This window comes from Cupriavidus pauculus (genome assembly GCF_022179805.1).
Classification (GTDB): domain Bacteria; phylum Pseudomonadota; class Gammaproteobacteria; order Burkholderiales; family Burkholderiaceae; genus Cupriavidus; species Cupriavidus pauculus_E.
In genome coordinates this window covers 55,559-111,228 of sequence record NZ_BPUO01000016.1, presented here as the reverse complement: position 1 = coordinate 111,228, position 55,670 = coordinate 55,559, and the positions used below count along the sequence as shown (strand labels likewise).

The window sequence follows — 55,670 nt, the reverse complement described above, 5'->3', positions numbered from 1 at the left end:
CCAGTCATCGCAGTCCGCTGTCGCGGCTGGCATCCGATCACTTGCCGTTGCTGGCACGGATGCGGCTGACCTCACGGTGACCTGCGGCTGACCTGTCGCTGAACTGTCGCTGACAGTCCCGACCCTCTCACGCTAGCGTTATTCACGCTCGCTGCACCGCAATGTGGACGCAGGCGCGAGTCGCCTACCACATGGCCTGCATCGCTTGCCGCAGGGCCGCAATACGGGTATTTCGCTAGGCGGGCGCGCTAGATTGGGGCCATGCCGCTGCCTATACTGACTTGCACACCGGGCATGCCATTGTGCGTGTACGTGTGTTTCCGATAACAACGGGCGGGTGAGTGGTGGCCCCGGGAGGAGCCGCCCGAGGTCATGTCGATACGGCCTGCCCCATGAACAGAGGAAAAGTGGAGATGGGCATGCCCAGCGAACAGTTCCTTGCTACCCAGGAAACCCGCCGCTCGGGGCTACGTGCCTTGCGGGCGGCACTGCTCCAGGTCCACAAGGAGGTCATCGGATATGACCGCGGCCAGTATGAAAGACTGCATGGCCCGATTCCCGCGGGACAGTTCGTGCAACTGGTGACAGAAGAGTCGTTCTTCCGCTGGCTCGATCCGTTGTCGCGCCTCATCATCGAGATCGACGAAGAACTCGATGGCGACGAGCATCACGACGAAACCTGCCGCGCCGTGGCCGGTGCCACGCAGAAGCTGTTTTCCGAACTAGGCGATGAATCGTTTCGCAAACGCTATCAGGAAGCGCTGCAGGACGAGACATCGGTCACGGTGGCGCATGGCCGGCTGATGTCGGTCATCGGCCAGTTACGCCAGTTGCCATGACGCGCCACGCGGCGGCCCTTGCGGTCGCCGCGCGCCGGACGCTAGCGTCCCCTGCCGCCGCCTCTGCCACCACCACGGTATCCCCCGCGATAGCCGCCGCCGTAGCCACCCTGATAATTGCCGCCGTAGCTGCCGTGGTAGCCACCGCCATAACCGCCGTGGTAGCCGCCGCCATAGCCGCCCCGGTAACCGTAGTAACCACGGTAGCCGCCATAGCCACCTCGATAGCCGTAGTAGCCGCGATATCCGTAGTAACCCCGATACCCGCAGCAGCCGTAGCCCAGCCAGACGCTGCTGTACACGGGCCAGCCGGTGTACCCGTACGGGTAGCCATAGGGATAGCTGCCGTAGGAGTAGCCCGAGTAGGTGGCATATCCGGGATAACCTGAATACGCGGGATAGCCGGCGTAGGCCGAGCTGTAGGTGCCGCCGTAATAGTCCCCGTAGTAGGAGCCGTACCCTACGTCATAGCCGGGATACGCCACACAGCCGCCCAATGTCAGGGCGATTCCGGCCAGTGCCACCCGCAGCGTTCCGCGCATCGCTACCATTTTCCTGTCTCCCGCTTGCCCTGCCAGGCCCGCGTGCGGGCCGGTAGTTAAAGCTTAGACAGTCTTCGCGCAGGGAATTCGCCTGGTGTTCACTTTCTCCCCTCTACCGCCATGTTTCTCCCCGCTCCCGCGATGCGGGAGAGGGGAACACAGCCACACCAAACCGCTACGCCTGTCCCAGCGCCCCGCCAAACCGGTAGCGGTTACCCGGGTGCCAGAGCACCACCACCGACGCCACCGCGCCGCGCGAGAACGTGCGCCGGCGCAAGACCAGCGCCGGCTCAGCCGGCTCGATGGCCAGCATCTCGGCCACCTCGGCGCCGGGCAGCAGCGCCTCGATCTGGTACTCGGCGCGCTGCAGCGGCGCCACGTGCATCAGGTGCTCGTTGGGCGTGATCGTGCCGAAATCGGCTTCCATGTAGTCTGGCGCCAGCGCGGGATTGACCCAGCGGTCTTCCACCTGGATCGGCTCGTCGTTTTCGTAATGAAGGATGACCGAGTGAAACAGCGTGCTGCGCTCGGCCACGCCGAACTGGCTGGCCAGGCTGCGCGTGGCGCGCTGCCGTTCCAGCCGGTACAGGCTGCTGCGATGCCGATGCCCGCGCGCGCGGATCTCCTCGGCGATGCTGCGGATCTCCACCACCGTGGCCTGGTAGCGCTGCTGCGCCACGAACGTGCCCGCGCCCTTGCGCCGCACCAGCACCTGTTCGGCCTCCAGCTCGTTGAGCGCGCGATTGACGGTCATGCGCGAGACCGCGAAGGTATCCGCCAGCTTCAGTTCGGGCGGGATGGCATCGCCCTCGCGCCATACGCCGGCCGCGATCTGCTCCTGCACGTAGTCCTTGATGCGCTGGAAAGCGGGCGTGGCCGGATCGACGGGTTGCGGGCTCGGACGGGCTGGCATGCAGGCTCCACGAATGGCAGGGCTATGGCGTTGAGAAAACCCCACACGACCCGCGACGGTGAAAAGTGCCGTGGCTCGCGCATGGGCGCGCACTGCGCCTGTGCCATCGGCACCATGCGCGTGCGGTTTCGCATCTTATGAGAAATCCGCTTTCCCATATGCGAAAAGTTGTCTATACAGTATCAGACAGCTTCTTTAAGATCAGTCTATACAAGTCGGGCGCCAAGACAAGGACGCGCGGCAGCCTGACAGGGTCATGGGGTGCAATTGAACACGGGGAGTTCTGCGTGAACCGTTATGTACAGGGGCCGGCCATGGCCTTTCAGAAGTTGTTGGCCGTACCGGCCATCGTCGCGCTGCTGGCGGCCATGCCGCTCGCCGCCCAGGCGCAGCCTGACGACTATCCCGCGCGGCCCGTGCGGATCGTGGTGCCGTTTGCCGCTGGTGGCGTAGCCGATTCGCTGCCGCGACTGGTGGGACAGAAGCTGTCAGAGCAATGGGGCAAACCCGTGCTCGTCGACAACAAGCCCGGTGCCGCCGGCAACATCGGCATGGAAGCCGTGGCGCGCGCCGCGCCCGACGGCTACACGCTGGGGCTTGCACCAGCCGGCAACCTGACGGTCAATCCCATCCTGTTCCGCAAGCTCAATTTCGAGACGCGCGACTTCGTGCCGGTGACGATGCTGGCGTCGTCGCCCAACGTGCTGGTGGTGAATCCATCGGTGCCGGCGCGCTCGCTCAAGGAACTGGTCGGCTATGCCAAGGCTCATCCGGGCCAGCTCAATTTCGCGTCGCCGGGTAATGGCAGCGGCGCGCACCTGGCTGGCGAACTGCTCAATCTGGAAGCCGGCGTCAAGACCGTGCACGTGCCGTACAACGGCATGGCCACGGCGCTCAACGACGTACTGGGCGGCCAGGTACAGATGATGTTCGGCGGTATTTCCACGGTGCTGCAGCATGTGCGCACGGGCAAGCTCGTCGCGCTGGCCGTGGCCGGCCCGCACCGGTTGCAGCAACTGCCCAACGTGCCGACCGTCGCCGAATCGGGCTATCCCGGTTTCGACGTGACGTCGTGGTACGGGCTGGTGGCGCCCAAGGGCACGCCAGAGAGCGTGGTGCGCAAATGGCAGAAGGATGTGGCAACGGTGCTGCGCGACCCCGACGTCAAGCAGAAGCTCGACGCACTGGGCCTGGAGCCCGTGGGCAGCACGCCGCAGGCGTTCGGCGAGACCATCGCCACGGAAACCACGAAATGGCGCGCCATCGTGCATCGCGCCAACATTCCCCCACTGCAGTAAGGAGACCCCCGTGAAAGAGCTGTACCTGACCTACCTGAACGGCCCCGACGTTGCCGAACTGGCGCTGACCGACGCGGAAATCCTGGCTGCGGTGGAGGCCGCGCTGGCCGCGCAGGGCCGCCGCGAAACCGTGATCGAACCGCGCGTGCACCTGGTACCGGAATCGTCGGACAAGGGGCACTTCAACGTGCTGCGGGGCTTTATCAAGCCGCTGCATGTGGCGGGCGTGAAGGTGGTGTCCGACTACGTCGACAACTACAAGCAGGGCCTGCCGTCCGAGATGGCGTTGCTCAACCTGTTCGATCCCGACAACGGCACGCCACTGGCCGTGATCGACGCCACCGCGATCACCGACATGCGTACCGGCGCCGTGACCGCGCTCGGTGCCCGGCATCTGGCGCGCAAGGGCAGCAAGGTGCTGGCGCACATCGGCGCGCGCGGCACGTCGTACTGGAACGTGCGCCTGCTCGATTCGCTGTTCGATTTCGACGAGATCCGCGTGCATTCGCGCCGGCCCGAAAGCCGCGATGCGTTTGCCGCACGGCTGTCGCGCGACCTGGGCAAGCCGGTGACGGTGACCGAGGACTGGGAATCGTGCGTGCGGGGCGCCGATATCGTGGTGGAGGCATCGCGCCTGCCCAAGCCCACGCCGATGCTGCTGACCGAATGGATCAAGCCCGGCGCGCTGGTGATTCCCTACGGCACGATGAGCGCCGTGGAGCTGTCGCTGACCGACATCATGAGCAAGATGGTGGTGGACGACTGGGGCCAGTGCCGCAAGGGCCTGCCGTTTGGCGCGCTGCGCGAGCATGTGGACAGCGGCCGCCTGAACGAGGAAAACCTGCACGCCGAGCTTGGGCAAATCGTGGCGGGCCTGAAGCCGGGCCGCGAGCGCGACGACGAGACCATCCTGTTCTGGCACCGGGGCCTGTCGACCACCGACATCGCACTGGGCCACGCGATGCTGACCAAGGCGCGCGCAAAGGGGCTGGGCCAGACCTTGCGCTTTGCCTGACATGACGGCCGGCATCGCGTCGTTCCGCATGTACAACGCCACGCCGGCGGTCACCGCCGCGTGGCAGGCGTTGTTCACGCGCGTGTTCGCGGACCTGGCGTGGCCGGTGGAGGTGGTGCCGTTTGCGTGGCCCGCGCCGCTGCCTTCGCTATGGCAGCGGCCCGATCTTGTCTGCGGCTTCATGTGCGGGCTGCCATTCGCACAGGGCGTGGCGCCCGTGGTCCCACTGGTGGCGCCCGTGCCATCGCCGGACGCCTATGGTGGGCAGGCGCGCTACCGCAGCGAACTGCTGGTGCGGGCAGACAGCGGCTGGCACAAGGTCGAGGACACCTTCGACAGCCGCTTTGGCTGGATGGCCCGGCATTCGCAGTCGGGCTACCACGCCGCGCGGCAACTGCTGGCGCCGTATGCGCGGGAACGCGGGGCGCTGTTCGCCGAATCCGTCGGCCCGCTCGATACACCCATGCGCGCGCTGACGGCGCTGCGCGACCGGCAGATCGACGTCACCGCGCTGGACAGTTACTTTCTCGATCTCGTGCGCCGGCATGATCCGGCGCTGCTGGAAGGTCTGCAGACCATCGCCTGCACGCCGTGGACACCGAATCCGCTGCTGGTGGCCTCGGCAACGCTGCCCGAGGCCGAGCGCGACGTGCTGATTGAACGACTATGCACCCTGCATGGCGGCCCGGACTACGAGCCATTGCTTGAAGCCGTGCTGGTGGAACGCTTCGACCGCCCCGACGTGGCAGCTTACCGGGACCTGGCGGCTGCGGCGGCACAGGAAGACGGGTACGCCGAAATTCGCTAGGATCTTCAGCTACGTTCCCCTTCCCGTGGTGACCACGTGATCCTGAAGAAACCCGAAGTGAAGAACATTGTGGTCATCGGCGGTGGCTTTGCGGGCCTTTGGGCCGCCGCCGCAGCAGCACGCATGGCGGACCAACTGGACAAACCCGTGAGCATCACGCTGGTCAATCGTGACGACCAGCACAGCATTCGCGTGCGCAACTACGAAGCGGACCTGGCGCCCACGCTGGTGCCGCTGCACGAGGTGCTGGACCCCATCGGCGTGGAACTGGTGGTCGGCAATGTGGCCGATATCGACACGCGGCAGTGCCTGGTGCGCGTGGACATGGTTGGGCAGCCCTCCGCCACCCTGCCCTACGACAAGCTGGTGCTGGCCAGCGGCAGCCGACTGGTGCGCCCGCCGCTGCCCGACGTGGACATCCGCTCGTTCGACATCGACACCTATGCCCAAGCGCTGCGCCTGCAGCGCCATATCGAGGCGCTGCCCACGCTGGCGCCGCGCCCGGGCCAGTACACGGCGGTGGTGATCGGGTCCGGCGCCACCGGCGTGGAACTGGGTTGCGAACTGCCCGACCGGCTGCGCGCCGTGGCGCGCGCCAGCGGCGCGCCCAATGCGGAAGCACAAGTGCGCGTGCTGCTGGTCGATAGCAACGCCGTCATCGCCGCACACCTGGGCGGCGCCCAGCCGGTGATCGAGCAGGCGTGCCGTGCGCTGGGCATCGAGCTGATGCCGGGCGTGTCGGTAACCGCGCTGGACACCACCGGCATCACGCTGTCCAACGGCGCCCATATCGATACGGCCACCGTGGTCTGGTGCGCCGGCATGCGCGCCAACGACCTGACGGCGTGTATCGCGGCCGAGCACGACGCGCAGGGCCGGCTGTTCGTGGATGCGTTCATGCGTGTGGAAGGCGTGCCCGATGTGTTCGCGGCGGGCGATGTCGCCCATGCGCTGATCGATGGCGAGCATCCATCGGTGATGTCGTGCCAGCACGCCCGGCCGATGGGCCGCTTTGCCGGCTACAACGCGGTATGCGAACTGTTCGGCCACGACATGCTGGCGCTCGATATCGACTGGTACACCAACATCATCGATCTGGGACCGGCCGGCGCCGTGTACGCCCAGGGTTGGGACCGCGTGGTGGTGGCGCAGGGCGAACAGGCCAAGGCCACCAAGAACGTGATCAACCGTGAGCGGATCTACCCGCCACGCAACGGCAATCGCGCCGATATCCTGGCCGCGGCGGCGCCAGACCTGCAGCGCCCTCCTGTGCTCAAGCCCTTGAACCCCAAGGGCTGACATCCCGCGACCACCCTACTATCAGATGGCCGGGCGCACGGCCATCCATCCTTCCACCTCGCTGGCCGCGGCCACCTGCTTGCCGATCGTGTCGCCCAGGCGCGTGGCGTCGGCATGGATCGTGTCGTGCCTGACTTCGGATACGCCGTGCGCGCCCGTGCCGGCTGCGGCAGCCACTGCCACATGACCGGCCACCGCGCCCACCCCTGCCGTCTCGGCCACGCCAGGCACATGTCCGCTGTCGGCATCGGCCTGGAAGCTCTGCAGCGGCACCGCCACGCCATGGGCCGGCTGGTAAGAGATACGCACCTGCGTCACCACCTGGCTCTTGCCGGCGCCCAGGCCGATCAGCAGACGGCGACGGCTGCTACCTTCGTCGATCTTGTGGAAATCGCCGTCGACGATCACGGCGTTGACGTTCGCCGGAGGCGCATCGTCCGAGCGCACTGCATTCAGCCCCTTGGCGCGCAGCGTGCGGACGATTTCACTGGCCACCTGTTCCTGCGCCTCGGCGGCCGCCGCCGTCTGCTCGCTGGCCGCCGAACCGCCCGTGGCCATGGTCTTGACCTTCTGCATCATGCCGCCATCGAGCTGCACCTGGCCGGCATCGGCGTGAAAGGCATGCACGTAGATGACGTCGGCCTGCACCGTTTCCAGCAGACCCGTGTGGTCGATGCCGGTCACTCCGGCGTTGGCGTAGCCTGCGGCCAGCATCGCGCCGGTGGCAACTGCGGCAATGGTCAGGCGGCGGGCCTGGGCGGCGATGGTGTGGAAAGCGTTTTGCATCTTGCATCCTTCGGGTCGGGGTGATCGGGTGATCGGTGTTTCGCGTCCGTGATGGCGCGGTGAACCGAGTATGGAAAACGCGGCCGCCGTATGCCAGCCAGGAAATATTTCGTCCGATGTCACGACGCCGGGCGCGATTCCAGGCGCCTTCTGCGCAACCTGGCAATTATGTCGCCGGGCGTCTGGAAACCCTTCCTTAATTCCCGCAAACTCTTATCTGGCAAGGCTTTCCTGGACATGACACACGGCGACATACTTCCCACATGGCGCCGTGGCAGGTCGCCCACTACAGTTGGCTCACCGACGCAGCGACACACCGCTCCAAAGCGTCACCGCCAAACCTGAAAGGACGATCATGCAACTCCACAAGCTCACGCTCCTCGCCACCGGATTCGTGGTGGCCGCTTCGATGGTCGAAGCGTTCTTCCTGGCCCGCAAGGCACGCCGCGAAGGCAAGACCTACCCCTGGCACGAGATGGGCCTGTCGCTGGTGGACATGATCGGCCGCAAGCTGATGGTGCTGCTGCCGCTGTCGCTGGCCACGCCGATCTTCGCGTTTGCCTGGCAACACCGGCTCTTCACGGTGGAGATCAACTCCGCGCTGGCCGTGCTGCTGCTCTTCATCGGACAGGAATTCTGCTACTACTGGTACCACCGCGCGTCGCACCGCATCCGCTTCTTCTGGGCCACGCACGCCGTGCACCACTCGCCCAATGAGCTGACGCTGGGCACCGCCTACCGCCTGGGCTGGACCGGCAAGATCACGGGCAACGCCATCTTCTTCGCACCGCTGGTCTTCCTGGGCGTGCGTCCCGAAGTGGTACTGGCCACGCTGAGCCTGAACCTGCTGTATCAGTTCTGGCTGCACACCACCTGGATTCCCAAGCTGGGCTGGTTCGAGTACGTGTTCAACACCCCGTCGGCCCACCGCGTGCATCATGCCTCGAACCTGGACTACCTCGATGCCAACTACGGCGGCGTGCTGATCATCTTCGACCGCCTGTTCGGCACCTACGTGGAAGAACGCGAGGAAGAGCCTTGCCGCTTCGGCCTGGTACACCCCACCACCACGCACAACCCGCTGGTCAACCAGTTCGAACACTGGATCAGCCTGGGCAAGGACATGATGGCCGCAGGCAACCCGCTCAAGGCGATTGGCTACCTGTTGATGCCCCCGGGCTGGGCACCTGACGGCAAGGGCACGACGACCGAGGAACTTCGGCAACAGCAACGCCTGCAACAACGTCAGCAGCAGCCGGTGGAAGGCGAGATGGCGGTGGCGCAGTAAGACAAAAGGAGGTGGATGGAGACAAGAACGGGCAGCCCTGGCTGCCCGTTTTTCTATTCTGCCGGTGCAGCCGCGCGCTTACTGGCAACTGCTCAGGGCCGCCATCGCATTGCCGCTGTCCTGGCCACGGTAGCCAAGCCACGATCCCGGGCCGTTCGGCGACTTGCGCACCACGGCGGCGGCGCCAGCCGGGGGCTGCTGGCCCGGCACATAGACGTCGAAAGCCTGGTCGTTGGCCAGCATGTACTGCATCCAGACCTGCTGGTTGGTGGCGTCGGCCCACTTCTGGCCGATGCACTGTGCTGCGGCCTTGGGCGCCAGCTTGCTTTCACCAACGGCCTTCGTGGTTGGCGTGGGCGGTGGCGTATAGGGCGACGTGGCGCAGCCTGCGAGCGTGGCGGCGGCGAGAGCGATGATGAACGGATATTTCATGTTGTTGGCTCCATATCGGATCGCGGGATGCACCGATGACGTTTAGCCATCTGGGCGTCTTATGCCGGTGCGTGACGTGTACTGCATGGGCGTGCCCCGTGCATTACAGAAAAGCAGTATAGGCAGAGGCCCTCAATGCACCCACTGCCACGTGCCTTTCTTTTCGGTAGGTGTTTGTCTGATATCCGCGCGATCCGACTGGAGCTTCAACGTCCCGGCTCGGGTGCCGAGGCTGCCGCCTCCGATGGCAGCAACAGCACCACCATCGCGGTGCAGGCGGCGATGCAGGCCATGGCCAGGAACAACGAGGCAAAGCTCGATGCCTTGACCACCGGCCCGAGCAGCCAGACCGCCAGCGAGCTGATGCCGAACGACACCGCCAGCCGCATGCCGGCCACGCGCGACCGCACGCTGTCATCGACGTAGCGCACGATCATCGCGTCGGTAAACGGAATGCTGCCGAAGATGCACACCATGGCGCCCAGCAGCGCGACGAACAGCCACCAGCCGCTGGCCAGCGCGGCCAGGACCAGCCAGGGAATCTGCGCCAGCACCAGGCCCATGTAGAGCCGCTTGAGCGGCACGCGGTCGATCAGCTTGCCCACCACCACCTGCGTGAATGACGCCAGCGTGTAGATCACGGCCAGCAGCACGCCGATCATTGCCGGATCATCGATCAGGCCGTTGAACCGTTCCGTCAGGAATTGCGTGTTGCCGTTGGTGGTGAAGTTGAACAACAGGCTGCCCGTGACGGCCGCCGCCGTCATGACCACCAGCGCGCGGGCCAGCAACCGGGGCGGCAATACCACCTGCGGCGGCTTGCGGCCGCGCCCCGGCGCGGCGCCCTGTGGCGCGCAAAGCAGCGCAAAGGCGACACCGCAAACAATGGAAATGACGCCGGGGACGGCAAATGCCGCGCGCCAGCCCCATGCCTGCACCAGGAAGCCGGTCAGCAGCGCCGCGCCGGCCACGCCTAGGTTGCCCGCCAGCCCGTTCAGCCCGATGGCCGAACCTGGGCGCCGGGCGCGTTGCACCAGCATCGGAATGCCCACCGGGTGATAGATCGACGCGAACAGCCCGATCAGGCCGAGCCCGGCCGCCAGTTGCCATGGCCCCTGCGCCAGCGAGGCCAGCAGGGCCGCGACGCCGAGCCCGAAGAAGAACACCAGCATCATCTGCCGGCGGCCCCACAGGTCGCCGAGTCGGCCCGATGGCACGGATCCCAGCCCGAACAGGAAGAACGCGCCCACGCCGTAGGGCATCAGGTCTTCCCAGCGGGCAAAGCCGAATTCGGCGGCGATGGTGCCAACGGCCGTGGCGAAAATCAGCAGAAACAGGTGGTCGAGCGCATGGCCGACGTTCAGCAGCAGGATCACCTGCAGCGGGTGGTCCTCGGCCGCCGGCTGGCTGACCGGCGGGGTCGGCGATGTATTGGTATGCATGAAGGGTGTCTCCCTGATGGATTTGCGCTTGTTCTGGTAATGCGTGGCGCAATGGGAACATAGTCTGCCGGAGCCGGACGCCCGCGTCCTTCGCATTTCCGCCGGCCACCCTCGCAAAATGGACAGGCCACCTGCCGCCGCCAAGTAGAATGCTGCGATTCATGATTCGAGGGTGACGGATGTCCGGCTTCAAAACCATGCCGAAGGCATTTGCCATGGGCGTGGCCCTTATCGTGGCGGCCTGCTCCAACGAAGAGCCGGCTTCGCCCGCGCCACCGCCTCGGCACGAGGCCCGCAGCGAACTGGAAATCTCCGCCGGCCTGGTGCCGCTGCTGGACGAGGCCATCCTGCGCAATGTGGCCGATTTCTGCGGACAACATGCGCCGCGCACCCGTACCAAGGTGGAAACGGCCTGGCGGCAATGGCAGGCGAATAATGCCGCGCACCTGAAGACGGCCAGGTATTACCACGCGCGACTGGAGAATACGGCGGCCAACGGCGCCACCGAGGACGCGCGGCGCGCCGACCAGGAATTGCTGACCCAGAATGCCATGTTGGTCGAGAGCTTCACCAACCAGCAGGTGGACGTGATGCGCGTGGCGCTGGAACACGGCGAACCCGACGTCGTCACGCAGCTCTGCACCGAGAATTTCACCAAGGTGGCGGCCGGCGAGTGGGATATCCGTCACCGCGACCCGGAGATCGCGGCCTTCCTCGACAAGGGCATCCCCAAGCACGTTGCGCCCACAGATCGTTGATTCATCGTTGATTATTTAGATCTAACGGTCCCAACTTGATCAGGGACAAACAGAGAGAGGGTTCGCGCTCGCAAAATTGCGGGCATGAATTCGACACCTCCCTCTACCTTTGCGCCCTCGACACCCCAGTCGCCCCCGTCGCCCAATCTGTCCTCCCACATTGTTTCCGCTGCGGAACCCTCCCCGCCCCGGGCACGCCCACGGCGCCGCCTGGGCTGGCTGACCGGTGTGCTTGGGGCGACGCTACTGGCAGCCAACACGGTGCTGTGTTTCGTACCCATCGTGCCGCTGGCCCTGCTCAAGCTGTGCCTGCCATTCCCGGCGGTGCGTCGGCGCGTCGATCCGTGGCTCAACCGCATCGCCACCGGCTGGATTTCGCGCAATTCACAGTGGATCACGCGGCTGCAACCCGATATCTGGGATATCGAAGGCAACACCGGCTTGCGGCCGGACGACTGGTACCTGGTCAACTGCAACCACCAGACGTGGGTGGACATCTTCGTGCTCCAGCGCGTGCTGAACAAACGCATTCCGCTGCTGAAGTTCTTCCTGAAGCAGCAACTGCTTTACGTGCCGGTGATCGGCCTGGCCTGGTGGGCGCTGGACTTCCCGTTCATGAAGCGCTACAGCAAGGCCCAGTTGCGCCGCAACCCGGCCAAGGGGCGCAAGGACCAGGACACCGCCCGCAAGGCCTGCGAGAAATTCAAGCTGGTGCCCACCAGCGTGATGGTGTTTGTCGAGGGCACGCGGTTCTCGGAAGGCAGGCGGCTGACCCAATCGTCACCGTATCGCCATCTGCTCAAGCCCCGCGCCGGTGCGCTGGCCACGACGCTGAATGCCATGGGCGGGCAGTTCCGCTCGATGATCGATGCGACGATCGTCTATCCCGATGGCGTGCCCAGCTTCTGGGACCTGGCCTGTGGCCGGTCGGGCCGCATCGTCGTGAGAATCCACCAGGTGGAGATCCCCGAGCACTTCTGCGCCGGCGACTACACCGGCGACGCCGCGTTCCGCTCGGCGTTTCACCATTGGCTGGCGCAGCAGTGGCAGGCCAAGGACCAGGATATCGAGAGCCTGAAACGCGACTAACGAGTGCTCTGACGGACGCCGGGATTCACTCGGATTTGTCTGATCGCTTTTCAGAGTATTCCGATTCTCGAATCAGAATCGTCTCCTTACACTGCCTCTCGCCCGTGCAATGCGGGAGACCCAATCGAGCTCAGGGCTGACCCCTCCCCTGTTCTCATTGTCTTGAATGCCACGCGGATCCCCGCCGCGTGGCATTTTTTTTCGTGCGTCGATCCCCGGGGTGAAACCCCCCGCTGCGCCAATTTGGGCACTGTCGGCTGACCCTGGCGGCATCCACGCTATAATCCCGCGACGTTTGACTGGGCTAGAGCAATGGGTTTCGAACAACTGGCAGCATTGAAGGCAAAATTGGCCGAACAGGCAAAGAACGAGGCGCGCGCCAAGGCACCGCCGCGTGGCCGGCCTGCGCCGTCCAAGGCCGGTCCGGCAACGGGCAAGGCCAAACCGGCGACGTCCAAGCCGAATCAGGGGGCACGCAAGCCGAACCCGGCAGCGGCCAAGGCCGCCCCGGCAACGCCAGTCGATCCGGTGGTTCGCAATATCGGCAAGCTGCAGAAGCGCTTCCCGGCCGTATTCCCGAAGAATCCCGCGCCCAAGGTGCCGCTCAAGGTCGGCATCTTCGACGATCTCATGACCCAGGCGACCGAACTGGGCCTGAACGAGGCCGAGCTGCGTGACGCCATTCGCACGTGGTGCCGTGGCGCCCGCTATTGGGCATGCCTGACCGAAGGCGCGCAACGGCTGGACCTGAACGGCCAGCCCGCGGGCGAAGTCACGGCGGCCGATGCCGCCCGTGGCCGCCAGCTGCGTGCCGGACGCGCCAAGCAGGAAGCGGCCAAGAACAAGGACGCCGCCGGCAAGCCGCAGACGCCGCAGCAAGCCCAGCCTCAGGCGCAACCCGAGGCAAAAGCCGCGGCACAGCCCGAAGCCGCAGCCGACGTGCCGCCCGCCGCTCCCGAAGCGCAACCGAGCCAGCCCGAGTAATTCTCCCGGCAGGCGCTGGCCGCCGGCCGCCCTCGCCATGGCAGACATCGGGCGCGACCCTCACATCGACGACGACGAACGCGCCGCGCTGTACCGCATCATTGCGTTACGGCGCGATTGTCGTCATTTCACGCCCGGCCCCCCGTTACCCGACGACCAGCTGGAGCGCCTGCTCCAGGCGGCGCACCAGGCGCCGTCCGTGGGTCTGATGCAGCCCTGGCGCTTCATGCGCCTGAGCACACCGGACTGGCGCGCCCGCCTGGCACCACTGGTGGAAGCCGAACGGCAGGCCACGGCACAGGCCCTGGGCGAGCGTGCAGCGGAGTTCCTGCGCCTGAAGGTCGAGGGCATCCGCGACTGCGCCGAACTGCTGGCCGTGATCCTGGCCCCCGACGACGGCACCGTCTTCGGCCGCCGCAGCATGCCGGCCGAAATGGCCTGGGCCTCAGCCGCGTGCGCCGTGCAGAACCTCTGGCTCGCCGCGCGTGCCGAAAACCTGGGCCTGGGCTGGGTCTCGATGTTCGATCCCGATACCCTGGCGCGCGAACTTGGCCTGCCCGACGGCGCGAAGCCGTTTGGCCTGCTCTGCCTGGGGCCGGTACCCGCCTTCTACGAGTCCCCCATGCTGGAACAGCTTGGCTGGCGCCAGCGCGCCCCGCTGCGCGACATGCTCTGGCATCCTCCGTCGGATTCCTGACATTCCAGCCTCACCCCATACGGCATAGCTCGTTTGCCGGCGGCATCCATACGGATTTGCTATACCATCGCAAATTCGTTCCAGGCGCCAGGACCCAGGCATGAAATTCAAGGAAATCAGCGCATTCCAGGCCGTGATGCGTTCGGGCTCGATGACCGCCGCGGCCTCCGAGCTATATACATCGCAGCCAAACGTAAGCCGGCTGATCGCCCAGCTTGAGTACTCCACGGGCCTGACGCTGTTCACTCGCAACGCGGGCCGTCTGGTGCCCACCGAGGAAGGCCTGGCCTTTCTGCGTGAAGTCGACCGCGCGTTCGTCGGGCTCGACGCCCTGAAGGATGCCGCGCGCAATATCCGTCAATTTGGCAAGGGCCGGCTGCGCATCGCCTCGGTGCCATCGCTGGCGATGACGGTGCTGCCGTTGGTGCTGCAGCGGTTCCATGCCGACCATCCCGACGTCAACGTCGCCATGGAAACCGGCAGCACGCAACTGGTGGCCGACAGCGTGGGCAGCCGCTATGCCGATCTCGGGCTCGTCTCGTTCCTGCCGCCGGCCGCCGTTACCGAGGCCCAGCCGATTGCCGAGCTGTCCGGCTGCTGCGTACTGCCACCCGGTCACCGCCTGACCGCGCTCGATGTCATCACGCCGGCCGACCTGGCGGGCGAGTCCTTTATCTCGATGAGCCACGGCGACGGCCTGCGCGCGGCCGTGGATGCGGCATTCGCCAGCGACGACCGGCGCGTGATGCACTTCGAGACCCCCTACGGCGCCACCATCTGCAAGATGGTCGGACTGGGCCTGGGCGTGGGCATCGTCAATCCGCTGGTGGCGCGCCTGCACACCGCCGAGGTGGTGGTCCGCCCGTTCCGGCCGCGTATTCCATTTGTCAGTTACCTGCTGCTGGCCCGCAACCGGCCTGCCAACGTGCTTGTGGACCGCTTCATCGAGCGCATGACCGAGTGCATTGCCGCCGAAACGGTATCCCTGCCCGGCACCCTGTAAGACCACCCCATACGGTTTCCGTATGGGCGCCTGACAGACTCGTATTTGCGCCTGGGGTGCGCGCTCCGCATACTCGTTCGCACCGACACACCGGCCCGCAGGCCGCGTGATGTCACGATTCTTGCGAGTACCCCACATGATTTCCAGCAGGGCCCAAGGCCCGCACATTCCCTGCCGGAGGCACCGTTGATGGTGGCCTCCACATCCCGATTCCCGGTATTCGATGTGGCCGTCGTGGGCGGTGGCCTGGTCGGTTCCGCCGTGGCCTATGGCCTGCGCGAGCGCGCCGGGTCGATTGCCGTGCTGGACGAGGGCGACATCGCGCTGCGTGCGTCGCGCGGTAACTTCGGCCTGGTCTGGCTGCAGAGCAAGGGCTACGGCATGGGCGCGTACAGTCAGTGGACGCTGAACTCCACGCGGCTGTGGCCCCGGCTGGCGGCCGACCTGATGCGCGAGACCGGCATCGACGTGGCGCTGGAACAGAAAGGCGGCCTCACTCCGCTGATGGGCGACTACGAGGTGGAGGCGCGGCTGGCGTGGGTCAATACGCTCATGTCGCAGCCGGGCGTCGAGCCCTACGAATGGAAGCTGCTCGATCACCATCAGGCAGCATCGCTGGTGCCCGGCCTGGGCCCCGACGTGACCGGCGCGATTTGGACTCCGCATGACGGCATCGTCAATCCGCTCAAGCTGCTGCGCGCATTCCATACCGCGTTCAGCACCAGCGGCGTCGAGTACCTGCCCCACCATGGCGTGACCGATATCGTCCAGCACTCGAACGGCGAGTTCGTGCTGAGCACGCCCAACGGCCAGGTGCGCGCACGCAAGGTCGTGCTGGCCGGCGGGCTGCGCAACGGTGACCTGGGCGCGATGGTCGGCATCGACCTGCCGATGGCGCCGCAGCGCGGCCAGATCCTGGTGCTCGAACGCACGCGCCGACTGCTGGACACGCCGATGGTGACGCTGCGCCAGAACGACGAAGGGAGCTGGCTGGTCGGCGATTCCCAGGAAGACGCCGGCTACAACGACCAGGTCACCACGCTGCCCGTGCTGGCGACTCTGGCCGACCGTGCGGTGCGTACGCTGCCCGCGTTGCGTGACGTGCGCGCGGTGCGCGCGTGGTCCGCGCTTCGGGTACGGGCCAAGGACGGTTTCCCGGTCTACGAACAATCGGCGACGCACCTCGGCGCGTTCATTGTCACCTGCCATAGCGGCGTGACGCTGGCCGCCACGCACGCGATGAACCTGGCCCCCATGATTGCCGCCGGCGCGCTCGCGCCCGAGCTGGACACCTTTTCGACCCGGAGATTCCATGTTCAGAAGAATTGACGCGGCGGTCATGCAATCGACCGAACGCAAGGTACGGGTCACCGTGGATGGCGCGACGTTGGAATGCCGCGAGGGCGACAGCGTGGCCGCGGTGCTGTTCGCGGCCGGTGTGGTGGCATGCCGCGACACTGCCGTCTCCGGCGCCGCGCGCGGGCCGTATTGCATGATGGGCGTCTGCTACGACTGCCTGGTCAGCATCGACGGCCGCCCGAACCAGCAGGCATGCATGGCGCGCGTGCACGACGGCATGCGCGTGGAGCGCCAGCTTGGCGCACGCGAGGTAACGGCATGAACCCCGATATCGCAACCTGCGACCTGCTCGTGATCGGCGCGGGTCCCGCCGGCCTGGCCGCGGCCACCGAGGCCGCCGGCCTTGGCGTATCGACGGTGCTGATCGACGAACAACCGGCCCCGGGCGGACAGATCTACCGCGCGATCGGCAGCACGCCCGTGCGCAATCGCGCGATCCTGGGCCAGGACTACTGGCACGGCATGAGCCTGCTGGAACCGTTCGCCCAAAGCGGCGCACGTCATCTGTCGGCGGCAACCGTGTGGTCGATCAATGCGCGCGACGCGGAAGCCGGCGGCTCGGACGGCGGCTACGAGGTAGCCTACTCGGTGGCCCATCCCGGCCAGGACCCGCAGGCCGCACTGCTGCACTGCCGCCACATCATCCTGGCCACTGGCGCGCAGGAACGGCCGTTCCCGATTCCGGGCTGGACCTTGCCGGGCGTGATGACGGCCGGCGCCGCGCAGATCCTGCTGAAGACGTCGGGCGTGGTGCCCGAGGGCCGGACCGTGCTGGCTGGCGGCGGCCCGCTGCTCTACTTGCTGGCGTGGCAGTACCTGAACGCCGGCGTGAAGCTCGAAGCGATCCTGGAAACCACCGCACCGGGGCAATGGCGCCAGGCGCTGCCACATGCGTGGAGCTTCCTGCGGTCGCCCTACCTGGGCAAGGGCCTGAAGCTGCTGCGCGCGGTGCGCAAGGCCGTGCCCATCATCAGCGGCGTGAGCGCGCTTGAAGCCATCGCGGGCACCAACGGCCAGGTTGCCGAACTGCGTTACGAAACTGCAGGCCAGCAGCGCACCATCGCGATCGACCAGCTTCTGCTGCACCAGGGCGTGGTGCCCAACACCAACCTGTCGCGCGCGGTCGGCGTCGAGCATGCCTGGAACGAACGCCAGGACTGCTGGGAGCCGATGGTCGATGCGTGGGGCGCCACGTCGGTGCCGCACGTGAGCATTGCCGGCGACGGCGCGGGCATCGCGGGTGCCGTGGCGGCCGAACACCGGGGCCGCATTGCGGCTGTGCATGCCGCCGCCGCGCTGGGCCGTATCGACACGCCCACGCGCAACGGCAAGGCGTCGCCGCATCAGGCGGCACTGGCACGCGCCACGTGCGGCCGCGAGTTCTTCGAGGTGCTGTACCGCCCGCAGGCGCAGTTTCGCCGCCCGGTGGGCGACACCATTGTGTGCCGCTGCGAGGAAGCCACCGCCGAACAGGTGCGCCACGCCGCGCGCATCGGCTGCCAGGGCCCGAACCAGTTGAAGGCGTTTCTGCGCTGCGGCATGGGTCCGTGCCAGGGCCGCTTCTGCGGGCTGACGGTGACCGAACTGATTGCCGACGAACAGCAGCGCCATCCACGCGACGTGGGCTACTACCGGCTGCGGTTTCCCACCAAGCCGGTGACGCTTGGCGAAATCGCCACGCTGCCGCAGACCCAGCAATCGCACGACGCCGTGGTGCGGTTCAAGAAATAGCCCGTGGCACGCACAGATAAAAAACGAGCGAGAACCGGCGCATGCCGCGTTCCGCCAGTTGGACCAGCACAGCGACAGACATCCTGAGAGCACTCCTTCATTACCTTTTCGAGAATCAATCATGGCGTTTTCCAAGATCGTCCCCGCTCTCGCGCTCGCCCTGGCCGCCGGCCATGGCATCGCCCAGGAATTGCCGCCGGGCCCCTTGCGCATGCTGGTCGGCTTTGCACCGGGCGGCGGCAACGATGTCATCGCCCGCACGGTGTCCACCCAGCTCCAGCTGAACACCAAGACCACGCTCGTGGTGGAAAACAAGCCGGGCGGCGGCAGCACGCTGGCCACCGCCGAGATGGCACGCGCCAAGCCCGATGGTTCGGTGATGCTGCTGGGTTCGGTCGGCGGACAGGCCATTGCGCCGTCCATCTACAGCAAGCTGCCCTACGACCCCGTGAAGGGCGTGCAGCCGGTGTCGCTGGTGGCAAAGTCCGCCAACGCGCTGGTGGTGAACAACGACCTGCCCGTCAAGAACGTGCAGGAACTGCTGACCTATGCCAAAGCCCATCCGGGCAAGCTTAATGTCACGTCGCCGGGCAACGGCACGATCTCGCACCTGTCGGCCGAGTTGTTCAAGAGCATGGCCGGGGTTTCGATCACGCATATCCCGTATCGCGGCGATGCGCCGGCAATGCAGGACGTCATGGCTGGCCAGGCACAGATGACGTTTGCCAGCCTGCCGTCGGCCAAGGCCGGCGTCGATTCGGGCAAGGTGCGCATCCTGGCCGTGACCAGCACCAAGCGCGTGGAAACCATGCCGAACGTACCGACCATTGCCGAATCCGGCGTGCCCGGCTATGAGGTGGTGTCGTGGTACGGCGTGTTCACGACGGGCGGCACGCCGATGCCGACGGTCAACCGCCTGGCCCAGGAAATCGCGGCCGTGATTGCGCAACCGTCGATCCGCGAGACGATTGCCAAGCAGGGCATGGAGCCGAGCGCGCTGGGTCCGGTCGAGTTCACGCAACTGGTGAACCGCGACGCCCAGAAGTGGGAAAAGGTCGTCAAGACGGTCGGCATCAAGCTGGACTGACTCGCCCGCGCCTGCGCGATCACGGGATAGAATCCGGCGGCTGAGCCACCTTCCGTGTCACGCCAAACAACCATGGCAATAGCAAGCCGCGCCCTGCACTGGACCTCTTTGCTGCTCTGTACGATCGGGTTGAGCTATCTGCTGCAACCCGTGATCGCCTCCGCCAGCGTGCTGGTGGCGGCGATGGCCTGCGCCATGGCGGCCGGATTCCTGGATGTGCGTCTGCGCATCCGTCCGGCGCTGACGGCAGTCGCGCAAGCAATGATGGGCACGGCCATCGCCGGCACGCTCCACCTTGCGGAGTTGCTGGAAGCGGCTTCGGACGGGCTGGTGCTGCTGGGCGTTGCATCGACGATTGCCAGCGCCGCCGTGGTGGGCTGGCTGCTGGTGCGCTACGCCCCGCTGCCCGGTACCACGGGCGCCTGGGGCAGCCTGCCCGGCGCGGCATCGATCATGGGCGCGATTGCGAAGGAAAACGGCGGCGACGGCATTCTGGTATCGCTGATGCAGTACCTGCGCGTCGTGCTGGTGGTGGTGACCGGCCCCCTGGTGGCCCATGCGATCGTCGATGCGCAGGTGGCGGCAAACCCGGCCGGCGCTGGAATCGCGGCGGTCGTTCGGCCCTTGGGGCAATCCGCTCAGTCTGGTCAGTGGGGAATGCTTGCGGCCATCGCCATCGCCTTGCTGGGCTGCTGGATCGGCAGGCGTTTCCGGATTCTTGCCGGAGCGTTCCTGGTGCCGATGGCCCTCGGTGCGGCATGGGTGACGGCTGTCCCGGCGGTGCCCCTGGTGGTGCCACCCGCGCTGCTGGCCTGCTGTTTCGCGATTCTGGGATGGACGATCGGGCTGCAGTTCCGGCGCGACCTCTTGCGGCCGCTGGTGGCGTCATTGCCAACCATGCTGGCCGCCATCGTGGCAATGATGGCGCTGTGTGCCGCCTCGGCGTGGCTGGTCTCGGCCATCAGCCGGGTCAGCTTTCTGACTGCCTACCTGGCGACGTCGCCAGGCGGCGTGGAATCGGTGGTCGCCATCGCACTGGGCACCAACGCCGACATGAACTTCGTGGTGGCCACCCAGACGCTTCGACTGTTTTCCGTCGTGCTGGTTGGCCCCTGGCTCGCGCGGCGGATCGGCGGCACGCGAGGCGACTAGCCGCTGCCCGGCTGGCTGCTTGCGGCAGCCGTCCGGACAGCAGGCGGCGCCTGCTTACGAACCGACCTTCAGCTGGCCGCCGCGACCCAGGCCGCCCTTGACTTCCTGCGCCTTGTAGTTGCGCAGCGAGACCACCATGTTGTTGTAGGCGTCCATGAAGGCGGCCACGGTGGCCTTGCCTTCCGGCGTACGCGAGAAGCCGCCCAGGCCGCCAGCCGCACCGCCGCCAAAGGCGCCCAGGGCCGCACCGAAGTTGGTGGCCGTGGCATTGCCTTCGGAGATCGACAGTTGCACGCCCGAGCGGATGTCGAACATCGTCAGCGTCACGACCGAAGCCTTGCTCTGCATGGCACCGCCCACCAGCGCGCCAACGCTGCCGAACATGCTGCCGACGCCAGCGGCCAGTTGGCCCGTGGAGTCGTTGTCGATGATGATCGCCGGCTCCATGTAGTAGTCGGCTGCCACGCGCTGGCCCTTCTGCTGCTTCGACCCTGCGCGGAACTCACCGGAATTGCGCTGCTTGTCGGTGATGTTCGACAGCTTGCTTTCCGTGCGGTTGTTGCCCACCGACGTGATCACGAAGCAGTTCGACTGCTGCACCGCCAGGCGGATCAGCGGCTCGATGGTCGTGATCTTGGTGGCTGCGCCAAAGCTTGCATACCATTCCTTGCCACGGCCATCGTCCACGGCCAGCGTGCCCAGCGGCTTGTCGCAGCGCTCGAGCGATTGGTTGGCATTGACGCTGGTGGCGCCGCCAGCGGCGCCGGTGGCGGCCGTAGGTGCCGTGCCGGTGCTGATCAGGCCGCCCGCGGGGTTGGCACAACCAGCCAGAACCAGGGTGGCGGCCATTGCAGCCGCGCGCAAAGAAGTCATCTTGGGCATGAAAACGCGTTCCTGTTGACGGAAGAGAGGGAAACTACAGAAGAGAAGAAGTTCGGGGGGCGCCGATCTAGCGCCGGTTCAGCGTTGAACCAGCGCAGAATTAGCGCCGAACTAGCGCTGGTACCAGCCGGAGGCGCCCCATACGTAGTAGTACGGGTAGCCGCCGTACCAGCCGGCCCAGGTCGTGCGATAGGCTTCGCGCACCCGGTACGCTGCCTGCTCGTCCTTCTTCGCGGCCTGGGCCTGCGGAATCAGGGCGGCGGCTTCCTTGTTGCCCTTGGCGGCAGCACGGGTCAGCCAGGCTTCGGCTTCGGCCGGGTCCGAGCCCAGTTCCTCGAAGCCCATCAGGTAGATCCGGCCCAGCGCCAGTTGCGCTTGTACGTGGCCGTTGTCGCCGGCCTTGCGCATCCATTCCAGCGCCTGGTAGCTGTTGCGCTCCACGCCGTCGCCGCGCAGCAGGCGCAGGCCCAGGTCATAGGCAGCGTTGGGATTGTTCTCGGCCACCTTGGCCAGAGCCTGCATGCGGCGGTCGGCTTCGGTCGTAACTTCGGGCGGCAGCGTCGATACGCGGCGATCCTGCTCGGTGCAGGCATTGCCATTGCAGAGCCGTACGGTCTGCGAGCGCGGCGCCAGCTGGTCGGCGGGCGTCTGAGCGCATCCTGCCAGGCCAAAAAATGTCGTCAACAGCAAAGATGCAAAAACCCGCATAACTCCCCGCTCCTGCTATGTCTCGCTGTTCTGCCAAGACTAGTTTTTGTAAGTAAACGTGTAGATTGTAACCGTAACGCACTGGATCGTTGAGCTTACATCACGTATACGTCAAATCTGTTGCTTAAGAGGCACGGATCAGGGGTTGGGGTTGCCGGCGTAAAATGCGCGTCATGCCAAACCGTCACCCCTGCTTTCACGCCCAGATTCGCGGCGCCATCGCCGTCATCGGCGCCGTTTTCGCGTGCGTCGCCCACGCCAGCGACATCGCCTGCGAGGCGCCCGCCACGCGGGCCAGCCAGATCATTTGCGAAAGCGCGCTGTTCTCGATTGGATACCAGCGCATCTACGCCGACCAGCAGCGCCTGCTCAAGGCCGGCGTGATCAGCCAGGCCGATATCGATACCTTCCGCCGCCAGCGTGATGCCTGCGACAACGCCAACTGCCTGGATACGGTGTTTTCCGCGTGGAAGCAGAAGTTGGTGGATACGGGCGCCAGCCAGGCGCTGCGGGGGCGGCAGGCGAAGTAGCTGATGGCGGGCTCCCAAAAAAATGGGACGGTCCATGCGGATCGCGCACGAACCATCCCAAGGGAGTGTCCCCTGAATATTCCGTCGATGCCCGGCAGCTTGCCGGGATCAGCCCCGCAATCGCACCATGACTTCCGGATTGGCCAAGGTCACGGGTTCGCCAGCAAAGAACCGGTTGATGTTGTCGAAGGCGCCGCCAAAGTAGGCTTCGTAGTTGTCCTTTTCGACAAAGCCGATATGGGGCGTGCACAACGCGTTGTCGAGCGCCAGCAGCGGATCGTCGGCACACAGCACGGGCTCGCGTTCATAGGCATCCACGGCGGCAAAGCCTGGCCGCCCGGCCCGCAGCGCATCGACCAGTGCGCCGGGCGCGATCAGTTCCGCGCGGCTCGTATTGACGATCAGCCCTGTGGGTTTCATGCGCGCCAGATCGTCGGCTGTCACGATGCCTTCGGTATCGGCATTGAGCCGGATATGGAGGCTGACCACATCGCTCTGCGCGAAGAATGCCTCGCGCGACGGCGCCACCTCGAAGCCGTCCTGGTGCGCATCGGCCGTCGAGCCTTCGCGGCCCCACACCCAGACCTGCATGCCAAACGCCTTGCCAAACCCGGCCACCTGCTTGCCAATGCGGCCATAGCTCCAGACACCTAGCCGCTGCCCGCGCAGTTGCTGGCCTAGAAACCCCTGCCACTGACCCGCGCGCAGCCGGTTGGCCTCGGCCACCAGATGCCGGCGACTGGCCAGCATCAGCGCCCATGTCAGTTCGGCCGTGGCCGCGCCCGAGCCGCTGCCTTCGGCCACCGCAATGCCGCGCTCGGTGCAGGCGCGCAGATCGATGTGTCCCGCCGCCTTGCCGGTCTGGCTGATCAGCCGCAGGCGCGGCAGGCGGTCGAGCAAGGCCGGGGTCATGCCCGTGCGTTCGCGCGTCAGCACGATGGCCTCGGCGTCGGCCAGCCGGGCGGCCAGTGCGTCGATGTCCTTCACGTTGTCGTGATAGATCCGCACGTCATGGCCGTTTAGCCGCGCAAAGCAGTCGAGGGTCCGTACACAGTCCTGGTAGTCGTCGGGAATCGCGATGCGCATGGAAGATGCCTCGGGCCATGGCCGGGAGGCCCGGCCGGTTAACGGGTCCGCCCAGTGTAGGAAGAAAACCACGTCACAACAGCCTGCATTTCCATCCCATGGAAATGACGCTATTCGGCGCGCCGTGGCTGGCCTAGATTCGAGGCTGCGCCGCCCCCGTGCCGCACGATAACAACAAGGAGACCCCATGCCCACCTACCAGCTTCAGGTCAACGGCAAGCAGCATGCCGTGGACGTCGACGACGATACCCCCCTGCTCTACGTGCTGCGCGACAACCTCGCGCTGCACGGCCCCAAGTTCGGCTGCGGCCTGGGCCAGTGCGGCGCCTGCACGGTGCTGTTCAACGGCGTGGCCACGCGGTCGTGCGTGCTGCCGGTGGCCTCGGTTGGCGATGCCCGCGTGACCACGCTGGAAGGCCTGGGCACACCTGAGAAGCCGCACCCGGTGCAACAAGCGTTTATCGACGAGCAGGCCGCGCAGTGCGGGTACTGCATCAACGGCATGGTCATGACGTCGGTGGGCCTGCTGGCGCAGAACGCGAAGCCGTCGGAAACCCAGATCCGCGATGCGCTGGCCGGCAACCTGTGCCGCTGCGGCACGCACACGCGCATCATCAAGGCCGTGCAGCGCGCCGCCGACACCGCAGCCAAGGAGGCCTGACATGGACCGTCGCACATTCCTCAAGGGCAGCGGCGGGCTGCTGGTTTCGTTCACCCTGCCCAACCGGGCTTCGACGGCGCTGGCGCAATCGGTCACGGCCGTAGACGCCGCGGGCCAGACCGTCACCAAGGCATCGACGGCCAAGGGCGAGGTCGATGCGTGGCTGGCCATCGGTCCGGATGGCCGCGTCACGGTCTATAGCGGCAAGGTCGACCTGGGCACCGGCGCGCGCACCGCGCTGGCGCAGATGGTGGCCGAGGAGCTCGACGTGAGCTTCCGTCAGGTGGACATGATCATGGGCGACACGCTGCTGACGCTCGACCAGGGCCAGACGGCCGGCAGCCTGACCATCCAGGACGGCGGCGCCACGTTGCGGCGCGCCGCCGCGTGCGCACGCCGCGCAATGGTAGGCAAGGCGGCAGCGCAATGGTCGGTCGATGCGGACAGCCTGATAACCGCCGACGGCGTCATCGCCACTGCTGGCGGGGATCGCCGGATCGGCTATGGCGAGCTGGTAGCCGGCAAGCCGCTGCAGGTAGCGCTGGACCCCAAGGTTCCGCTGAAGCCGCCGGCCCAGCATAAGGTGGTGGGCAAAAACGTGAAGCGTGTGGACATACCGGGCAAGGTCACCGGCCAGTTCACGTTCATGCAGGACTTCCGGCTACCCGGCATGCTGCATGCGCGCGTGATCCGCCCGGCCGGCCCCGGCGCAAAGCTGGTCAGCGTGGACGAAACGTCGATCCGCGCCCTGCCCGGCGTGCGCATCGTCCGCAAGCAGGATTTCCTGGCCGTGCTCAGCCCCAGCGAATGGGGCGCCATCAAGGCCGCGCGTCTGCTCAAGGTCGAATGGAACGACCCGACCCACTTCCCCGACCAGGCCAACCTCTATGCTTACTGGCGCCGCCTGCCAGTCAGCAACGTGGAAACCGCCGCCAGCAGGGGCGATGCGGCCGCCGCGCTTGCCAGTGCGGCGCAACGGCTGGAAGCCACCTACGAATTCCCGCCGCACACGCATGGATCGATTGGCCCCGCCTGCGCCGTGGCGGACTTCCGCGACGGCCAGTGCACGATCTGGTCGGCCGCGCAGTCCACGCATTCGCTGCAAGGCGAAATCGCGCTGACGCTGGGCCTGGACAAGGCGAAGGTGCGCCTGATCTACCTGGACGGTGCCGGCTGCTATGGCCGCAATGGTCACGAGGATTGCTCGGCCGACGCGGCGCTGGTGTCGCAACTGGCCGGCGCGCCCGTGCGCGTGCAGTGGATGCGGGCCGACGAGCACGGCTGGGATCCCAAGAGCCCGCCGACTGCCATCGACCTCAAGGGCGGCCTGGACGCACAGAAGCGTCCGGTGGCCTGGCAGTCCGAATTCTTCGTGGCCACGCAGAAGGGATCAATCGCCGAATTCCCGCTGCTGGCCACGGTCACCTCGGGTATCCAGCGGCCCGCCTATGTCACCGGCAACATCTCCAAGAACGCCGACGTGCTGTACACGCTGCCGAACGTCAGCACCAAGGTCTACCGGCTGACCGATAGCGCGTTCCGTACCGCCCACCTGCGCTCGCCGGGGCGGCTGCAGAACGCCTTTGCCAACGAGGCGTTCTTCGACGAACTGGCGATGGCCGCCGGCGCCGATCCGCTGCAATGGCGCCTGGACTACCTGCCCGACCCGCGCGCCCGCGCCGTGCTGGAGGACGTGGCAAAGCTGTCGGGCTGGGACGCCAGGGCGGCCCGGGCCATCCGCCGCAAGGGCGATCCGCGCGACGTGGTACGCGGCCGCGGGCTGGCATTCGTGCGGTACGACAACGACCGCACCTATGTGGCCACGGTGCTGGAGGTGGCCGTCAACCGCAAGGACGGCCACGTGCGCGTGACCGACGTCTGGTGCAGCCACGACTGCGGCCAGATCATCAACCCGGACGGCACGCGCAACCAGATCGAGGGCGGCATCGTGCAGACCGTCAGCCGGGTCATGATGGAGGAGCTGCATTTCGACACGCACCGCGTGACGTCGGTGGACTGGGCCAGCTACCCGATCCTGCGTTTCCCGGACGTGCCCAACATCCACATCAGCCTGATCGACCGCCCCGAGGCAACGCCCTGGGGCGCCGGCGAAATGGCACCGGCCACTATTCCGGGCGCCATCTCCAACGCAGTATTCGCGGCCGTCGGCGTGCGGCTGCGTTCGGTGCCGTTCCTGCCGGAGAAGGTACTGGCGGGGTTGAAGGGGGCGGAACGGGGCAAGGGCAAGCCGGCGAAGGTCGCGCAGGCTGCCGAGGTGGCGACCGAAGCCGCCACCTGAAGGGCCGGGCGCCGCCTACCTGAAGATCATGGCGGCGCCCGACAACGCCAGCAGTGTGGCAACCAAGGGGCGCATGACGCCCGGAGGAACGGGCGGCGGCGCTTTCAGCGTCAGGCGTGTGGTCAGTTGAACGATCGGCACCGAAAGCAGACACAGCAGCAATGCATGCGCCGACATGCCGATGGAGAGCACCACGAGTAGCAGCCGCAAGCTGGCATTGCTGGCAAACATGACCAGCAGCGCCCTCCGCACGACATCGGTGGCCAGCGGCTGCCGGTACAGATAGAAGACGATCGGCGGGCCCGACGTACCGAACAACCCGCCCATCAGCCCCGACAGCGCGCCCGCCATCGCAAACCCGCGTGGCGGACCCACGTGCTCCGCCTGCTGCCGGCGCGCAACCAGGCTGACCGCGCACAGCACGATGACGATGCCGAGCGCGGTCTCCAGCCACGACGCCGCATGGTCGTGCATCCACCCCAGCATCAGCACCCCCAACATCACTGTCAGCAAGCTGGTGATCAGCGCGGGGCGCATCTGCCGCCACGGCGGCGCCTGGCGCTCGGTGCGGAAGAATGCCAGCGCATTGACAAGCGTCAGCACACTGGCCGTGTTGGCCGCATCGGCCACGGAGGCCAGCTTGAACGTGGCCACAAGGCTGAGCAGGACCAGGCCGAAGGCAAAGCCGGTCAGCGTCTGCACATAGGTGGCCACTGCCACGCACAGCAGGAAGTACAGCGTCGTTGCAGGCGCCTGAAGCATCGCTTCAATCGGCGCGAATGCGAGCAAATCCACCAGATCCGTCCCTATCGCTACTTGTCCGCCAGATCGAGGTCGGCGATCAGCTTGCCGTAGATCTCGGACTGGCGCTGGGCGAACGCGGCAAACGCCTTCGCATCCTTGTACTCGGGCGGTGTCTCCAGCCGCTCGGCATCCGCGCGGTATGCGGGGCTTGCCAGCACCTGGCGGCAGGCGCTCTCAAGCTTGCCCAGCACAGGCGCCGGCAGACCCTTCGGTGCGATCAGCCCGCCCCAGATGGTGGCCTGCACGGGAAAGCCGGCTTCCGCCGCGGTGGGGACATCCGGATAGCCCGGCAGACGCCGGTCGGCAAACACCGCCAGTGGGCGCAGTCCATACTGCTTCGATACGGTCGGCGTCTCGTTGAACACCATGATCTGCTTGCCGAGCATGCCTGTCACCATCTCGCCCGAACTCTTGTACGGCACGTGCAGGCCCTTGGCACTCGCCTTGGCGAGCAGCATCTCCATCGACAGGTGCAGAAGCGTACCCGGCCCGGACGAACCATACGCAAGCTTTTCGGGATGCCGGCGCGCATAGTCCATCACGTCCGCCACGCTCTTGAACGACGAGTCCTTGGTCACCATCATCATCAGCGGCACGGCGTAGGTACCGCAGATGTGATCGAAGTCCTTGTAGCTGTAGCCCGTCTTGCGGATGGCCGGCTGCAGTACCTCGGGGCCGATCACCGACAAGCCAACCGTGTAGCCGTCGGGCTTGGCGCGCATCAGCTGTGACATGCCGATGGCACCGCCCGCGCCCGCCTTGTTGTCCACGACGATGGAGGCGGCCATGGTTTCGGTCATCCTGCGTTCGAGGATGCGGGCCATGATGTCAGAGGTTCCGCCGGGACCAAACGGCACCACCAGCGTCACCGGCCTGGCGGGATAGCCGCCCTCGGCGACCACGGGGAGCGAGATCAGGCATGCCGCCGTTGCCAGGCAGGCAAGCATGGCGCGCGGCAACCGGCGCGGCGGACGTAAAGCTGGACGTTGCATCGGGAGTCTCCTTGCAGTGTTTTCTGGAGGGGCTCTGGCGGCCCCATGTGGAACGGACGGATCGAAAAGCGTGTCAGTACACGCCGCCGTCGTAGCCCTTGGCGATGGCCGGACGAATGGCCTGGATGAAGGCGTTGGCCTGCCGCATCATCATGCCCATGTCCGACGCCACGGCGACGAACGCGTAGCCCTGCGCCACGAACTGCGACACCATCTCGGGCGTCGGCCCCACGATGCCGCAGGGCTTGCCGATGGCCTTGCAGCGGCGCGCAACGTCGACGATCACGGCCTGCACTTCCGGATGCGCGATATTGCCGATGTGACCGAGGTTGGCCGCCAGGTCGCCTGGCCCCAGGAACAGCGCGTCGACGCCCGGCACGGCGGCGATTTCCTCCAGCGACGACACGGCCTGCGGCGTTTCCAGCTGGATGATCGTGAAGACCGAGTCGTTCGCCCGCTTGCCGTAGTCCGGCGCGGTGCCGTAGCCGCTGGCGCGGTGCACTGCCGCGAAGCCCCGGATGCCTTCGGGCGGGTACTTTGCATAGGACACGGCGCGGCGCGCGGCTTCGGCGCTGTCCACGAACGGCACCATCACAGTCTGCGCACCCAGGTCCAGCGCGCGCTTGAACAGCACCGGATCGTTGGCAGCCAGACGCGTGATCGGGGTGGCGTCGGTGCCGGCAATCGCCTGCAGCACGTTCAGAATCTCGCGCTCGTCGAGCGGCACGTGTTCCAGATCGACGACCAACCACTCGAAGCCGGCGCGGCCCATGGCCTCGGCCGTGCTGGAAGTACCGGACATCAACCAGGTGCCGAGGGGAACACCGGCCTGGCTCAGACGGTCGCGGAAGGGATTGGCAAGAAGGTCCTTGGGTGCGGGCATGTTGGGTCTCTTGAAATGGTGAAGTCGTTAAAATCTGGTTGGTGATGGAGTGTTTGCGCGGGCCGTCGGGTGCTCAGTCCAGCTTGATGCCGGCGTCCTTGACGAGCTTGCCCATGGCCGCCGAGTCCTTGTTCAGCAAGGCCTCGAATTGTGCGGGCGAAGACGACAGCACTTCGTAGCCCTGCTGCTCCAGCGGCTGACGGAATTTCGGCGATTGCAGGATGGCGAGCATTTCCTTGTTGAGCCGCTCGACAATGGCCGGCGGCGTGCCGCGCCGTACCAGAATGCCGTTCCAGACCACCGACACCACATCGGGCACGCCGACCTCGGCAAACGTCGGCACATCGGCCAGGACGGTTGACCGCTTGGTATCCGCCACGGCCAGCACACGCAGCTTGCCGGCGTTCTTGTAGGTCACCACCGCCGGCAGGTTGTTGAACATCATGGGAATCTGTCCGGACAGCACGTCCATCAGGGCCGGCGGACCGCCCTTATACGGCACGTGCACCAGGCGGGTACCGCTGCGCTTTTCAAACATCACGCCAGCCAGGTGCATGGTGTTGCCGTTGCCGGCAGATCCGTAGTCGATGCGCCCCGGCTGGGCCTTGGCCGCCGTCACCACATCGGCCACGGTCTTGTATGGCGTTTGCGCGCCGACCAGCAGCACATTCGGCATCTGGTGCGTGAGCGTGACGGGCTGCAGGTCCTTGATCGGGTCGTAGCCCATGCTCGCGTACAGATGCGGATTGATGGCAAGCGTGCTCGTGGAGCCGAGCAGCAGCGTGTAGCCGTCAGCCGGTTGCTGCCGCGCCACGAACGCCGAGCCGATATTGCCGTTGGCGCCCGCGCGGTTGTCGATCACCACGGGCTGGCCCAGCCGTTCGCTCAGTGCATTGGCAAACGCGCGGGCAAACTGGTCAGCCACGCCGCCGGCCGGATACGGCACCACGAACGTGACGGGGCGGTTCGGATAGGCGGGGTCCGCGGCCACCGAGTGCAGCGGCAATGCCAGCGTGACGCATGCCGCCATGCCGGCCACAGTGCGGCGAAGCAGGTTCCTGCGATTCATGGCGATGTCTCCTTCTGTATTTTTCAGGAATGGGCGGGGGAATGGCGGACGGCTAGTTGACCGGCGTTGCCAGGGGCAGCCCGCGCGCGTGGCGCGACAGGTTGTCGACAACCAGTTGCGCCATCGCGTGGCGGGTCTGCATCGTGGCACTGGCGATATGCGGGGTGAGCACCACGCGCTCGCATTCGCGCAGCGCCGCTGGCACGTCTGGTTCGTCTTCGAAGACGTCCAGTCCGGCAGCGCCGAGCGAACCATCGCGCAGCGCGTCGATCATCGCGGCCTGGTCCACTACCGAACCGCGCGCCACATTCACGAGCACACCGTCGGGTCCCAGCGCCTGCAGTGCGTCGCGGCCCACCAGCTTGTGCGTGCCGTGGCCGCCGGGCGTGGCAACGATCAGGACGTCGGCCCATTCCGCCAGAGCCCGCACGTCGGCAAAGTATGCGTACGGCACGTCCTGACGGCTGCGGCCGTTGTAGCCGATCTCCGTATCGAAAGCGTGGGCCCGGCGGGCAATGAGCCGACCGATGCGGCCCAGGCCCACGATGCCGACCCGGCTGCCCCAGAAGCGGCGCGCCAGCGGAAACGGTCCCGTCAGCCATTGCCCTTCGCGCACGAAGCGGTCGGCCTGCGGCAGCCGGCGAAACGCCGCCAGCGCCAGCATCAGCGCCACGTCCGCGACGTCCGCCGACAAGACGTCGGGCGTGTTCGTCACGCGGATGCCTCGCGCCGTGGCCCAAGGCACCACGATGGCGTCGTACCCGACACCGTTGCAGGCGATCACCGCGAGATTGGGTAGCGCATCGCGGCACGCTGCCGGCACGCCCGCCATGCCATTTGTGATCATTGCCGTCACATGGCCGCCCTGCCGCGCCAGGAAATCCACGGGATCGGCCAATGTGCGCCAGTCGACCACATCGAAATCGTCACGCAGCACGCTCAGCGCGTCGGGTGCAAAAGGCGTTACGACAAGCAGGATCGGGCGCGTCATGTTGCAGGGCTTCCTAGGTGAAATCACGGATGTTACCGGTGACTGTTACCGGTACCATTGGCGAATGATAGAGTTTCGCATCGTGCTCTAGCCATCCGTGAAAACCATGAAAGACGCTCCCCCGCCCCGTGCATCCCGCCGCAAGGCATCCACCCACACGATCCACGACGTTGCCGCGCTTGCTGGCGTGTCGTCGATCACGGTATCGCGCTACTTCAACAACCCCGAGAAGGTGTCGGTAGCGGTGCGCGAACGGCTGCGCGAGATCGTGGAGCGTATTGGCTACGTGCCCAGTCAGGTAGCGGGCGGCCTTGCCTCCGGCCGTGGCCGCGTGGTCTGTGCGGTGATGCAGAACATTGCCAGTGCGACCTTCGCGGACCTGGTCAAGGGCATGACCGATGAACTGCAGGCCTCGGGGCTGCAGCTGCTGCTGGCCAACGCGCAGTACTCGCAGACCCTGGAAGAGAACGCCATCCGTACCTTTGTTGGCTGGCATCCGCGCGCGCTGATCCTGACGCGCGACGACCATACGCCGGCGGCCGAAGCCATGCTTTCCGCACTGGATATTCCCGTGGTGGAAGCTTGGGGCTTCGTCGACGACCGCCCGTTCCACCAGGTTGGTTTTCCTCATGCCGAAACCGGCGCGCAACTGGCCCACCACTTCCTGGAGCAAGGCGCCACCCGCGTGCGCTTTGTTCTGCCTCATATCGGCGAGGACTTCCGGGCGGCCCAGCGCGCCCAGGGCTATGCGGCCACGATGACCGCCGCCGGTCTGGCCGCCGATGTCCAGGTTGCCGACGTCGAAGACGACTTCGAAGCGGGCGCACGCACGATGACCGCCCTGGCCGCCGCGCCGCGCGCGGATCGTCCGCAGGCGATCATCTTCGCCAACGACAACATGGCCGCCGGCGCGATCCTGCACGCCGACGACTGCGGCCTGGTATTGCCCTGCGATTGCGCGCTGGCCGGTTTTGGCGATGCGCCGATATCCGTACGCCTGAAACCGGCTCTGACCACGCTGCGCCCGGCCCGCTACCAGATTGGCCAGATGGCGGCCCGCACCGTGCTGCGCATGCTCGCCGCCCCGCAAGATCCCACCCCAGCGCCTGGCCGTGCGTTGCTACCTTGCGAATTGATCGTGCGCGAGAGTAGCCGGCTCACACCCGGCTGACACAGCACCGGCCCGGTTGCGAAGAAAAGCCTGAAAGCCCTACCCGAACGGAGACTCCCATGCAGTTGAACGATACGTCCTTGCTACGCACGCAATGCCTGATTGGCGGCGAATGGATCGCGGCCCGCGATGGCCGGACCATTGGCGTGCAGAACCCCGCCGATGGCGCTTCGCTGGCCACCGTGCCCAGGCTGGGCGTGGACGAAGTCAGGCAGGCCATTGAAGCCGCGCACCGTGCCCTGCCCGCCTGGCGCGCGCGCACGGGAAAGGAGCGCGCCGCGATCCTGCGCCGCTGGTACGAACTCGTGGTGGAGCATGCCGACGACCTCGCGCAGATCCTGACCGCCGAACAGGGCAAGCCGCTGTCCGAGGCCAAGGGCGAGATCCTGGCCAACGCCGCCTATCTCGAATGGTTTGCCGAGGAAGCGAAGCGCGTCTATGGCGACCTCATGCCGCCAGCCAACGCGGGTAGCCGCGTGGTCGTGATGAAGCAGCCCGTGGGTGTCTGTGCCGCCATCACGCCGTGGAACTTCCCCAACGGCATGATCACACGCAAGGCCGGCCCCGCGCTGGCGGCCGGTTGCACCATGGTGCTCAAGCCTGCGTCGAAGACCCCGCTGTCCGCGCTGGCGCTGGCGGAGCTAGCCCTGCGCGCCGGCGTTCCCGCCGGTGTGTTCTCGGTGGTCACGGGCGATGCCCGCGCGATTGGCGAGGAATTCAGCCGCAATCCGCTGGTGGCCAAGATCACGTTCACCGGCTCCACAGAAGTGGGCCGTTGGCTGTTGCGCGAAGCCGCCGATGGCGTTAAGAAGATGTCGATGGAACTGGGCGGCAACGCGCCGTTCATCGTGTTCGACGATGCCGACGTGGACGCCGCCGTCGAGGGCGCAATGATTTCGAAGTTCCGCAACGCCGGCCAGACCTGCGTCTGCGCCAACCGCATCTACGTGCAGGCCGGTGTGCACGATGAATTCGCGCGCAAGCTGACCGAGCGCGTCAACACGCTTCGTGTGGGCCCGGGCACCGCGGCGGGCGTGACGCAAGGCCCGCTGATCGACATGGCTGCGGTGGAAAAGGTCGAGGAGCATATCCGCGATGCGCTGGATCAGGGCGCGCGCGTGCTCACGGGCGGCCGGCGCCACGCGCTGGGCGGACAGTACTTCGAACCGACGGTGGTGGCCAATGCCACCCAGTCGATGAAGGTGGCGACCGAGGAAACGTTCGGCCCCCTGGCGCCGCTGTTCCGCTTCGAGACCGAGCAGGAAGTCATCGCCATGGCAAACGATACGGAGTTTGGCCTGGCGGCGTATTTCTACGCGCGCGACATGGGCCGCGTGTGGCGCGTGTCCGAAGCCATCGAGGCCGGCATCGTCGGGGTCAACAGCGGCCTGATCGCCAATGAAATGGCGCCGTTCGGCGGCGTGAAGCAGTCGGGCATGGGCCGCGAGGGCTCGAAGTACGGCATCGAGGACTATCTCGAAATCAAATACGTGTGCATGGCGGGGATCGCATGATGACCGGACAGCCCATCCAGATCGAAAGCCTTGATGCCTATGTGTTCCGTGCGCCGGCCGTCCCACCGGTGCAGACGTCGTTCGGCATCATGCACGATCGGCCCGCTGTATTGCTGCGGCTGCGCGACAAGGACGGTGCCGAAGGCTGGGGCGAGGTGTGGTGCAACTTTCCGACCGTCGGCGCCGAGCATCGCGCACGATTGGCATTGGCCTATGGCCGTCCCGTCATCATGGGCCAGACGTGGAACCACCCACGGCAGGCATGGGAAGCCATGCTCGACCGTTTTGCCGTCCTGATGCTGCAGACTGGCGAACCGGGCCCGCTGCACCAGATCGCCGCCGGCATCGACATGGCGATGTGGGACCTCTTCGCACGCCGCGCCGGTGTGCCGGCATGGCGTGCGCTCGGCGGTGAGACAGCCTGGGACGTGCCGGTCTATGCATCGGGGATCAACCCCACCGAACCCGAGAAGCTGGCGCTCGCCAAGCGCGACGAAGGCTATCGCGCCTTCAAGCTCAAGGTCGGCTTTGGCGCGGAGCGCGATGTCGCCAACCTTCGCAACATGCGCGACGCGCTCGGCGACGACGCCGTGATGATGGTCGATGCCAATCAGGCCTGGACCGCCACGGAAGCCGTCGCGGCTGGCCACCGGATGGCACCGTTCAACCTCTTTTGGATGGAGGAGCCGGTGCGCGCCGATGCCCCGCCGCAGACGTGGGCGGCACTGGCCGGCGAACAGCCGCTGCGGCTTGCCGGGGGCGAGAATCTGATCAGCCTGGCGCAGTACGATGACTTCATCGCCCAGCCGGGCATGTCGATCATCCAGCCGGATGCGGGCAAATGGGGCGGCCTGAGCGGCTGCATCGACGTTGCGCGCCGCGCGCATGCCGCCGGCAAATGGTATTGCCCCCATTGGCTCGGCGCCGGAATCGGACTGGTGGCGTCGCTTCACCTGAAAACGGCCGCCGGTGGCGAAGGGCTCGTCGAAGTCGACGCTAATCCAAACCCGCTGCGCGACATGATGGCGGCTTCGGTCATGCACCTGCAGGATGGCTGCGTGCGCCTGGGCGATGCGCCAGGGTTCGGCGTTTTGCCCGATCTCGCGGCGCTGGATCAATTCGCCGTGACACTCGATCAAAGCGGCCTCTGACGCCAACCGAAACGAAAACGGCCCAGCCATTGGCAGGGCCGCATCTGCAAGAAGGCCCGCTAGACGGGCCTTCTTGCATCGTGGTCCGGGCAGATCAGTAGATCGGCGGCTCCGGGATCGGCGCGCAGCCGGCTAGGCTGGCGAAGTCGCAGCCTTGATTGGCCTGAGTCACCTCATGTTGGAAGATGCGCCCGTAGCCGCGCGCATACGGCGCCGGCGGGGCCTGCCACGCGGCGCGCCGCGCGGCGAGTTCCTCGTCGGATACGAGCATGTCCAGCCGCCGCTCGCCGATATCGAGCCGAACGATATCGCCAGTGCGCAGCAGCGCCAGCGGACCGCCCACGGCCGATTCCGGCGCCACGTGCAGTACGCAGGTGCCGTAGTGCGTGCCGCTCATGCGACCGTCGGAAATGCGAAGCATGTCGCGCACCCCTTCGCGGAGCAGCTTCTTAGGGATCGGCAGGTTTCCCCACTCGGGCATGCCGGGACCGCCAATCGGACCCGCATTGCGCAAGACCAGCACCGTCGACGCATCGACGTCGAGGTCGGGATCATCCATGGCCGCGAACATCTCGGCATTCGAATCGAATACGAGCGCACGCCCTTCGTGGCGCAACAACTCCGGACTGGACGCGGACGGCTTGATCACCGCGCCGTCGGGGCACAGGTTGCCGCGCACCACCGCCAGCGCCAGGCCCGCCTCGGGACACTCCGCCGTACCGGCCTTGAGCGGCTGGTCCAGGTCCAGCACCGTGCCGTCATCGTCGCAATCCCACGCGGCAATGTTCTCGCCCAGCGTCTGGCCAGTGACGGTCAGCGCGTCGAGGGCCAGGTGGCTGGCGATCTTCTTCAGCACCGCCGGCAGGCCGCCCGCATAGTGGAAGTCTTCCATCAGCCGTTCGCCGGACGGATAGAGGTTGGCGATCACCGGCACCTTGCGCGCCACGGCATCGATCTCGTCCAGGTCTAGCTGCACACCAGCCCGCCCTGCCATGGCCGGCAGATGCACGGCCGCGTTGGTGGATCCGCCCAGCGCCGCATAGACCGCCACGGCGTTGAGGAAGGCGGCCTTGGTGGCAATCTGCGACGGTCGAAGATCTTCCCAGACCATGTCGACAATGCGCATGCCGCACTGCCAGGCCATGCGGCTGTGACCGGCGTCGACGGCCGGAATGCTCATCGCACCCGGCAGCGAGAACCCCAGCGCCTCGACGATGGCCGTCATCGTGCTGGCCGTGCCCATCGTGTTGCAGGTGCCCACGGAGCGCGTCATGCGGGCTTCCATGTCGACCCACTCCGGCTGCGTGAGGTTGCCGATCGAATACTCGGCAAAGTATTTCTTGGTGTGCGTTCCGGCGCCGACTGCGGCGCCCTTGTAGCGGTCATTGAGCATCGGGCCGGCCGGCATGAAGATGACCGGCAGGTCCATCGAGAACGCGCCCATCATCAAGCCGGGCGGCGTCTTGTCGCAGCCCCCCATCAGCACCGCGCCGTCCAGAGGCAGACTGCGCAGCAGCTCTTCCACCTCGATGGACAACAGGTTGCGATACAGCATGGTGGTCGGCTTGACCATGACCTCGCCCAGGCTCAGTGCGGGCAGCTCCAGCGGGTAGCCGCCTGCCTGCAGCACGCCGCGCTTGACCGATTCGGCGCGCTCCCGCAGGTGCGCATGGCAAGGCGACAGTTCGCTCCAGGTATTGATGATGCCAATCACTGGCCGGCCCATGAAGGCTTCCCGGGCCAGGCCCTGCTGCTGCATACGCTGGCGGTGGGCAAACCCGCGGATGTCGTCGCTGGCGAACCACCGCTGGCTGCGCAGGTCCTCGACACTGCGGCGTTTGAGTTTCTCTTGCTGGGACATACGTATTGTCTTCCGGTGAATCGGTTCGTGCGCTCAGTATGCGGCCCGGGTTACGCCGGGGCCACGGTGAAATCGTTCGGCCAGCGCGTCGGCGTGCTTGCGCAGGATCACCTGGTCGGTACCCACGGCCACGAACAGCGCGCCAAGGTCCAGGCATTCCTGCGCGCGCGTCTCGTCCAGCATCAGCAGCCCCGGCGCCTTGCCGCACGCCAGGATGCGGCCGATGGCACGGTCGATGGCCGCGCGCACGCGCGGATGGTTGACGTCGCCGGCCACACCCATGCTTGCCGACAGGTCCGCCGGTCCGATGAAGATGCCGTCGATGCCGTCCACGGCGGCAATTTGCTCCAGGCTTTCGAGCGCCTCTTCCGTTTCCAGCTGCACCAGCACGCACAGTTCGTTGGCCGCCTCGGCCACGTACTGCGCGTCACGTCCAAAGCGCGATGCGCGCATAGTGCCGCCCATGCCGCGCACGCCTTGCGGCGGATAGCGCGTGGCAGCCACCGCCGCCGCTGCTTCTTCGGCGTTCTGCACGAACGGGAACAGCAGCGACTGCGCCCCGATGTCGAGGTAGCGCTTGGTCAGCACCGTGTCGTTCCACGCCGGCCGTACGACCGCCGACGTCACGCCCATGCAGCCGGCCTCAACCGCCTGCAACTGTTGCTGCATGATGACCGGATCGCTGGCGGTGTGCTCGGTGTCCAGCAGCAGCCAGTCAAAGCCCGAGCCGGCAATCAGTTCGGATACATAGGGAAATGGCAGCGTCGACCACAGGCCCACCTGGGCGCGCTTTTCGCTTAGTGCTTGCTTGAATCGATTGTGCGGGGGCATGTCTGTCCTATTGTCTTTGCGAGAGGGGGTCACGGGCACTCAGTCGAGTGAAACGTTGCCTGCCTTGATCAGCGCGCCCATGGCGTTGTAGTCGGACTTCAGCCGCGACTCGAATTCCGCTGGCGTCGACGACAGCACCTCGGTGCCCTGCTCTTCCTGCTTGCCCCGGAACTCCGGGCTCTTGAGGATGGCAGCCATCTCGCGCACCAGCCGGTCAACCACCGGCTGCGGCGTACCGGATCGCACCAGCATGCCGCTCCACGGCACCTGCACCACACCCGGTGCGCCGGCCTCTTTCATGGTGGGCACGCCCGGCAGCAACGCCGCGCGCTTGTCGTCGGCCACCGCCAGGATGCGCACCTTGTGCGCCTTTTCGTAAGCCAGCACCGCGTTCAGGTTGTGGAACATCATCGGAATCTGGCCAGCCAGCACGTCGTTCAGGGCGGCCGGTCCACCCTTGTACGGCACGTGCGTGAGCGACGTACCGGTGCGGGCCTGGAACAGCACGCCGGTCAGGTGCATGGTGTTGCCGTTGCCGGCGGACCCGAAGTTGATGGTGCCGGGCTTGGCCTTGGCGGCGGCCACCACGTCGGCAACGGTCTTGTACGGCGCCGCAGCATTGACCACCAGCACGTTGGGCGTCTGGTTGGTCAGCGTGAGCGGCTGGAAATCCTTGAACGGGTCAAAGCCGGGACTCTTGTACAGATGCGGATTGACCGCCAGCGTGCTCACCGAGCCAAAAAAGATCGTGTAGCCATCGGCCGGTTGCTGGCGCGCCACGTACGCAGCCGCGATATTACCGTTGGCGCCCGCGCGATTTTCAACCACCACGGTCTGGCCCAGGCGCTGCCCCAGCATCTGCGCGAACGGCCGCGCAAAGGCGTCTGCGGCGCCGCCGGGCGGCTGTGGGACGACCATGACAATGGGATGGTCGGGCCACGCGGCATACGTGGCTGTCGTGGAAAGGAGCGTGGCAACGGCAACCACCGCACGGCGGAAAGCGAACATGAAATGTCTCCGGGAACAGCGGCTCGTCGGCCGCATTTTTACTAATGTTACCGCTACCATTTCGAGATGCAAAATGGAAATGAAACCGGTAACATAGCGGGCAGTGTACGAGCGGCGGCGCTCCGCCGTCAACCCGGACGCGACGTCCATCATGAAAACCAATGGCATGCCCGCAGCCCGCGAAAAATCATCGACACCCGCTTCCGAATCGCCCGACCCGCCCAAGCGCCGCGCTCAGCGGCCTCGCTCGGGGACGTACACCGTGCATGACGTGGCGGCCCTGGCAGGCGTTTCGTCGGTAACGGTATCGCGGTATTTCAACGCGCCTCACAAGGTATCCGATGTCCTGCGCGACAGGCTCGCCGGCATCATCGCGGAAACCGGCTACGTGCCGAACCAGGTGGCCCGCATCCTGGCCACCGCTCAAGGCGGCGTGGTGGGCGCGGTCATGCAGAACGTAACCAGCCCGACCTTTGCCGACATGGTGCGCGGCATGATGGACGTGGCCGAGGAAAACGCGCTGCAACTGCTGCTGGCCAACAGCCATTTCTCGCTGGAATCCGAAACCCGTGCGCTGCGGACCTTCGCCGGATGGCACCCGCGCGCGATGATCCTGACCCGGAACGATCACGCACCCGATACCGAAGCCCTGCTGGCCAGGCTACGGATTCCGATTGTGGAGGCGTGGGAAGTCATGACCGAACGCCCGTTCCACCAGGTCGGTTTTTCGCAGACCGAAGTGGGTATCTCTCAGGCGCTGCATTTCATCGCCCAGGGTGCGCAGCGGATACGCTTTGCGTTGAACGGCGCAACCGAAGACGGACGCGCCGCTCGCCGTGCCGAGGGCTATGCGGGCGCCATGCGCGACGCCGGGCTGAAGCCCGATATCTGGCGCGCCAATGCCAAGGACGATATCGCCGCGGCACGCGAACTCTTGGCGGACATCGCGGCATTGCCTTTGCGCAGGCGGCCGCAGGCCGTGATATTCGGCAACGACAACATGGCCATCGCCACCATGCTGAGCGCGCCCGCGCACGGACTTCACGTACCTGATTCGCTGGCCGTGGCGGGGTTCGGCGACATGCCGCTTGGCCTGGTCACCACCCCTGCATTGACGACCGTGCGGCCAGACCCCTATGCGATTGGCGCGCAGAGCATGGCGATCGTCGTGGCCGCCCTGGGCGATGGCGAGGGCAAGCAATCGCCGCAACGTCGTGAGATTCCATGCGAGCTTGTAGTGCGCGACAGCAGCCGGATCAGCCGGGCGTGATCCGTTGGGACATTTTCGGGGGGAGCCGATTGCCGGCTATAGCCCCCGCGCCACCGTCTCCAGCAGCCGCTCCCCGATGTCGTTGGCCTGCTCTTTCGCGCGGCTGCGTAGCGGGCCGTCGATCAGCAGGACAGCGAGGCCGTGCACGGCGGACCAGGCAATGTATTCGGCGCCCGGACGACGATCCGCCGCAAGCAGGCCGGCGTCGACCCAGCGGTCCAGCGCGGACCCGAGCAACTCGAACGGATTCAGCCCGCTGTTGCCCGCCTTGGCGGGATCGACATCGGCCTCCACGTCGTCCGGCACCGAAAACGCCGTGCGAAACAGACCGGTCTCAGACAGCGCAAACTTCAGGTAACCCATGCCCACCGCGCGCAGGCTTGCGCGCGCGCGGTCCGGCGAGCTGGCTTCCAGCGGGATCGAATCGAGTTCGGACTCCATCGCCATGGCCAGGCTGGAGAGCGCCGAGGCGCGCACCGCCTGCAGCAGGTCTTGCCGGCTGGCGAAGTGGCGGTAAGCGGCATTCGGCACCACCCCCGCGCGGCGCGTGGCTTCGCGCAGCACGATGGCATCGGGGCCGCCTTCGCGCGCCAGGTCGATACCCGCTTCCAGCAAGGCGCGGCGCAAGTCGCCATGGCGGTATGTGGTGCGTGTGGGAGGTGTTGCGGCGACTGTACGGTTCATATCCACTCCCATGTGGACGTCGTCCACTCTTCTTCGACTAATAGTAGACAGTGTACACAAATCCTGCCAGTTTCTGCCTTCGGGAGTGACCAGCGCGTGGCATCGCGTGCCTTGCACGTTGCTTCGGGAACACGGCGCCGGCTAGAGGATGGGCGCGAACAGCTTGGCCACGTGCATCGCCACACGCAGGAAAGCCGGCGAGTTCAGGAAATCGTCCGGCCCGATCCGGTGGGCCTGCGCGAAGTCGGCTTCCAGCATGCGTGCCACGTCGGCGGCAAATGCTGGATGGGCGGTCATCACCATCAGTTCGAAATTCAGGCGGAAGGACCGGTTGTCCAGGTTGGCCGTGCCCACGGCGGCCGCTTCGTCGTCGATCAGGATCACCTTCTGGTGCAGGAAGCCGGGCTGGTAGCGGTAGACCTTCACACCCGCGCGCACGGCCTGGTACGCATAGATGGTGGACGCGCCGTAGACCACCAGGTGATCGGGCCGCGATGGAATCAGGATGCGCACATCCACGCCGCGCAGCACGGCCAGCCGCAGCATGGCAAACACGGCCTCGTCGGGCACGAAGTATGGCGACGTCATCCAGAGCCGGCGCGTGGCGGACTGGATGGCCTCGACGAAGAACAACGAGCAGGTCTCCTGGGCATCGGCCGGACCCGATGGCACGACCTGGCACACCATGTCGCCGACGTGGCCGGGTGGCGATGTCATCAGGTATGGCACCTCGCGCGCGGCCCAGTACCAGTCTTCGGCAAACGCCATCTGCAGGTCCAGCACCGCCGCGCCGCGAATGGCGATATGCGTGTCGCGCCACGGCGCCAGCGGCGGCTTCTTTCCCAGGTATTCGTTGCCGACGTTGTGCCCGCCCACGAACGCCTGCGCGCCGTCCACCACCACGAGCTTGCGGTGGTTGCGGAAGTTGAGCTGAAAGCGGTTGACGAAGCCGGGATGTGTGGAAAACGGCCGCGCCTCGACGCCGGCCTGCTGCAGCACCCGCACGTAGCTGCGTCCCAGCGCGTGGCAGCCGATACTGTCGTACAGGAAATAGACCTTGACGCCCGCCTGCGCCCGCGCGCAAAGGCGCTGCTGCAGGGCCTGCCCGAGTTCGTCATCGTGAACGATGAAGAACTGCACCAGCACCTGCTCTCTGGCGGCATCGATGGCGGCGAAGATGGCCTCGAACGTGGCGTCGCCGTTGACCAGCAACCGCACGTCGTTGTTCATCAGGCACGGCATGCCGGTCAGGCTGGGCAGCGCCCGCATGCAGGCCTGCTCCGGCATCGCCACCACGTTGGCGGCTAGCGCCTGGCGATCCTGCGAGGTCATGCCGTGGCGGATCTCGCGCAGCCGGTCGTCGTTGAAGCGGCGCGCGTTGACGTAGCCGGCGAAGCGGCTGCGCCCGAATATCAGGTACGGGATGATGGTGAAGTACGGCATCATCACCAGCGAGCCGGCCCACGCAATGGCGCCAGGCGCCGTGCGCACGGTCATCACGGCATGCAGCGCCGCGATGATGCCGACGAAATGAAACGCGAGAACGACCGCGGCAATCACGCTAGGACTGAGCATAGGCAACTGACGACGAAAATTGACGACGCCAACCGGGCGGACACGATGACCCGTATTCTGGCATAGCGCGTCACTTTGGCGCATCAACTTGCCCCAACCCGGTGGCGGCATCCCTGGCTCCCACCCACTGCCAGCCCACAACCACGCTGCTGCCTATTTTTTAGTCACGCCGATCCGGCGCCCGCCCGCGCCACCGTTTCGCCTTCGGCCGCCCTGGTTATCCACAAAAACTGTGGATAACGACGGCCGGTTCCGGAACCCCGTCGGCCACGCGCGAACTGTCCCATTTAAGAAAACGCCGATTGTTGCGTCCATGGGCGGCCGATACGCTGCGTCGAGTTAATCCGATTCAATGCATTTCGCCCGTTTGATAGTGTCGTATGACTGCCAGAACCAATATTGCGCTGCTCGCCAGCAGCAACTCCCCCCTCCATCCCATGCAGGACCTGCTTGCCATTGCAGGATTCCAATGCAGCCTTTTCCAGGCCGGTCGCGACCTGATCCACGGCCTGGGGCATGACAGCTACGACATGCTTCTGATTGATCGCGATCTTTCCGACATCTCAGCCATCGACGTCGTTCGCGCGGTTCGCGCAGTGCGCAATCGCGATGTGCCGATCGTCATGTTCTCGAACGAAAGCGACGACGATGACATGGTGGAGGCGCTCGATGCGGGCGCCGACGACTACATCGTGCGACCACTCAATGCCCGCGTGCTGCTGGCGCGCCTTGCGGCGCTACGCCGGCGCATGGCCGGCACCCGGCTGCGCGCGAACATTCCCGTGCGCGCCGGTGCCTACGAACTCAACAATCCTGGACGATTCGCCACGCTGCATGGGCAACGCATTCCGATGACGCCCAAGGAGTTCGACCTCGCCATGCTGATGTTCGCCAACGCGGGCCGCATCCTGGCCACCCAGCGCATCGAGAACACCATCTGGGGCCACGCGTTGCCGGCGTCGTCGCGTGCGCTGGCCGGTCTGGTGTCGCGCATGCGCCGCACCCTCAACCTCTGCGCGGACACAGGCGTCACCATCACGGTGGTATACGCCCAGGGTTACCGGCTCGACGTCCTGGACAGCGCGGCGCGCGCCGAGCTGACCGCCAATCGAAATCCACACCTGATCAGCATCGGCGCCTTCGCCGATCATTGACTGTCCAGCTCACCTCGGGCGGCCAGATCGGCGATGTCGACATACGCCACGCCCTGGGGCAGCCCCTTCGCCCGGCGCTTGGCCAACGCCGCGGCAGCGCCAACCTGCTGGCTGCCGAGCCCCCACGCGGACATGGCCTCGACGCCCACATGGACGACACCCACCGCCATGGTCACGGGTGGAAAGAACATCGGACGTCCATAGCGGTCCTCGCCCTGGATACCGCCCGCCACACGGTCTGACGCCGTATACATGGCCAGAGCGCCATCGTTGAATCGGGTCATCGCGTCGCGCATGCGCGCTTCCCAGTCGTCTCCCTGAAACAGCACCAGGAAATCGTCGCCACCGATATGGCCCAGGAAATCGCGGGCCGGATCGCATGCCTGCGCCAGCACCGCCGCCGCGCCCTTTAGCAGTTCATCGCCCTTCCAGTAGCCATAGTGGTCGTTGAAGGACTTGAAATGATTGAGGTCGGCATAGCAGGCCTGGAACGAGCTGCGCGCCTCGATCAGGCGATCGATATGCTGGTTCAGCAGGATATTGCCGGGCAGGAACGTCAGCGGGTTGGCGTAGCGCGCGGCTTCCATCCGCACATCGGTAATCGCGCGCAGCAAGTCGGTACCCGTGCCGAGGCCGACGTAGCGGCCTTGTTCGGTGATCACGAAGCCGTCCGCCAGTCCGCGCGACGACGCACCGGCAACATGCTGGGCCATTTCCTCCAGCGTAGTACGGCGATCGAAACAGACGGGGTCGGGGCTCGCCATCGTGATGCACGCCTTGCGACCATAGAGTTCGCGATGAAAAGGCGTCGCATAGCGATCAATCAGATTCTGCCGATTGATCAGCGCCACCGGCCGTTGGTCTTTATCGACCACGGCCATGGCGTGCAGGTCGCTACGTTCATGGAATCGTGCCAGCACGTCGTTGTTCGACGTATCCGCGCCAACCGCGGGCATGGGCTGCAGCAATTGCCCGGCCGTCATGCCCGACCAGCCCGTGCGCAGGGTCTGCGGAAACACCGCGATCTGCCGCGATGCCAGCACGGTGCGCACCTCGGCTGAAATTTCGGCGGACGGTTGCGCGGCGGGACGACCAAGGAAGTACCCTTGCCCCGCCGCCACACCCAGGTCCCTGACCAGTGCCAATTCCTCTGCGGTCTCGATGCCTTCCGCGATCACCCGGCCGCCGAGCGCATGCATCAGGTTCAGCACCGCGCGCAAGACCTCCAGCTGGCGCGAGTTGCGGTGAATGTCTCGCACCAGGGCCTTGTCGATCTTGACGAACTGCGGCATCAGTTCGGCCAGCCGGTCCAGGTTGGCGTGCCCGGTGCCAAAATCGTCGAGCGCGTATTGCACGCCCAGGTCGCTGAGCACCGCCATCACCTGCGCAAAACTGGCCGCCTCGCCAACGGCAGTCTGCTCGGTGATTTCGATCACGACCCGCGATGGCGCGATACGTGCCCCGCTACCCTGCGCCCCGTCCAGGCCCAGCAGCGACGCCATGGCGCGCCCACCGCGATCGAGCAGATGGCGCAGCGTCAAAGGACTGAAGTTCAGGAACAGCTTGCCATGCAGTCTCAGCGTGGCCCACGTTGCCAGCGCGGTGCGCGCGGCGGCCATTTCCAGGGCCACCGTGATGCCGGTTTCCTGCGCCATGCGGAACAGCGCATCGGGCGAGGCGTACATGGAACCGGCCGGGCCGCGGATCAGGGCCTCGTAGCCCAGCATCTCACCCGTTGCCAGCGTCACGATAGGCTGGAACACCGCGTGCAGCGGTGGTGGTCGCACGGCCTCTCGGGCCGCAGCCGGATCGGGGGCAACGGTAAACATGAAGCGATTTCTGACGGATGGCAGGCCACCTGCTTGATAACGGCCGACCCCAAGCAAGCTTGAGCACGACTTTGCAATTCAGGCACACATGTGAAGCGCGCCATTGCAGGGCAAAAGTGTGTCCTCCGTATGACAGGTTCGCTGCATTGCAGCACAAGTCGGCCGCGATGGCAGTGCTTCAGCTTGGCGCTTCAAACGCCGTAATTCATGGAGATCCGATTCGCCGGATGGTCTTTGGCCGTTAGCATGGCCGTTCGGGCCAAGGCCACGCACGTGGCCGGCGGGAAGCCGGGATCAAGCCGAAACGGACGGAAAGCGCGGAGGACATGCATGCTACGCAAGGCAGCGGATGACGACACATCGTTCCAGGAAGATTTCGATGCAGCTGGCCGCGACTGGGCACCCAGGCTCAAGCCCTGCGGCACCTGCCATGCCTGCGAGCAGCCGGTGGGCCGCGCTGACCTGTTCTGTGGCATTACATGCCAATACGCTTTCGAGCATTTCGAAATGCGTTTACTGCGCAAGACCTGACCGGGCAGGCCGGCGATCCGAGGTGGATTCGATGCGCACAGGCACCTGAATCAACCGCGTGAACATTTCCTTTCAATTTCCTGTCAACCGCTCTCGTTCACCACCCGTTGAGGCGTGCATTACGGCGATTTCCGCAAGCCAGTGCAGGCCGCAAACCCAGCCCAGGCAAGGCAGATGTGTCCACGCGAAACACTTGGATCCAAGCCGTAACCGGTATTTACGAGTCCCGTCAGCAAGTTACAAAACTGTTGCACTTACGCACACTTTGTGTCGACTTTCTCACGCGAAACCCGGATACGCTTGATTCATCCCATCACCGATTGACCACGAAAAATCATGACTGAACGCCTGATCATGCTGGACGTACCCGGCGTCCTGTATTCGGACCGCTCCGCTGCCCGCCTGGGCGGTACGCCAAACACGGGAACCCTGCGGGATGTCAGGTTTTTCGATCCCATCGCCCTCGGTTTCCTGCGCCGCCTGTTCGGTATTGCCGGTGCCCGCGTGGTGGTGTCGGATGCCTGGCGCCGTGGCACGCCCGCCGCGATCTTCCAGCAACTGGATCTGCAGGTGGAAGGCATGACGCCGGCCGTGGCCGGTGGCCATGGCGCCGAGATCGACGCCTGGTTCAGCCAGCACGCGGCGCCCGGCGCCTGGGTCATCGTGTCGACCGCCCCGGCCGCCTCGTTCACCGATGCCCAACGCGCCCGCCTGGTACAGGTGGATCCCGCTGAAGGCCTGACCGTGGACAACTTCCGTCAGGCGCTCGACATCCTGGGCGTGGCCTGCCCGTCCACCGTCACGCCGGATTCGCGCGTGGAGCCGGGCCTCAAGGCCAAGCTGCGCCACCTGCAACGCCTGGCACGCGACGAGCCGGAGCGTTTCATGCCGGCCCCGGCCGCTGCCGAAGCGCGCGAACAAGCCATGGCCATCGCCGTGGCTAGCCTGACGGGCAAGCAACTGGAACCGGCGGTCATTTACGCCTGACCTGAAACCGTCATGTTGTGATGCAACAAAAAATGGGCCGCCCGCGAGGGCGGCCCATTTTGCTTGGGCGAGTGCGCGTGACCGCTTAGCGCGCGTTCAGCTTCACTGCCGGGAAATCGACCGGCACATTGAATGCCACGTTGATGTAGTTGGTGAACAGGTTCAACGCGACGTGCGCCACGATCTCGACGATTTCTCCGTCGTTGAAGCCCACCTCACGCAGCCGTGCGACGTCGGCATCCGATGCCTGGCCACGCGCCTCCACCAGTTGCAGTGCAAACGCCAGGGCAGCGGCGGTCTTCGGATCGTCGGACTGGCCCGCTTGCGCCGCCGTCATCTCGGCTGACGATGCGCCCGCCTTGCGGCCCAGCGCCGTATGGGCGGCCAGACAGTATTCGCAGCGATTGCGGTCCGCCACCGCCACGGCGATCTGCTCGCCGAGCTTGGCAGGAATCACGCCACCGCCAAGCGCGCCAAAGGCGCCCCACATCGACTGCAGTGCAGCCGGCGAATTCGATACGGCGCGGAACATCTGCGGAACGCCGCCAAAGGCACCCTCGATCTGGGCCAGCGCGGCCTGGCTGCCTGCGGGGGCGGTCTTGGGTTCGGGAACGGGGATACGTGCGGTCATGATGGAATCTCCTTGATGAGGTGTTTGCTCGGGATCGAGGTCAGGACGTCGCCGTCCATGGGTTCCACTATGGTCGCTACCGGCGTACGATGGGATACCATTCGTCCAGGAAACATACCAATTCATCCAGCCATGACCTCCGTCAGCGCCGCGCCGCCCATCGACCGCCTGTCCTCGCTGCTGGAGCGCTTCCGCATCCAGGCGCACCTGTTCCATACCGGACCGCTGTGTGGCATTACCCGATTCCATGAGCCCGACCGTGGATTCCTGCACGTGATGCGCGAAGGCGAGATGAGCATCACCCATCAGGCCAAGGGATTGCCCCGGCGCCTGGACATCCGCGAGCCGTCGCTGCTGTTCTATCCGCGTCCAGTCCTCCATACGTTTCACAACCCGCCGGCCGAAGGCTCGCAGTTCTCGTGCGCGACGCTGGAGTTTGCCGGCGGCGCCCGCAATCCGCTGGCCCGCGCCCTGCCGCCGCTGATCGTGCTGCCGCTGGCCGATGTGCCGGGCCTGGCGCCCGCCCTGTCATTGCTGTTCGCCGAGACCGAGCGCGTGCGGTGCGGTCAGCGCCTGCTGGCCGACCGGCTGTTTGAAGTGGTGGTAATCCAGTTGCTGCGGTGGATGCTCGATCATCCCGCGCAGGTCGGCATCCAGCCGGGGCTGATCACGGGTCTCTCCGATCCGCGCCTGGCACGAGCGCTGGTGGCCATGCATGACGCACCGGGAGATAGCTGGAATCTGGAAACGATGGCGGCTTGCGCGGGCATGTCGCGCAGCGCATTCGCCACGGCATTCCGCGATATTGTCGGCCAGACGCCGGCCGACTACCTGACCGACTGGCGCGTGAGCCTGGCGCAGGCAAGGCTGCGCGATGGCGCGCCGCTCAAGCTGCTGGCCGACGAACTGGGCTATGCCAATCCGTCGGCCCTGTCACGTGTGTTCCTGGCCCGGGTGGGCCAGTCTCCGCGCGACTGGCTGCGCGCGGAGCAGGCACAACAGTCGCTACTTCAATAGTCGACCGTCATCGATACCTTGAAGGTACGCGGATTGCCAATGAAGAGCGTATTGTTCGACGTCGAAACGCCAGCCCAATAGTCCTTGTTGCCCACGTTCTCCACGGCCGCGCGCAGCGTGTAGCGCATCTGCGATGCCTTGAAGGCGTAGCGCGCACCCAGGTCGAAGCGGTTCCACGACGGCAGTGCAATCGTGTTCGTCGGATTCGCGTACTGGCGGCCGGTCTGGATGTAGCGGGCCGACATCGTACCGCCCGCCAGGAACGGCAGGTCATACTCCCCGCTCAGCGTCACGGTGTAGTTCGGCACGCCCACGCCCTTCTTGCCTTCGGTCAGCGGATTGCCGGTGTTCTGGTACGCCGAATCGATATACGACACACCACCCAGCAGGCGCACGCCACGCAGCGGCTCGCCGAATACGCTCAGTTCCACGCCACGGTTGCGCAGTTCCTGCAGGCCGAACACGTTGTTGGCTTGCGTCGTGCCGATCGGTTGCTCGATCTGGAAGAACGCCAGCGTCGAGCCGAACGAACCGGCGTCGTACTTCACGCCCGCCTCATGCTGCTTGGACTTGACCGGCGGGAATACCTCGCCACGGTTCACGGCGGTGTTGCCTGCCGTCGGACCCTGTGCCAGACCCTGGATGTAGTTGTAGTACACCGACACGTTCTGCAGCGGCTTCACCACCAGGCCGAACATCGGCGACGTGGCGGAATCGCTATAGGTCGACGTCTGGGCACCCGTGGCCGTTGCATAGCCGCGCACGTTGATCACCTGCTGGCGCACACCGGCGGTCAGCAGCACGCGATCGTTCAGGAAGCCGAGCGTGTCAGACACCGACACGCCATTGAGATTGACGCGCTGCGTGACGTACGGATCGTTCATGTTGCCCGTGGCCGGCGCCGACGGGTAAGCCACGACCGGCGCGTTGTACAGGTTGGTCGCGAACGAGCTCGAGAACTCGAACGCGGTGGCCTTCTTCTGCTCCAGCCCCGACCAGCTCACGTTGACCGTGTGATTGACCGGACCGGTCACGAACTTGCCGCGCACACCCACTTCACCGCTGTACGTGTCCTGCTCGAACGGCACCGTCAGGCGCGTTGCCGTGCCCACGCCGTTGTTGCCCACCGTGGCGCCGCTGTAGCTGCCGAATTCGTTGGTGTGATGGCCACCGAAGGCCGCGTAGGCTGTCCAGTCCTTGGCGATGTCGTATTCGGCGCGGATCGTGCCGTAGATATCCTCCAGCGAGGAATTGGTCCACGGTTGCGCGAAGTTGGTCGTGGCGGAGGGCACCGGCGGCAGCGCGGTACCCGACAGGTTCACGGTGCTGCGGCCCTGATAGATCCGCTGCTTCTGATAGCCGAAATCGGCATTCACGCGGAACTTGTCGCCCTGGTAATCCATGCCCAGCGTGAACAGGCGCTGCTGGCGGCTTTCGTTGTCGATCGCCGTGTCACCGCCACGCGCCATCGCGTTGACGCGCACGCCGAACTCTTTCTTCTCGCCAAAGCGACGGCCCACGTCCACATGGCCGCCGGCCTGGCCGTCGCTGGTGTAGTCGAGCGTACCCTGCGTGATCGGCGCTGCCGTGGCGTACTTCGGCACCAGGTTGATCGAGCCGCCTACGGCCGTGCCGGCCGGCGACACACCGTTCAGGAACGCGCTGGCGCCGCGGAACACTTCCACGCGCTCCAGGCCTTCGGTCGAGGCGAGCTGGCGCGGCGCAATGCCATACAGGCCGTTGTAGCTGATGTCGTCGGACGTGAGCTGGTAGCCGCGCACGACGAACGTTTCGGCAAAGTTGCCGAAGCCCGAGCTGACGCGGATAGCCGGATCATCGGCCAGCACCTGGCCGATGGTACGCGCCTGCTGGTTCTGGATCTGCTCGGCCGTGTACGACGTGATGCTGAACGGCACGTCCATGAAGTCCTGGTTGCCCAGCACGCCAATGCGGCCACCACGCGCCACCTGACCGCCGGCATAGGGCGCGGGCAGTTGGTCCGGCGACGCTGCGCCCTTGACGGTGACGGTGGGCAGCGTCTGCTGGACAGGCGTTTGCGTGGCGGGTTGTGCGGCTTCCTGGGCAAAGGCCAGCGAAGGCAGCACGCCGGCGGCCGCGAGTGCCGTGACGAGGTGACGCAGGGGGGTTCGCGACGAGCGCGAAGCGCGCGCACGGGCGCGAGATACGGCAAAAGACAAGATGACACTCCCTAAAATAAAACGATTTCTCCCGCACCGCGCGTAGTCTCACGCGGCGGACAGGGCGGCATGACCCGAGTCCACGAATGGCGGCACCGCTCTGCCGGCGGTGCTCGTTGAAGCAAAACTGGTGGGGCTAGGACTGCGCGAGCCAGGGCGACGCCATGGCCGCCACAACGCCCAGCGCGATCGACGCGCGCGCCAGGCGCGGCGTGGCTTGCGGCGCCCACGAAAACGCGCCCATCACGGCGAGCGCGCCCACGTTCAGCAATCCGGCCCAGTAGACGACGCCGAAGGCCCAGCCTTCGGCCAGCACGCAGGCTGCCAGGGCCAGCGACAGGGCCAGCGCACCCTGCCAGCGCAGGCGTGCGGCGTATGCCGGTGCCGGGACGCTGCCCCGGCCGAACCGGTCCGCGTGATGGCGATCCATGGCCTGGGCCAGCCACATGAATCCGGCGATGGAGAATCCGAGGCCGGCGATGCACGCCGCCGTCAGCGAAATCGCCGCGTGACCGTCGCTCATTGCGACACCTCCCGCGACATCTCGCCCACGCTGCCCGCCACGCGCGGCGCACCGCGCTTGGCACTTGCCTTGGCCGGCACCTTGAACTTCACCTTGGCCTGCGCCTTGCCGCGCTTGCCCAGCATCCACGCCGTCGCGCCCAGCCCGATGCCGAGCACCAGCACGGTCAGGTCGAAGCCGGCAACCACGGTCGGGCCATGGAACAGCGTCACGCCAAGGTGCGTCGACGTGGTCAGCGCGTTCAGCACCGGCAGGCCGGCAAAGAGCACCGCCGCCGCCCACAGTTGCACCTGCCACATCGCACGCGTGGGACGCCACTGCGCCAGCAACGCAGCCAGCGCCCAGGCGGCAAAGAATGCCTGAATCTCGGTGGCCTGACGTTGCGCCAGATCGACTGGCAGCAGACGGTTGGCCCAGAAATACGTACCGAATGCGATGGGCAGCCCGGCAATCGCGCCGATGTTGAGCGCCTCGACGAGCCGCAGCCCGAACGGCGTGCGTCCCGTGACGGCAATCTGCTTGGCATGACGCTGGCGGGTCTTGACCGCCCACAGCACGGCGCCCGTCGCCACCATCAGGCAGCCGGCAATGCCCGATACGAAGAACAGCGCGCGCAGCAGCGGCGACGCGAAATGCCCCACGTGCAGGCCCACCATCGTCCAGCGGGTGGTGCTGGCGGCGGCCACCTCGTCGCCCAGCGTCGCCTTCAGTTCGCCGGTCGGGCCGGAGAACACCACGGTAGGCGTGGTCGTGCCGAAATTGCGGCCTTCCTCGCGCGCGATGGCCACGGTGGAGTTGGCCTTGTTCGGGGCTTCGACGGTAATACGGTGCGGCGCGGCGCCGTTCCAATGCGCCGATGCCTGCGTCAGCATCGGCACCACGGGCGCCAGCGGGCCGGCTTCCTTGGTCGGCTTGACGCGCGGCGCGCGTGCCGCGAGTTCGGCATTGAACGCCTGCTCGTTGCCCTTGTACACGGCCTGGATACCCCACGGCATGTACATGAACAGCAGCGTGACCAGGCCCGTGTAGGTGATCATCAAGTGGAACGGCAGCGCCAGCACGGCCATCGCGTTATGCGCGTCCAGCCATGAGCGCTGCCCCTTGCGGGCGCGGAACGTGAAGAAGTCGGCAAAGATACGGCGGTGCGTGATCACGCCGCTGAGAATGGCCACCAGCATGAACATCGTGCAGAAGCCGATGATCCAGCGCGCCCACAGCGCCGGCATGTAGTGCAGGTCGAAGTGCATCCGGTAGAGGAACTCTCCACCGCGCGTTTCGCGGGTTGCCAGCGGTTCACCGGTAGTGGGATCGAGCGTACGGATCTCCAGCCGCGCACGGTTGGACTTGCCGGCGTCCTCGGGCTTGGCCGGACGCAGCCAGAACATCGAGATGGCGGGATTGCGCGCGTCGGGCAGCGAGATGAACCAGCGCTCGGCGTCGGGTGCCTCGCGTTGCAGGTAGGCATAGGCGCGCTCGGCGGCATCGCCGTCCGACACCTTGTGGGTCAGCGCGCCATGCAGCTCCGGCTTCATCCAGATGGTGATCTCTTCCCTGAAGTAGCTGGCGGTGCCGCCCATGAACACCAGGAACAGCACCCAGCACACCAGCAGGCCCGCCCAGGTATGCAGCCATGCCATCGACTGGCGCAGCCCCTGGCCTTTTTTCAGTTCAGTCATCACGCACCACGCAGGGCAAGCCAACCTGCCGCCAGTACGGCAGCCGGCACGATCAGGCCGATCCAGGCACGCCAGGCGGTGTCCGCGGCGAATACCCAGATCACGGCCAGCGCAAACCAGAGAAACGACAGCAACGTGGATGTGACCACGGCCTCGGGCCGGGCCATGCCGGCCCAGCTAGCCAGAACCAGCGAAAGGCATCCCGTGGCCAATGCGGCCACGGCATAGCCGCCGAGGATGGCGGCCATTGCGCGCGAGGCAATCGCCATGCGATAGCCCACCGGAACGCCTTGCTTCATGTCTGTGCTGTATCAGAAAAAATCCAACGCATATGATAAGCGTTCTTATTCTCGTTGTCTGCAAAGCCATACAACAGCGTGGCTTTTGCGGCCCAAACATGGGGAGGCCTGTCGCATACATACCGCACATCCGACAAAACCTTCCGGGCCTGCCACGGAGGCGGCGCCTGGCGATATTCGCACAAAGTTTGAGCGCAATTCCGCTATGCAGAACCATGGTTCCGCTGTGCGGTTGACCTCGCTGAAATTCGATGGGACGATCCCTCACATCGAATACCGGCGCGACACACCCTGCGACGCCGGACGCCTTAGCTGGAGACATCATGCGCAGTACCGCTGTACCTGCGGCCCGCCCTGGGTCCGCCGCCACGCCTCAAGCCGGTTCCTCCCCCTCCGATTCCCCGCCCCCGTTCGAACCCAAATTCGCTCGCCTGCACCAGACCATGTCGCCCTGGGTGGCCAGCGAGCCGGACCGCATCGCCATCATGGATGCGCACCGCAGCCTGCGTTATGCCGAACTGGACGCCGCCGTGCGCGCCACGGCCGGCACGCTGACCGACCTGGGCGTGCGCGGTGGCGACCGCGTGGTGCTGGTGACCGAAAACAGCGTGGGATGCGCGGTGCTGCTGCTGGCGCTGAGCGCCATCGACGCCTGGTCGGTACCCGTCAACGCCCGGCTGTCGCAACGCGAGATCGGCAATATCGTCGAGCACGCCGGCGCCCGCGTGACGCTGTACCTCGACAACGATTTCCCCGAAGCGCGCGAGCATGGCCTGGCGCGTGGCGCGCAATGGGCCAACTGGCCGCACGTGGGCAAGCTGCTGGTCAGCGCCGTGGACGACAGCGTGACGCCCGAACCCGTGGAGGCCGACCCGCGCCAGCAGGTGGCGGCGATGATCTACACGACGGGCACCACCGGCGCATCGAAGGCCGTGATGCTGACGCACGCCAACCTGATGTTCATCGGCCACTCCAACCGCCTGCAGTCGCGCATCCAGCCGGGCGACCGCATCTACGGCGTGCTGCCGATCTCGCACGTCTATGGCCTGTCGGTACTGCTGGTAGGCCCCGTGTCGAACGGCGCCACCGTGTTCTACGAACCGCGCTTCCGCCCCGACAAGCTGGTACGTACGCTGATCGACGACCAGTTGACCGTGCTGCACGGCGTGCCGGCCATGTACGCCAAGATCATCGAATGGGGGCGTGCCAACGGCCAGAGCCTGCGCACGCCGTCGCTGCGCATCGCCCAGTCGGGCGGCGCACCGCTGACGGCGTCGTTGAAAGCGGCGTTCGAAGACGCCTTCGGCATCGTGCTGAACAATGGCTACGGCATGACCGAGACCTCGCCCACGGTTTGCCAGACCCGCGTGGAACACCCGCGCAGCGACTGCTCGGTGGGCCCGGCCGTACCCGATGTGGAGATCCGCCTGGGCAATCCGCTGCCCGACGGCAGTGGCGAGCTGCTGGTGCGCGGACCGAACGTGATGAAGGGCTACTACCGCCGCCCGGACCTGACCGCGCAGACGATCGACAGCGACGGCTGGCTGCATACCGGCGACCTCGCGCGCATCGATGACGACGGCGCCGTGTCCATCGTCGGCCGTTCCAAGGAAATCATCATCCATTCGGGCTTCAACGTGTATCCCGAGGAAGTCGAGCAATCGATCAATGCGTTCCCGGCCGTGCTGCAATCGGCCGTGGTGGGCCGCGCGGTGGAAGGCAACGAGGAAGTGATTGCATTCGTCGAGGTGCGCAGCGGCATGACGCTGGACGACGCCGCCCTGCGCGCGTTCCTGCGCGAACAACTGTCGCCGTACAAGATGCCCGCCGAGATTCGCGTGGTGGCGCAGTTGCCCGCCGCGCCGTCGGGCAAGATCCTCAAGGCCCGGCTGCGCGAGCAGCTGGCGGCCGGCAACGTTTGAGCAGTCTCATGGAAAACACCCTGACCGAATTCCCCGACGCCGATATGGATGCTGATATCGACACCCAGGCCGACGCCGCGCCGGCACGAAAGGACAACCGCAAGGAAGACCGCCACTTCGTGACGGCCCTGGCACGCGGGCTCGACGTACTGGCCTGCTTCCGCGCGTTCGACGCCGAACTCGGCAACGCCGAGCTGGCGCAACGCTGCGGACTGCCGAAATCGACAATCTCGCGCCTGACCCATACGCTGACCGAACTCGGCTACCTGCAGGCGCTGACCGACCCGGTGCGCTACCGGCTGGGCAGCTCCGCGCTGGCGCTGGCACCGGCCGGCCAGCAAGGCGCCGATGTGCTGTCGGTGGCCAGGCCCTTCATGCAGGAACTGGCTGAACTGTCGCAGGGGGTGACCT

54 protein-coding genes (2 of these 54 running past the window's edge) are annotated in these 55,670 nt (G+C 66.1%); 30 read left to right on the top strand and 24 right to left on the bottom strand.

Annotated features, from left to right (window positions below; all coding sequences use genetic code 11):
• Both MFF62_RS25680 and MFF62_RS25675 read left to right on the top strand, forming a co-directional pair.
• Nucleotides 1-80, top strand: partial view of an endonuclease/exonuclease/phosphatase family protein gene (locus MFF62_RS25680; RefSeq protein WP_238265956.1) — the 3' end only. The gene continues 679 nt to the left of window position 1, outside the view; only the last 80 of its 759 coding nucleotides appear in the window; its start codon lies beyond the left edge, outside the window; its stop codon occupies nucleotides 78-80.
• Nucleotides 81-413: 333 nt separating this feature from the next.
• The gene (locus MFF62_RS25675) at nucleotides 414-839 is read left to right on the top strand and encodes a hypothetical protein (RefSeq protein ID WP_238265984.1); all 426 of its coding nucleotides are present in this window, start codon (nucleotides 414-416) and stop codon (nucleotides 837-839) included.
• A gap of 41 nt (nucleotides 840-880) precedes the next feature.
• Here the strand turns inward: MFF62_RS25675 and MFF62_RS25670 are convergent, their stop codons facing one another.
• Nucleotides 881-1,381, bottom strand: coding sequence for a hypothetical protein (locus MFF62_RS25670; protein WP_238265955.1), 501 nt, complete (start codon nucleotides 1,379-1,381; stop codon nucleotides 881-883).
• Nucleotides 1,382-1,556: 175 nt separating this feature from the next.
• Nucleotides 1,557-2,294 carry a histidine utilization repressor gene (gene hutC, locus MFF62_RS25665; protein WP_238265954.1) on the bottom strand — a complete coding sequence of 246 codons (738 nt, stop codon included), beginning with the start codon at nucleotides 2,292-2,294 and terminating at the stop codon, nucleotides 1,557-1,559.
• A gap of 287 nt (nucleotides 2,295-2,581) precedes the next feature.
• On the opposite strand from hutC, the gene MFF62_RS25660 reads away from it, so the two are divergent.
• The 4 genes from MFF62_RS25660 to MFF62_RS25645 are packed head-to-tail and all read left to right on the top strand — an operon-like array spanning nucleotide 2,582 to nucleotide 6,714.
• The gene (locus tag MFF62_RS25660) at nucleotides 2,582-3,592 is read left to right on the top strand and encodes a Bug family tripartite tricarboxylate transporter substrate binding protein (RefSeq protein ID WP_238265953.1); all 1,011 of its coding nucleotides are present in this window, start codon (nucleotides 2,582-2,584) and stop codon (nucleotides 3,590-3,592) included.
• A 10-nt stretch (nucleotides 3,593-3,602) separates the two neighbouring features.
• Nucleotides 3,603-4,607 carry an ornithine cyclodeaminase family protein gene (locus MFF62_RS25655; protein ID WP_238265952.1) on the top strand — a complete coding sequence of 335 codons (1,005 nt, stop codon included), beginning with the start codon at nucleotides 3,603-3,605 and terminating at the stop codon, nucleotides 4,605-4,607.
• Nucleotide 4,608: 1 nt separating this feature from the next.
• Nucleotides 4,609-5,415, top strand: coding sequence for a phosphate/phosphite/phosphonate ABC transporter substrate-binding protein (locus tag MFF62_RS25650; RefSeq protein ID WP_238265951.1), 807 nt, complete (start codon nucleotides 4,609-4,611; stop codon nucleotides 5,413-5,415).
• 36 nt (nucleotides 5,416-5,451) lie between these two features.
• Nucleotides 5,452-6,714 carry an NAD(P)/FAD-dependent oxidoreductase gene (locus tag MFF62_RS25645; protein ID WP_283205381.1) on the top strand — a complete coding sequence of 421 codons (1,263 nt, stop codon included), beginning with the start codon at nucleotides 5,452-5,454 and terminating at the stop codon, nucleotides 6,712-6,714.
• A gap of 21 nt (nucleotides 6,715-6,735) precedes the next feature.
• On the opposite strand, the gene MFF62_RS25640 is transcribed toward MFF62_RS25645, so the two are convergent.
• Nucleotides 6,736-7,500, bottom strand: coding sequence for a DUF4410 domain-containing protein (locus tag MFF62_RS25640; protein WP_238265950.1), 765 nt, complete (start codon nucleotides 7,498-7,500; stop codon nucleotides 6,736-6,738).
• Between the two features lie 352 nt (nucleotides 7,501-7,852).
• On the opposite strand from MFF62_RS25640, the gene MFF62_RS25635 reads away from it, so the two are divergent.
• Entirely contained in the window at nucleotides 7,853-8,788 is a 936-nt protein-coding gene (locus tag MFF62_RS25635; RefSeq protein ID WP_404990838.1) for a sterol desaturase family protein, read from the top strand.
• A gap of 78 nt (nucleotides 8,789-8,866) precedes the next feature.
• Here MFF62_RS25635 and MFF62_RS25630 read toward each other — a convergent pair whose 3' ends face one another.
• A complete protein-coding gene (locus MFF62_RS25630; RefSeq protein WP_238265948.1) occupies nucleotides 8,867-9,220 on the bottom strand; it encodes a hypothetical protein in 354 nt (117 codons plus the stop codon).
• 206 nt (nucleotides 9,221-9,426) lie between these two features.
• Entirely contained in the window at nucleotides 9,427-10,662 is a 1,236-nt protein-coding gene (locus tag MFF62_RS25625) for an MFS transporter (protein ID WP_238265947.1), read from the bottom strand.
• Nucleotides 10,663-10,841: 179 nt separating this feature from the next.
• Here MFF62_RS25625 and MFF62_RS25620 point away from each other — a divergent pair, with 179 nt between their 5' ends.
• The 10 genes from MFF62_RS25620 to MFF62_RS25575 all read left to right on the top strand — a co-directional run bounded on the left by MFF62_RS25620 (nucleotide 10,842) and on the right by MFF62_RS25575 (nucleotide 20,522).
• Complete coding sequence (locus MFF62_RS25620) at nucleotides 10,842-11,420, top strand: hypothetical protein (protein WP_238265946.1); 579 nt, start codon at nucleotides 10,842-10,844, stop codon at nucleotides 11,418-11,420.
• 84 nt (nucleotides 11,421-11,504) lie between these two features.
• Nucleotides 11,505-12,509, top strand: coding sequence for an acyltransferase (locus MFF62_RS25615; protein WP_238265945.1), 1,005 nt, complete (start codon nucleotides 11,505-11,507; stop codon nucleotides 12,507-12,509).
• 312 nt (nucleotides 12,510-12,821) lie between these two features.
• The gene (locus MFF62_RS25610) at nucleotides 12,822-13,493 is read left to right on the top strand and encodes a ProQ/FinO family protein (protein WP_238265944.1); all 672 of its coding nucleotides are present in this window, start codon (nucleotides 12,822-12,824) and stop codon (nucleotides 13,491-13,493) included.
• 37 nt (nucleotides 13,494-13,530) lie between these two features.
• Entirely contained in the window at nucleotides 13,531-14,190 is a 660-nt protein-coding gene (bluB, locus tag MFF62_RS25605; RefSeq protein ID WP_238265943.1) for a 5,6-dimethylbenzimidazole synthase, read from the top strand.
• 100 nt (nucleotides 14,191-14,290) lie between these two features.
• Nucleotides 14,291-15,193, top strand: a complete 903-nt coding sequence (locus tag MFF62_RS25600; protein ID WP_238265942.1) for a LysR substrate-binding domain-containing protein — start codon at nucleotides 14,291-14,293, stop codon at nucleotides 15,191-15,193.
• A 189-nt stretch (nucleotides 15,194-15,382) separates the two neighbouring features.
• Nucleotides 15,383-16,522 carry an NAD(P)/FAD-dependent oxidoreductase gene (locus tag MFF62_RS25595; protein ID WP_238265941.1) on the top strand — a complete coding sequence of 380 codons (1,140 nt, stop codon included), beginning with the start codon at nucleotides 15,383-15,385 and terminating at the stop codon, nucleotides 16,520-16,522.
• A complete protein-coding gene (locus MFF62_RS25590) occupies nucleotides 16,506-16,814 on the top strand; it encodes a (2Fe-2S)-binding protein (RefSeq protein ID WP_238265940.1) in 309 nt (102 codons plus the stop codon). The genes MFF62_RS25595 and MFF62_RS25590 overlap by 17 nt, the downstream gene beginning before the upstream one ends.
• Nucleotides 16,811-18,283 carry an FAD/NAD(P)-dependent oxidoreductase gene (locus MFF62_RS25585; RefSeq protein WP_238265939.1) on the top strand — a complete coding sequence of 491 codons (1,473 nt, stop codon included), beginning with the start codon at nucleotides 16,811-16,813 and terminating at the stop codon, nucleotides 18,281-18,283. The genes MFF62_RS25590 and MFF62_RS25585 overlap by 4 nt, the downstream gene beginning before the upstream one ends.
• Before the next feature lie 121 nt (nucleotides 18,284-18,404).
• Complete coding sequence (locus MFF62_RS25580) at nucleotides 18,405-19,370, top strand: Bug family tripartite tricarboxylate transporter substrate binding protein (protein WP_238265938.1); 966 nt, start codon at nucleotides 18,405-18,407, stop codon at nucleotides 19,368-19,370.
• Between the two features lie 72 nt (nucleotides 19,371-19,442).
• Nucleotides 19,443-20,522: an AbrB family transcriptional regulator gene (locus tag MFF62_RS25575; RefSeq protein WP_238265937.1), complete on the top strand. Its 1,080-nt coding sequence runs from the start codon at nucleotides 19,443-19,445 to the stop codon at nucleotides 20,520-20,522.
• A 54-nt stretch (nucleotides 20,523-20,576) separates the two neighbouring features.
• Here MFF62_RS25575 and MFF62_RS25570 read toward each other — a convergent pair whose 3' ends face one another.
• Together MFF62_RS25570 and MFF62_RS25565 are read right to left on the bottom strand one after the other, a co-directional pair.
• On the bottom strand, nucleotides 20,577-21,404 hold the full coding sequence (locus tag MFF62_RS25570) for a hypothetical protein (protein WP_238265936.1): 828 nt from the start codon (nucleotides 21,402-21,404) through the stop codon (nucleotides 20,577-20,579).
• A 111-nt stretch (nucleotides 21,405-21,515) separates the two neighbouring features.
• The gene (locus tag MFF62_RS25565; RefSeq protein WP_238265935.1) at nucleotides 21,516-22,112 is read right to left on the bottom strand and encodes a tetratricopeptide repeat protein; all 597 of its coding nucleotides are present in this window, start codon (nucleotides 22,110-22,112) and stop codon (nucleotides 21,516-21,518) included.
• Nucleotides 22,113-22,285: 173 nt separating this feature from the next.
• Here MFF62_RS25565 and MFF62_RS25560 point away from each other — a divergent pair, with 173 nt between their 5' ends.
• The gene (locus MFF62_RS25560) at nucleotides 22,286-22,642 is read left to right on the top strand and encodes a hypothetical protein (protein ID WP_238265934.1); all 357 of its coding nucleotides are present in this window, start codon (nucleotides 22,286-22,288) and stop codon (nucleotides 22,640-22,642) included.
• 108 nt (nucleotides 22,643-22,750) lie between these two features.
• On the opposite strand, the gene MFF62_RS25555 is transcribed toward MFF62_RS25560, so the two are convergent.
• A complete protein-coding gene (locus tag MFF62_RS25555) occupies nucleotides 22,751-23,728 on the bottom strand; it encodes a D-2-hydroxyacid dehydrogenase family protein (RefSeq protein WP_238265933.1) in 978 nt (325 codons plus the stop codon).
• A 187-nt stretch (nucleotides 23,729-23,915) separates the two neighbouring features.
• Between MFF62_RS25555 and MFF62_RS25550 the strand changes: the two genes are divergently transcribed.
• Both MFF62_RS25550 and MFF62_RS25545 read left to right on the top strand, forming a co-directional pair.
• Nucleotides 23,916-24,389 (top strand): (2Fe-2S)-binding protein, encoded by a 474-nt coding sequence (locus MFF62_RS25550; RefSeq protein WP_238265932.1) that lies wholly within the window; start codon nucleotides 23,916-23,918, stop codon nucleotides 24,387-24,389.
• Between the two features lies 1 nt (nucleotide 24,390).
• Entirely contained in the window at nucleotides 24,391-26,688 is a 2,298-nt protein-coding gene (locus MFF62_RS25545; protein ID WP_238265931.1) for a xanthine dehydrogenase family protein molybdopterin-binding subunit, read from the top strand.
• 15 nt (nucleotides 26,689-26,703) lie between these two features.
• On the opposite strand, the gene MFF62_RS25540 is transcribed toward MFF62_RS25545, so the two are convergent.
• From MFF62_RS25540 to MFF62_RS25520, 5 genes are all read right to left on the bottom strand, one after another.
• Nucleotides 26,704-27,450, bottom strand: a complete 747-nt coding sequence (locus MFF62_RS25540) for a sulfite exporter TauE/SafE family protein (protein ID WP_238265930.1) — start codon at nucleotides 27,448-27,450, stop codon at nucleotides 26,704-26,706.
• Nucleotides 27,451-27,500: 50 nt separating this feature from the next.
• Complete coding sequence (locus MFF62_RS25535; protein WP_238265929.1) at nucleotides 27,501-28,484, bottom strand: Bug family tripartite tricarboxylate transporter substrate binding protein; 984 nt, start codon at nucleotides 28,482-28,484, stop codon at nucleotides 27,501-27,503.
• A 73-nt stretch (nucleotides 28,485-28,557) separates the two neighbouring features.
• The gene (locus MFF62_RS25530; RefSeq protein ID WP_238265928.1) at nucleotides 28,558-29,367 is read right to left on the bottom strand and encodes an HpcH/HpaI aldolase family protein; all 810 of its coding nucleotides are present in this window, start codon (nucleotides 29,365-29,367) and stop codon (nucleotides 28,558-28,560) included.
• A 73-nt stretch (nucleotides 29,368-29,440) separates the two neighbouring features.
• Complete coding sequence (locus MFF62_RS25525; protein WP_238265927.1) at nucleotides 29,441-30,436, bottom strand: Bug family tripartite tricarboxylate transporter substrate binding protein; 996 nt, start codon at nucleotides 30,434-30,436, stop codon at nucleotides 29,441-29,443.
• Between the two features lie 52 nt (nucleotides 30,437-30,488).
• Nucleotides 30,489-31,427, bottom strand: a complete 939-nt coding sequence (locus tag MFF62_RS25520; RefSeq protein WP_238265926.1) for a 2-hydroxyacid dehydrogenase — start codon at nucleotides 31,425-31,427, stop codon at nucleotides 30,489-30,491.
• 106 nt (nucleotides 31,428-31,533) lie between these two features.
• Between MFF62_RS25520 and MFF62_RS25515 the strand changes: the two genes are divergently transcribed.
• From MFF62_RS25515 to MFF62_RS25505, 3 genes are read left to right on the top strand one after another with little or no spacing between them, the layout of a single operon-like run.
• Complete coding sequence (locus MFF62_RS25515; protein WP_238265925.1) at nucleotides 31,534-32,598, top strand: LacI family DNA-binding transcriptional regulator; 1,065 nt, start codon at nucleotides 31,534-31,536, stop codon at nucleotides 32,596-32,598.
• Nucleotides 32,599-32,657: 59 nt separating this feature from the next.
• On the top strand, nucleotides 32,658-34,112 hold the full coding sequence (locus MFF62_RS25510; RefSeq protein ID WP_238265924.1) for an NAD-dependent succinate-semialdehyde dehydrogenase: 1,455 nt from the start codon (nucleotides 32,658-32,660) through the stop codon (nucleotides 34,110-34,112).
• Nucleotides 34,109-35,263 carry a mandelate racemase/muconate lactonizing enzyme family protein gene (locus MFF62_RS25505; RefSeq protein ID WP_309295918.1) on the top strand — a complete coding sequence of 385 codons (1,155 nt, stop codon included), beginning with the start codon at nucleotides 34,109-34,111 and terminating at the stop codon, nucleotides 35,261-35,263. Before MFF62_RS25510 ends, MFF62_RS25505 begins: the two co-directional genes overlap by 4 nt.
• 94 nt (nucleotides 35,264-35,357) lie before the next feature.
• Here MFF62_RS25505 and araD read toward each other — a convergent pair whose 3' ends face one another.
• The 3 genes from araD to MFF62_RS25490 are packed head-to-tail and all read right to left on the bottom strand — an operon-like array spanning nucleotide 35,358 to nucleotide 38,963.
• Nucleotides 35,358-37,124, bottom strand: coding sequence for an L-arabinonate dehydratase (gene araD, locus MFF62_RS25500; protein WP_238265922.1), 1,767 nt, complete (start codon nucleotides 37,122-37,124; stop codon nucleotides 35,358-35,360).
• A gap of 33 nt (nucleotides 37,125-37,157) precedes the next feature.
• Nucleotides 37,158-37,955 (bottom strand): aldolase/citrate lyase family protein, encoded by a 798-nt coding sequence (locus MFF62_RS25495; protein WP_238265921.1) that lies wholly within the window; start codon nucleotides 37,953-37,955, stop codon nucleotides 37,158-37,160.
• A gap of 39 nt (nucleotides 37,956-37,994) precedes the next feature.
• Complete coding sequence (locus MFF62_RS25490) at nucleotides 37,995-38,963, bottom strand: Bug family tripartite tricarboxylate transporter substrate binding protein (protein ID WP_238265920.1); 969 nt, start codon at nucleotides 38,961-38,963, stop codon at nucleotides 37,995-37,997.
• Nucleotides 38,964-39,114: 151 nt separating this feature from the next.
• Here MFF62_RS25490 and MFF62_RS25485 point away from each other — a divergent pair, with 151 nt between their 5' ends.
• Nucleotides 39,115-40,233, top strand: a complete 1,119-nt coding sequence (locus tag MFF62_RS25485) for a LacI family DNA-binding transcriptional regulator (protein ID WP_238265919.1) — start codon at nucleotides 39,115-39,117, stop codon at nucleotides 40,231-40,233.
• 36 nt (nucleotides 40,234-40,269) lie between these two features.
• Here MFF62_RS25485 and MFF62_RS25480 read toward each other — a convergent pair whose 3' ends face one another.
• Nucleotides 40,270-40,917 (bottom strand): TetR/AcrR family transcriptional regulator, encoded by a 648-nt coding sequence (locus tag MFF62_RS25480; RefSeq protein ID WP_238265918.1) that lies wholly within the window; start codon nucleotides 40,915-40,917, stop codon nucleotides 40,270-40,272.
• 141 nt (nucleotides 40,918-41,058) lie between these two features.
• The gene (gene cls, locus MFF62_RS25475) at nucleotides 41,059-42,492 is read right to left on the bottom strand and encodes a cardiolipin synthase (RefSeq protein WP_238265917.1); all 1,434 of its coding nucleotides are present in this window, start codon (nucleotides 42,490-42,492) and stop codon (nucleotides 41,059-41,061) included.
• 380 nt (nucleotides 42,493-42,872) lie between these two features.
• On the opposite strand from cls, the gene MFF62_RS25470 reads away from it, so the two are divergent.
• Nucleotides 42,873-43,646, top strand: coding sequence for a response regulator transcription factor (locus MFF62_RS25470; protein WP_238265916.1), 774 nt, complete (start codon nucleotides 42,873-42,875; stop codon nucleotides 43,644-43,646).
• Here MFF62_RS25470 and MFF62_RS25465 read toward each other — a convergent pair.
• A complete protein-coding gene (locus MFF62_RS25465) occupies nucleotides 43,640-45,475 on the bottom strand; it encodes an EAL domain-containing protein (protein ID WP_238265915.1) in 1,836 nt (611 codons plus the stop codon). The genes MFF62_RS25470 and MFF62_RS25465 overlap by 7 nt on opposite strands.
• Nucleotides 45,476-45,805: 330 nt before the next feature.
• Here MFF62_RS25465 and MFF62_RS25460 point away from each other — a divergent pair, with 330 nt between their 5' ends.
• Together MFF62_RS25460 and MFF62_RS25455 are read left to right on the top strand one after the other, a co-directional pair.
• On the top strand, nucleotides 45,806-46,006 hold the full coding sequence (locus MFF62_RS25460) for a hypothetical protein (RefSeq protein WP_238265914.1): 201 nt from the start codon (nucleotides 45,806-45,808) through the stop codon (nucleotides 46,004-46,006).
• A gap of 336 nt (nucleotides 46,007-46,342) precedes the next feature.
• Nucleotides 46,343-46,993: an HAD domain-containing protein gene (locus tag MFF62_RS25455; protein ID WP_238265913.1), complete on the top strand. Its 651-nt coding sequence runs from the start codon at nucleotides 46,343-46,345 to the stop codon at nucleotides 46,991-46,993.
• 85 nt (nucleotides 46,994-47,078) lie between these two features.
• Here MFF62_RS25455 and MFF62_RS25450 read toward each other — a convergent pair whose 3' ends face one another.
• A complete protein-coding gene (locus tag MFF62_RS25450; protein WP_238265912.1) occupies nucleotides 47,079-47,624 on the bottom strand; it encodes a carboxymuconolactone decarboxylase family protein in 546 nt (181 codons plus the stop codon).
• A 132-nt stretch (nucleotides 47,625-47,756) separates the two neighbouring features.
• Here MFF62_RS25450 and MFF62_RS25445 point away from each other — a divergent pair, with 132 nt between their 5' ends.
• On the top strand, nucleotides 47,757-48,641 hold the full coding sequence (locus MFF62_RS25445; protein ID WP_238265911.1) for an AraC family transcriptional regulator: 885 nt from the start codon (nucleotides 47,757-47,759) through the stop codon (nucleotides 48,639-48,641).
• On the opposite strand, the gene MFF62_RS25440 is transcribed toward MFF62_RS25445, so the two are convergent.
• The 4 genes from MFF62_RS25440 to MFF62_RS25425 all read right to left on the bottom strand — a co-directional run bounded on the left by MFF62_RS25440 (nucleotide 48,635) and on the right by MFF62_RS25425 (nucleotide 53,337).
• Nucleotides 48,635-50,839 carry a TonB-dependent receptor gene (locus tag MFF62_RS25440; RefSeq protein ID WP_238265910.1) on the bottom strand — a complete coding sequence of 735 codons (2,205 nt, stop codon included), beginning with the start codon at nucleotides 50,837-50,839 and terminating at the stop codon, nucleotides 48,635-48,637. The genes MFF62_RS25445 and MFF62_RS25440 overlap by 7 nt on opposite strands.
• A 136-nt stretch (nucleotides 50,840-50,975) precedes the next feature.
• Nucleotides 50,976-51,362 (bottom strand): DUF3325 domain-containing protein, encoded by a 387-nt coding sequence (locus MFF62_RS25435; protein WP_238265909.1) that lies wholly within the window; start codon nucleotides 51,360-51,362, stop codon nucleotides 50,976-50,978.
• Nucleotides 51,359-53,038, bottom strand: coding sequence for a PepSY-associated TM helix domain-containing protein (locus tag MFF62_RS25430; RefSeq protein WP_238265908.1), 1,680 nt, complete (start codon nucleotides 53,036-53,038; stop codon nucleotides 51,359-51,361). Before MFF62_RS25430 ends, MFF62_RS25435 begins: the two co-directional genes overlap by 4 nt.
• Nucleotides 53,038-53,337, bottom strand: a complete 300-nt coding sequence (locus MFF62_RS25425; RefSeq protein ID WP_238265907.1) for a DUF3649 domain-containing protein — start codon at nucleotides 53,335-53,337, stop codon at nucleotides 53,038-53,040. Before MFF62_RS25425 ends, MFF62_RS25430 begins: the two co-directional genes overlap by 1 nt.
• A gap of 323 nt (nucleotides 53,338-53,660) precedes the next feature.
• On the opposite strand from MFF62_RS25425, the gene MFF62_RS25420 reads away from it, so the two are divergent.
• Entirely contained in the window at nucleotides 53,661-55,259 is a 1,599-nt protein-coding gene (locus MFF62_RS25420) for a class I adenylate-forming enzyme family protein (protein ID WP_238265906.1), read from the top strand.
• 8 nt (nucleotides 55,260-55,267) lie between these two features.
• Nucleotides 55,268-55,670, top strand: partial view of an IclR family transcriptional regulator gene (locus MFF62_RS25415; RefSeq protein WP_238265905.1) — the beginning only. Its footprint extends 458 nt past the window's final position; only the first 403 of its 861 coding nucleotides appear in the window; the start codon lies at nucleotides 55,268-55,270; its stop codon lies off the right edge, out of view.

Coding starts and splice junctions, on each gene's coding strand:
- MFF62_RS25630 (WP_238265948.1), bottom strand. CDS start 9,220: ATGAAATATCCGTTCATCATCGCTCTCGCCGCCGCCACGCTCGCAGGC.
- MFF62_RS25580 (WP_238265938.1), top strand. CDS start 18,405: ATGGCGTTTTCCAAGATCGTCCCCGCTCTCGCGCTCGCCCTGGCCGCC.
- MFF62_RS25550 (WP_238265932.1), top strand. CDS start 23,916: ATGCCCACCTACCAGCTTCAGGTCAACGGCAAGCAGCATGCCGTGGAC.
- MFF62_RS25450 (WP_238265912.1), bottom strand. CDS start 47,624: ATGACCGCACGTATCCCCGTTCCCGAACCCAAGACCGCCCCCGCAGGC.
- MFF62_RS25430 (WP_238265908.1), bottom strand. CDS start 53,038: ATGACTGAACTGAAAAAAGGCCAGGGGCTGCGCCAGTCGATGGCATGG.
- MFF62_RS25425 (WP_238265907.1), bottom strand. CDS start 53,337: ATGAAGCAAGGCGTTCCGGTGGGCTATCGCATGGCGATTGCCTCGCGC.
- MFF62_RS25435 (WP_238265909.1), bottom strand. CDS start 51,362: ATGAGCGACGGTCACGCGGCGATTTCGCTGACGGCGGCGTGCATCGCC.
- hutC (WP_238265954.1), bottom strand. CDS start 2,294: ATGCCAGCCCGTCCGAGCCCGCAACCCGTCGATCCGGCCACGCCCGCT.
- MFF62_RS25675 (WP_238265984.1), top strand. CDS start 414: ATGGGCATGCCCAGCGAACAGTTCCTTGCTACCCAGGAAACCCGCCGC.
- MFF62_RS25455 (WP_238265913.1), top strand. CDS start 46,343: ATGACTGAACGCCTGATCATGCTGGACGTACCCGGCGTCCTGTATTCG.
- araD (WP_238265922.1), bottom strand. CDS start 37,124: ATGTCCCAGCAAGAGAAACTCAAACGCCGCAGTGTCGAGGACCTGCGC.
- MFF62_RS25485 (WP_238265919.1), top strand. CDS start 39,115: ATGAAAACCAATGGCATGCCCGCAGCCCGCGAAAAATCATCGACACCC.
- MFF62_RS25615 (WP_238265945.1), top strand. CDS start 11,505: ATGAATTCGACACCTCCCTCTACCTTTGCGCCCTCGACACCCCAGTCG.
- MFF62_RS25505 (WP_309295918.1), top strand. CDS start 34,109: ATGATGACCGGACAGCCCATCCAGATCGAAAGCCTTGATGCCTATGTG.
- MFF62_RS25480 (WP_238265918.1), bottom strand. CDS start 40,917: ATGAACCGTACAGTCGCCGCAACACCTCCCACACGCACCACATACCGC.
- MFF62_RS25470 (WP_238265916.1), top strand. CDS start 42,873: ATGACTGCCAGAACCAATATTGCGCTGCTCGCCAGCAGCAACTCCCCC.
- MFF62_RS25490 (WP_238265920.1), bottom strand. CDS start 38,963: ATGTTCGCTTTCCGCCGTGCGGTGGTTGCCGTTGCCACGCTCCTTTCC.
- bluB (WP_238265943.1), top strand. CDS start 13,531: ATGGCAGACATCGGGCGCGACCCTCACATCGACGACGACGAACGCGCC.
- MFF62_RS25575 (WP_238265937.1), top strand. CDS start 19,443: ATGGCAATAGCAAGCCGCGCCCTGCACTGGACCTCTTTGCTGCTCTGT.
- MFF62_RS25640 (WP_238265950.1), bottom strand. CDS start 7,500: ATGCAAAACGCTTTCCACACCATCGCCGCCCAGGCCCGCCGCCTGACC.
- MFF62_RS25625 (WP_238265947.1), bottom strand. CDS start 10,662: ATGCATACCAATACATCGCCGACCCCGCCGGTCAGCCAGCCGGCGGCC.
- MFF62_RS25595 (WP_238265941.1), top strand. CDS start 15,383: ATGGTGGCCTCCACATCCCGATTCCCGGTATTCGATGTGGCCGTCGTG.
- MFF62_RS25510 (WP_238265924.1), top strand. CDS start 32,658: ATGCAGTTGAACGATACGTCCTTGCTACGCACGCAATGCCTGATTGGC.
- MFF62_RS25545 (WP_238265931.1), top strand. CDS start 24,391: ATGGACCGTCGCACATTCCTCAAGGGCAGCGGCGGGCTGCTGGTTTCG.
- MFF62_RS25525 (WP_238265927.1), bottom strand. CDS start 30,436: ATGAATCGCAGGAACCTGCTTCGCCGCACTGTGGCCGGCATGGCGGCA.
- MFF62_RS25465 (WP_238265915.1), bottom strand. CDS start 45,475: ATGTTTACCGTTGCCCCCGATCCGGCTGCGGCCCGAGAGGCCGTGCGA.
- MFF62_RS25530 (WP_238265928.1), bottom strand. CDS start 29,367: ATGCCCGCACCCAAGGACCTTCTTGCCAATCCCTTCCGCGACCGTCTG.
- MFF62_RS25540 (WP_238265930.1), bottom strand. CDS start 27,450: ATGCTTCAGGCGCCTGCAACGACGCTGTACTTCCTGCTGTGCGTGGCA.
- MFF62_RS25555 (WP_238265933.1), bottom strand. CDS start 23,728: ATGCGCATCGCGATTCCCGACGACTACCAGGACTGTGTACGGACCCTC.
- MFF62_RS25620 (WP_238265946.1), top strand. CDS start 10,842: ATGTCCGGCTTCAAAACCATGCCGAAGGCATTTGCCATGGGCGTGGCC.
- MFF62_RS25650 (WP_238265951.1), top strand. CDS start 4,609: ATGACGGCCGGCATCGCGTCGTTCCGCATGTACAACGCCACGCCGGCG.
- MFF62_RS25560 (WP_238265934.1), top strand. CDS start 22,286: ATGCCAAACCGTCACCCCTGCTTTCACGCCCAGATTCGCGGCGCCATC.
- MFF62_RS25600 (WP_238265942.1), top strand. CDS start 14,291: ATGAAATTCAAGGAAATCAGCGCATTCCAGGCCGTGATGCGTTCGGGC.
- MFF62_RS25520 (WP_238265926.1), bottom strand. CDS start 31,427: ATGACGCGCCCGATCCTGCTTGTCGTAACGCCTTTTGCACCCGACGCG.
- MFF62_RS25495 (WP_238265921.1), bottom strand. CDS start 37,955: ATGCCCCCGCACAATCGATTCAAGCAAGCACTAAGCGAAAAGCGCGCC.
- MFF62_RS25570 (WP_238265936.1), bottom strand. CDS start 21,404: ATGCCCAAGATGACTTCTTTGCGCGCGGCTGCAATGGCCGCCACCCTG.
- MFF62_RS25535 (WP_238265929.1), bottom strand. CDS start 28,484: ATGCAACGTCCAGCTTTACGTCCGCCGCGCCGGTTGCCGCGCGCCATG.
- MFF62_RS25590 (WP_238265940.1), top strand. CDS start 16,506: ATGTTCAGAAGAATTGACGCGGCGGTCATGCAATCGACCGAACGCAAG.
- MFF62_RS25445 (WP_238265911.1), top strand. CDS start 47,757: ATGACCTCCGTCAGCGCCGCGCCGCCCATCGACCGCCTGTCCTCGCTG.
- MFF62_RS25585 (WP_238265939.1), top strand. CDS start 16,811: ATGAACCCCGATATCGCAACCTGCGACCTGCTCGTGATCGGCGCGGGT.
- MFF62_RS25420 (WP_238265906.1), top strand. CDS start 53,661: ATGCGCAGTACCGCTGTACCTGCGGCCCGCCCTGGGTCCGCCGCCACG.
- MFF62_RS25460 (WP_238265914.1), top strand. CDS start 45,806: ATGCTACGCAAGGCAGCGGATGACGACACATCGTTCCAGGAAGATTTC.
- MFF62_RS25515 (WP_238265925.1), top strand. CDS start 31,534: ATGAAAGACGCTCCCCCGCCCCGTGCATCCCGCCGCAAGGCATCCACC.
- cls (WP_238265917.1), bottom strand. CDS start 42,492: ATGCTCAGTCCTAGCGTGATTGCCGCGGTCGTTCTCGCGTTTCATTTC.
- MFF62_RS25565 (WP_238265935.1), bottom strand. CDS start 22,112: ATGCGGGTTTTTGCATCTTTGCTGTTGACGACATTTTTTGGCCTGGCA.
- MFF62_RS25670 (WP_238265955.1), bottom strand. CDS start 1,381: ATGCGCGGAACGCTGCGGGTGGCACTGGCCGGAATCGCCCTGACATTG.
- MFF62_RS25610 (WP_238265944.1), top strand. CDS start 12,822: ATGGGTTTCGAACAACTGGCAGCATTGAAGGCAAAATTGGCCGAACAG.